This window comes from Mesorhizobium sp. B1-1-8 (assembly GCF_006442795.2).
Lineage (GTDB): Bacteria > Pseudomonadota > Alphaproteobacteria > Rhizobiales > Rhizobiaceae > Mesorhizobium.
On record NZ_CP083956.1, the window covers coordinates 1,583,565 to 1,640,112 of the forward strand.

52 protein-coding genes (1 of these 52 running past the window's edge) are annotated in these 56,548 nt (G+C 63.8%); 33 read left to right on the forward strand and 19 right to left on the reverse strand.

Annotated elements, in window-relative coordinates:
• Together phnH and phnG are read right to left on the reverse strand one after the other, a co-directional pair.
• Positions 1-449, reverse strand: partial view of a phosphonate C-P lyase system protein PhnH gene (phnH, locus tag FJ974_RS07810; protein WP_140536289.1) — the 5' portion only. The gene continues 163 nt to the left of window position 1, outside the view; 449 of the gene's 612 nt are visible here — the first part of the coding sequence; its start codon is at positions 447-449; its stop codon lies off the left edge, out of view.
• Positions 449-910 carry a phosphonate C-P lyase system protein PhnG gene (gene phnG / locus FJ974_RS07815; RefSeq protein ID WP_140536291.1) on the reverse strand — a complete coding sequence of 154 codons (462 nt, stop codon included), beginning with the start codon at positions 908-910 and terminating at the stop codon, positions 449-451. The genes phnH and phnG overlap by 1 nt, the downstream gene beginning before the upstream one ends.
• Before the next feature lie 138 nt (positions 911-1,048).
• On the opposite strand from phnG, the gene phnF reads away from it, so the two are divergent.
• Positions 1,049-1,795 (forward strand): phosphonate metabolism transcriptional regulator PhnF, encoded by a 747-nt coding sequence (gene phnF, locus FJ974_RS07820; RefSeq protein ID WP_140536294.1) that lies wholly within the window; start codon positions 1,049-1,051, stop codon positions 1,793-1,795.
• Positions 1,796-2,096: 301 nt separating this feature from the next.
• Here phnF and FJ974_RS07825 read toward each other — a convergent pair whose 3' ends face one another.
• From FJ974_RS07825 to FJ974_RS07845, 5 genes are all read right to left on the reverse strand, one after another.
• Positions 2,097-3,113 carry a zinc-binding alcohol dehydrogenase family protein gene (locus FJ974_RS07825; RefSeq protein ID WP_140536296.1) on the reverse strand — a complete coding sequence of 339 codons (1,017 nt, stop codon included), beginning with the start codon at positions 3,111-3,113 and terminating at the stop codon, positions 2,097-2,099.
• Between the two features lie 70 nt (positions 3,114-3,183).
• A complete protein-coding gene (locus FJ974_RS07830) occupies positions 3,184-4,149 on the reverse strand; it encodes an ABC transporter permease (protein ID WP_140536298.1) in 966 nt (321 codons plus the stop codon).
• Positions 4,146-5,699, reverse strand: coding sequence for a sugar ABC transporter ATP-binding protein (locus tag FJ974_RS07835; RefSeq protein ID WP_140536301.1), 1,554 nt, complete (start codon positions 5,697-5,699; stop codon positions 4,146-4,148). The genes FJ974_RS07830 and FJ974_RS07835 overlap by 4 nt, the downstream gene beginning before the upstream one ends.
• 76 nt (positions 5,700-5,775) lie before the next feature.
• The gene (locus FJ974_RS07840; protein ID WP_140536303.1) at positions 5,776-6,771 is read right to left on the reverse strand and encodes an ABC transporter substrate-binding protein; all 996 of its coding nucleotides are present in this window, start codon (positions 6,769-6,771) and stop codon (positions 5,776-5,778) included.
• A gap of 319 nt (positions 6,772-7,090) precedes the next feature.
• On the reverse strand, positions 7,091-8,596 hold the full coding sequence (locus FJ974_RS07845; protein ID WP_140536306.1) for a UxaA family hydrolase: 1,506 nt from the start codon (positions 8,594-8,596) through the stop codon (positions 7,091-7,093).
• Positions 8,597-8,826: 230 nt separating this feature from the next.
• Between FJ974_RS07845 and FJ974_RS07850 the strand changes: the two genes are divergently transcribed.
• The 6 genes from FJ974_RS07850 to gndA all read left to right on the forward strand — a co-directional run bounded on the left by FJ974_RS07850 (position 8,827) and on the right by gndA (position 14,649).
• Entirely contained in the window at positions 8,827-9,729 is a 903-nt protein-coding gene (locus FJ974_RS07850; protein WP_140536308.1) for a GntR family transcriptional regulator, read from the forward strand.
• Positions 9,730-9,858: 129 nt separating this feature from the next.
• Entirely contained in the window at positions 9,859-10,206 is a 348-nt protein-coding gene (locus tag FJ974_RS07855) for a hypothetical protein (protein ID WP_140536463.1), read from the forward strand.
• 94 nt (positions 10,207-10,300) lie between these two features.
• Positions 10,301-10,840 (forward strand): copper chaperone PCu(A)C, encoded by a 540-nt coding sequence (locus FJ974_RS07860; RefSeq protein WP_140536310.1) that lies wholly within the window; start codon positions 10,301-10,303, stop codon positions 10,838-10,840.
• A gap of 34 nt (positions 10,841-10,874) precedes the next feature.
• Complete coding sequence (locus FJ974_RS07865; protein WP_140536313.1) at positions 10,875-11,393, forward strand: YcnI family protein; 519 nt, start codon at positions 10,875-10,877, stop codon at positions 11,391-11,393.
• Positions 11,394-11,441: 48 nt separating this feature from the next.
• The gene (locus tag FJ974_RS07870; protein ID WP_140536316.1) at positions 11,442-13,082 is read left to right on the forward strand and encodes a copper resistance CopC/CopD family protein; all 1,641 of its coding nucleotides are present in this window, start codon (positions 11,442-11,444) and stop codon (positions 13,080-13,082) included.
• Between the two features lie 142 nt (positions 13,083-13,224).
• Positions 13,225-14,649 carry an NADP-dependent phosphogluconate dehydrogenase gene (gene gndA / locus FJ974_RS07875; protein WP_140536319.1) on the forward strand — a complete coding sequence of 475 codons (1,425 nt, stop codon included), beginning with the start codon at positions 13,225-13,227 and terminating at the stop codon, positions 14,647-14,649.
• Between the two features lie 271 nt (positions 14,650-14,920).
• Here the strand turns inward: gndA and FJ974_RS07880 are convergent, their stop codons facing one another.
• A complete protein-coding gene (locus FJ974_RS07880) occupies positions 14,921-15,964 on the reverse strand; it encodes a LacI family transcriptional regulator (protein WP_140536322.1) in 1,044 nt (347 codons plus the stop codon).
• A 382-nt stretch (positions 15,965-16,346) separates the two neighbouring features.
• Between FJ974_RS07880 and FJ974_RS07885 the strand changes: the two genes are divergently transcribed.
• From FJ974_RS07885 to FJ974_RS07920, 8 genes are all read left to right on the forward strand, one after another.
• Positions 16,347-17,585 (forward strand): ABC transporter substrate-binding protein, encoded by a 1,239-nt coding sequence (locus tag FJ974_RS07885; protein WP_140536324.1) that lies wholly within the window; start codon positions 16,347-16,349, stop codon positions 17,583-17,585.
• Positions 17,586-17,670: 85 nt separating this feature from the next.
• Positions 17,671-18,564 carry a carbohydrate ABC transporter permease gene (locus FJ974_RS07890; RefSeq protein ID WP_140536327.1) on the forward strand — a complete coding sequence of 298 codons (894 nt, stop codon included), beginning with the start codon at positions 17,671-17,673 and terminating at the stop codon, positions 18,562-18,564.
• A complete protein-coding gene (locus FJ974_RS07895; protein WP_140536329.1) occupies positions 18,557-19,492 on the forward strand; it encodes a carbohydrate ABC transporter permease in 936 nt (311 codons plus the stop codon). The genes FJ974_RS07890 and FJ974_RS07895 overlap by 8 nt, the downstream gene beginning before the upstream one ends.
• A 2-nt stretch (positions 19,493-19,494) precedes the next feature.
• Positions 19,495-20,592, forward strand: a complete 1,098-nt coding sequence (locus FJ974_RS07900) for an ABC transporter ATP-binding protein (protein ID WP_140536465.1) — start codon at positions 19,495-19,497, stop codon at positions 20,590-20,592.
• 25 nt (positions 20,593-20,617) lie between these two features.
• Positions 20,618-21,364: a sugar phosphate isomerase/epimerase family protein gene (locus FJ974_RS07905; RefSeq protein ID WP_140536332.1), complete on the forward strand. Its 747-nt coding sequence runs from the start codon at positions 20,618-20,620 to the stop codon at positions 21,362-21,364.
• A gap of 11 nt (positions 21,365-21,375) precedes the next feature.
• Positions 21,376-22,518, forward strand: a complete 1,143-nt coding sequence (locus FJ974_RS07910; RefSeq protein WP_140536334.1) for a Gfo/Idh/MocA family protein — start codon at positions 21,376-21,378, stop codon at positions 22,516-22,518.
• 132 nt (positions 22,519-22,650) lie between these two features.
• Positions 22,651-23,697 carry an L-glyceraldehyde 3-phosphate reductase gene (gene mgrA / locus FJ974_RS07915; RefSeq protein ID WP_140536337.1) on the forward strand — a complete coding sequence of 349 codons (1,047 nt, stop codon included), beginning with the start codon at positions 22,651-22,653 and terminating at the stop codon, positions 23,695-23,697.
• Between the two features lie 153 nt (positions 23,698-23,850).
• Positions 23,851-24,255, forward strand: coding sequence for a Fur family transcriptional regulator (locus FJ974_RS07920; RefSeq protein ID WP_140536340.1), 405 nt, complete (start codon positions 23,851-23,853; stop codon positions 24,253-24,255).
• Between the two features lie 83 nt (positions 24,256-24,338).
• On the opposite strand, the gene polA is transcribed toward FJ974_RS07920, so the two are convergent.
• A complete protein-coding gene (polA, locus tag FJ974_RS07925) occupies positions 24,339-27,302 on the reverse strand; it encodes a DNA polymerase I (protein WP_140536342.1) in 2,964 nt (987 codons plus the stop codon).
• A 426-nt stretch (positions 27,303-27,728) separates the two neighbouring features.
• Between polA and FJ974_RS07930 the strand changes: the two genes are divergently transcribed.
• The 7 genes from FJ974_RS07930 (at position 27,729) to FJ974_RS07960 (ending at position 37,125) form a co-directional block, all read left to right on the forward strand.
• Complete coding sequence (locus FJ974_RS07930) at positions 27,729-29,114, forward strand: M20/M25/M40 family metallo-hydrolase (RefSeq protein WP_140536345.1); 1,386 nt, start codon at positions 27,729-27,731, stop codon at positions 29,112-29,114.
• Positions 29,115-29,236: 122 nt separating this feature from the next.
• Positions 29,237-29,857: a ribonuclease D gene (locus FJ974_RS07935; RefSeq protein ID WP_140536347.1), complete on the forward strand. Its 621-nt coding sequence runs from the start codon at positions 29,237-29,239 to the stop codon at positions 29,855-29,857.
• 51 nt (positions 29,858-29,908) lie between these two features.
• Positions 29,909-30,109, forward strand: coding sequence for a hypothetical protein (locus FJ974_RS07940; RefSeq protein WP_140536350.1), 201 nt, complete (start codon positions 29,909-29,911; stop codon positions 30,107-30,109).
• A gap of 43 nt (positions 30,110-30,152) precedes the next feature.
• Complete coding sequence (locus FJ974_RS07945; RefSeq protein WP_140536352.1) at positions 30,153-30,299, forward strand: hypothetical protein; 147 nt, start codon at positions 30,153-30,155, stop codon at positions 30,297-30,299.
• A 1,344-nt stretch (positions 30,300-31,643) separates the two neighbouring features.
• On the forward strand, positions 31,644-33,689 hold the full coding sequence (locus FJ974_RS07950) for an SPFH domain-containing protein (protein ID WP_140536355.1): 2,046 nt from the start codon (positions 31,644-31,646) through the stop codon (positions 33,687-33,689).
• 362 nt (positions 33,690-34,051) lie between these two features.
• A complete protein-coding gene (locus FJ974_RS07955) occupies positions 34,052-36,319 on the forward strand; it encodes a transglycosylase domain-containing protein (RefSeq protein WP_140536357.1) in 2,268 nt (755 codons plus the stop codon).
• 56 nt (positions 36,320-36,375) lie between these two features.
• Positions 36,376-37,125, forward strand: a complete 750-nt coding sequence (locus FJ974_RS07960; RefSeq protein ID WP_140536360.1) for an SDR family NAD(P)-dependent oxidoreductase — start codon at positions 36,376-36,378, stop codon at positions 37,123-37,125.
• A 9-nt stretch (positions 37,126-37,134) separates the two neighbouring features.
• Here FJ974_RS07960 and FJ974_RS07965 read toward each other — a convergent pair whose 3' ends face one another.
• Complete coding sequence (locus tag FJ974_RS07965) at positions 37,135-38,055, reverse strand: zinc-binding dehydrogenase (RefSeq protein WP_140536363.1); 921 nt, start codon at positions 38,053-38,055, stop codon at positions 37,135-37,137.
• Positions 38,056-38,169: 114 nt separating this feature from the next.
• On the opposite strand from FJ974_RS07965, the gene FJ974_RS07970 reads away from it, so the two are divergent.
• A complete protein-coding gene (locus FJ974_RS07970; protein ID WP_140536365.1) occupies positions 38,170-38,976 on the forward strand; it encodes an AraC family transcriptional regulator in 807 nt (268 codons plus the stop codon).
• A gap of 71 nt (positions 38,977-39,047) precedes the next feature.
• Here the strand turns inward: FJ974_RS07970 and FJ974_RS07975 are convergent, their stop codons facing one another.
• Complete coding sequence (locus tag FJ974_RS07975; RefSeq protein ID WP_140536368.1) at positions 39,048-39,488, reverse strand: host attachment protein; 441 nt, start codon at positions 39,486-39,488, stop codon at positions 39,048-39,050.
• 426 nt (positions 39,489-39,914) lie between these two features.
• Between FJ974_RS07975 and cysG the strand changes: the two genes are divergently transcribed.
• The 6 genes from cysG (at position 39,915) to FJ974_RS08005 (ending at position 45,576) form a co-directional block, all read left to right on the forward strand.
• The gene (gene cysG / locus FJ974_RS07980; protein ID WP_140536370.1) at positions 39,915-41,363 is read left to right on the forward strand and encodes a siroheme synthase CysG; all 1,449 of its coding nucleotides are present in this window, start codon (positions 39,915-39,917) and stop codon (positions 41,361-41,363) included.
• Positions 41,360-41,665: a DUF2849 domain-containing protein gene (locus FJ974_RS07985; protein ID WP_140536373.1), complete on the forward strand. Its 306-nt coding sequence runs from the start codon at positions 41,360-41,362 to the stop codon at positions 41,663-41,665. The genes cysG and FJ974_RS07985 overlap by 4 nt, the downstream gene beginning before the upstream one ends.
• Before the next feature lie 44 nt (positions 41,666-41,709).
• Positions 41,710-43,380: a nitrite/sulfite reductase gene (locus tag FJ974_RS07990; RefSeq protein ID WP_140536375.1), complete on the forward strand. Its 1,671-nt coding sequence runs from the start codon at positions 41,710-41,712 to the stop codon at positions 43,378-43,380.
• Complete coding sequence (locus FJ974_RS07995) at positions 43,355-44,119, forward strand: phosphoadenylyl-sulfate reductase (protein ID WP_140536378.1); 765 nt, start codon at positions 43,355-43,357, stop codon at positions 44,117-44,119. Before FJ974_RS07990 ends, FJ974_RS07995 begins: the two co-directional genes overlap by 26 nt.
• Positions 44,120-44,190: 71 nt before the next feature.
• Positions 44,191-44,724, forward strand: a complete 534-nt coding sequence (locus FJ974_RS08000; protein ID WP_140536380.1) for a DUF934 domain-containing protein — start codon at positions 44,191-44,193, stop codon at positions 44,722-44,724.
• A gap of 231 nt (positions 44,725-44,955) precedes the next feature.
• Complete coding sequence (locus FJ974_RS08005; protein WP_140536383.1) at positions 44,956-45,576, forward strand: DJ-1/PfpI family protein; 621 nt, start codon at positions 44,956-44,958, stop codon at positions 45,574-45,576.
• Positions 45,577-45,617: 41 nt separating this feature from the next.
• On the opposite strand, the gene FJ974_RS08010 is transcribed toward FJ974_RS08005, so the two are convergent.
• Positions 45,618-45,818 (reverse strand): hypothetical protein, encoded by a 201-nt coding sequence (locus FJ974_RS08010; RefSeq protein ID WP_140536385.1) that lies wholly within the window; start codon positions 45,816-45,818, stop codon positions 45,618-45,620.
• Positions 45,819-46,036: 218 nt separating this feature from the next.
• Here FJ974_RS08010 and grpE point away from each other — a divergent pair, with 218 nt between their 5' ends.
• Both grpE and FJ974_RS08020 read left to right on the forward strand, forming a co-directional pair.
• Positions 46,037-46,672, forward strand: coding sequence for a nucleotide exchange factor GrpE (gene grpE, locus FJ974_RS08015; protein WP_140536388.1), 636 nt, complete (start codon positions 46,037-46,039; stop codon positions 46,670-46,672).
• Between the two features lie 127 nt (positions 46,673-46,799).
• Positions 46,800-47,435: a trimeric intracellular cation channel family protein gene (locus FJ974_RS08020; protein ID WP_140534198.1), complete on the forward strand. Its 636-nt coding sequence runs from the start codon at positions 46,800-46,802 to the stop codon at positions 47,433-47,435.
• Positions 47,436-47,594: 159 nt separating this feature from the next.
• On the opposite strand, the gene FJ974_RS08025 is transcribed toward FJ974_RS08020, so the two are convergent.
• The 7 genes from FJ974_RS08025 to FJ974_RS08055 form a co-directional block, all read right to left on the reverse strand.
• Positions 47,595-48,470 (reverse strand): GNAT family N-acetyltransferase, encoded by an 876-nt coding sequence (locus tag FJ974_RS08025; RefSeq protein ID WP_181177172.1) that lies wholly within the window; start codon positions 48,468-48,470, stop codon positions 47,595-47,597.
• A 195-nt stretch (positions 48,471-48,665) separates the two neighbouring features.
• Entirely contained in the window at positions 48,666-50,948 is a 2,283-nt protein-coding gene (locus FJ974_RS08030; protein ID WP_140534201.1) for a PAS domain-containing sensor histidine kinase, read from the reverse strand.
• Positions 50,949-51,192: 244 nt separating this feature from the next.
• Entirely contained in the window at positions 51,193-52,182 is a 990-nt protein-coding gene (locus FJ974_RS08035; RefSeq protein ID WP_140534203.1) for an MDR family oxidoreductase, read from the reverse strand.
• A gap of 69 nt (positions 52,183-52,251) precedes the next feature.
• Entirely contained in the window at positions 52,252-52,725 is a 474-nt protein-coding gene (gene lspA, locus FJ974_RS08040) for a signal peptidase II (RefSeq protein ID WP_140534204.1), read from the reverse strand.
• A gap of 13 nt (positions 52,726-52,738) precedes the next feature.
• Positions 52,739-53,596: a TrmH family RNA methyltransferase gene (locus tag FJ974_RS08045; RefSeq protein WP_140534206.1), complete on the reverse strand. Its 858-nt coding sequence runs from the start codon at positions 53,594-53,596 to the stop codon at positions 52,739-52,741.
• Complete coding sequence (locus tag FJ974_RS08050; protein WP_140534208.1) at positions 53,593-54,675, reverse strand: class I SAM-dependent rRNA methyltransferase; 1,083 nt, start codon at positions 54,673-54,675, stop codon at positions 53,593-53,595. Before FJ974_RS08050 ends, FJ974_RS08045 begins: the two co-directional genes overlap by 4 nt.
• Before the next feature lie 88 nt (positions 54,676-54,763).
• The gene (locus FJ974_RS08055) at positions 54,764-55,249 is read right to left on the reverse strand and encodes a DUF1772 domain-containing protein (RefSeq protein ID WP_140534209.1); all 486 of its coding nucleotides are present in this window, start codon (positions 55,247-55,249) and stop codon (positions 54,764-54,766) included.
• 98 nt (positions 55,250-55,347) lie between these two features.
• On the opposite strand from FJ974_RS08055, the gene FJ974_RS08060 reads away from it, so the two are divergent.
• Both FJ974_RS08060 and FJ974_RS08065 read left to right on the forward strand, forming a co-directional pair.
• Positions 55,348-56,058, forward strand: coding sequence for a helix-turn-helix transcriptional regulator (locus FJ974_RS08060; RefSeq protein ID WP_140534211.1), 711 nt, complete (start codon positions 55,348-55,350; stop codon positions 56,056-56,058).
• Positions 56,059-56,128: 70 nt separating this feature from the next.
• Positions 56,129-56,497 carry a VOC family protein gene (locus tag FJ974_RS08065; RefSeq protein ID WP_140534213.1) on the forward strand — a complete coding sequence of 123 codons (369 nt, stop codon included), beginning with the start codon at positions 56,129-56,131 and terminating at the stop codon, positions 56,495-56,497.
• Positions 56,498-56,548: the final 51 nt, after the last annotated feature.

The window sequence follows — 56,548 nt, forward strand, 5'->3', positions numbered from 1 at the left end:
TCGATGCCAGGCCCCTCGAGCAGCAGCGACGGACCCGTGGCGAGATCGCCGACCAGGAGGATCAGCGTCGTCGAGCGGTCGGGATATTCCTGCGTGCCTTGCGAAAAGCCGTCCAGCGCCGCCATTTCCGCCGGGTTGGCTATCAAGGCGAAATGCGCATCGGCCGGCGTGTTGGCCAGGGGCGCGCCGGTGTGGAAGCCGAGCCAGGATTTGACCGCGCCTTCCGCCTGCAGCGGCGGATCGAGCCAGAGCGGCGTGTCGTTGTCGCAGAGCGCCAGCGCTATGGCGCCGGCGGTCGCCGACAGCGGCGCCGGCGGTTGCGACAGCTGCGGCAGGGCCTCGATGCTGCCCGGCCTGGCCATCGCATCCATGACGGCGCGGAACACGGTTTGCGCGTTGAAGACCGGATCGGCGAAGCCGCCTTCGATCGATTGCGTGGCGATATCCATCAGTCCTCTCCGCGCACCATGGTGAAGAAATCCACTTTCGTGGCCGCCGTCTCGACGCGCCGCTTTTCGCGTGCCGCATCCAGCGCCGTGCGCAAGGGCGCCACCAGCTTTGTCTCGACCGTCTGGCGATGGGCCGGATCCTGCCAGAGCGCGTCGGCAATCGCGGCGAGCTTCGCCTTCGCCTTGTCGCGGCCGAGCGCATAGGAATGGCCGACCTGGCCGGAGGGCAGCCGCACCGTGGCGCGGGTGACGGTTGCCTCGCCGACATTGAAAGGCGCGCCGCCGCCGCCGATCCGGCCGCGCACCGTCACCAGTCCGGTTTCGGGGCCGCGCAGCAATTCCGCCTCCGAGGGCAGGCCGGCATCGTTCCATAGCCGTGCAATGTCATCGGTCGCCGCATGTGCCAGCGTCGCCATCGCCGCCTTGCGCTCGGCCTGCTCGCGCGCTTCCTGTCCTCGCATGGCTGTCTTCCTCGTTAATTTGTCTATTGATATAGACAACTATACAAATTATACTCATCACGTAACGAGAGTCCATGACGGGTGCATGACAAAAGGGGAAAAAATGACTTGGGGCGAAAAGATGCCTGGGGGCAAAGAATGACCGGACTGGCGAGCAGCATCGAAAGGCGCAGCGGCGTGTCGCTGTGGCGGCAGATCGCCGACAAGATACTGCAGGCAATTGCGACCGGCGATTTCGCCGAGAATGCCGCGCTGCCGCCTGAAGTCGTGCTGGCCGAGCGCTATGGCGTCAACCGCCACACGGTGCGCAGCGCGATCGCCGCCCTTGTGCAGGAAGGCGTGCTGAGGGCCGAGCAGGGGCGCGGCACCTTCGTGCTGTCACGCAGGCGCCTGTCCTACCCGATCGGCGCCCGCACGCGGTTTTCGACTGGGCTGCAAGGGCAGACGAGCGAACGGCATATCGCTCTGCTGTCGTCATCCACCGAGCCGGCCAGCCGGCGCGTCGCCGAAGCGCTCGGGCTTGCCAGCGGATCGGCCGTGATCCGCCTGGAGACGCGCGGCGAAGCAGACGGGCATCCGGTGTCGCGCGCAACGGCCTGGTACGATGCCGGGCGCTTCACCGGCATAGACGCCGCCATGGCGGAGACCGGATCGGTCACCGCCGCGCTCAAGCGCTTCGGCATCAACGATTATCTGCGGCAATCGACGGTGCTTTCGGCACGTCATGCCGATGCCGACGACCTTGCGGCACTTGATCTGCAGCCCGGCGCCATCGTGCTGGTCACCGTCGCTGTCAATGTCACGCTCGACGGCCGGCCGATTCAGTTTTCCGAGTCGCGGTTCCCGGCGGAGCGGGTGGAGCTGAAGCTGTCGGCGAACGATTAGTCTTCGACATTGTCATTCAGAGCGATAACCCTGAGGTCGTCATCCTCGGGCGGAGCGACGCGAAGCGGAGCGCAGACCCGAGGATCCATTCCGTTACCTTGATCGTAAAGTGCGGCGGAGCAGAATTCTGGATCGTTGCAACGCCTCGATGTCACGGAATGGATCCTCGGGTCTGCGCTGCGTCGCTACGCTCCTTGCTCCGCCCGTGGATGACGAAGGGATAGACGCTCGGCCAATCACCAGGACTGCGATTTGCCAGGGCAGACAACCATCCAGTTCGCAAGACCTCGACGCGGGCTTCCTACCCGACTTCGATAACAGCCTTGATCAGCCCCGACTTCTCATACGCCCATCTGGCGAGGTCGCGTGGCGTTTCGGCAAGTGTCGTTCGATGCGTGACAAGCTTCTCCAGAGGCACGGCGCCGTCGCGGATCGAGGCGGCGACATGGTTGAAATCGGCTCTGAGCGCGTTGCGGCTGCCGACAAGCGTCATCTCGCGCTTATGGAATTCGGGATCGGAGAAGCTGATATCGTCCTTGACGACGCTGACCAGCACCAGTGTGCCGCCATGCGCGACATGAGCGAAGGCCGATTGCACCGATTGCGTGTTGCCGGTGGCATCGAAGACAAGATCGAAGCCTTCGCCGCCGGTGGCTGACCGCACCAGTTCGGTCGCCGCTGCCTTCGAGCCGTCGAGCGTGGCAAAACCCAGCTTGTCTTCGGCAAAGCCAAGCCGCTCCGTGCTCATATCGAGCATGCTGACATCCAGTCCGGCGATGCGGGCAAACAGCGCCGTGCCAAGGCCGATCGGCCCGGCGCCGATGACCAGCGTGCGCGCGCCGGGCGTGCCGAGCGAACGCCGCACGGCATGGGCGCCGATGGCCAGGAATTCAACCGCCGCGGCATCGGCCAGCGACAGGCCGTTTGCCGGATAAAGGTTTTGCGCCGGCACCAGGATCTCGTCGCACATGGCGCCGTTGCGATGCACGCCTAGCACCTCGATTGTCATGCAGCAGTTCGGCTTGCCATGCCGGCAGGCTATGCATCGGCCGCAGGCAAGATAAGGATTGACGATGACCGGCTCGCCGACGGCCAGATCCACGCCGTCACCCTTTTCGGCGACGGTGCCGGAGACTTCGTGGCCCATGATGCGCGGATAGGCGAGGAACGGGTGCTTGCCTTCGAAGATGTGATAGTCGGTGCCGCAGATGCCGACATGGCTGACGGCGACCCGCGCCCAGCCGGGCGGCGGCGCGCCGGGCGCGGCGCGGTCTTCGAGGGCAAGGTCGCCGGGCGAGCGGCAGACGACGGCTTTCATACGCAATTCCAGTTTCAAAAGAGCGCCGGCCATCGGCTAAGCCGGGCCGGCGCGGAAGGTCAGGGAGCAGTCATTTGCCGCGCCGGCGCAGACCGTCGAAATAGACGATGACGATGATCAGCACACCGGTGATGATGCGCTGCCAGAAGGCGTTGACGTTCAAGAGATTGGCGCCGTTGTTGATAGTGGCGAGGATGAAGGCGCCGAGCAGCGGCCCGTGCACCGAACCGACCGCGCCGAACAGCGAGGTGCCGCCGATCACCGAGGAGGCGATCGCCTGCAATTCCCAGCCCTCGGCCTGGGTCGGATTGCCGATTCCGATGCGGGAGGCAAGCAGCACACCGACGAAGGCCGCGCATAGGCCCGACAGTGTGTAGGCCATGTAGATGGTGCGCTGGACATTGACGCCGGACAGGCGTGAGGCCTCGGCATTGGAGCCGACCGAGAACAGATAGCGGCCCCAGCGGCTGTGATGCAGGAAGATGTAGGCCGGGATGCCGACCAAGATTACCATCCAGAACAGATTGGGGACGCCGACGAAGGAGTTGCGCGAGAATTCCTGGAAGGCGTCGTTGTTGATCGAGATCGAATTGCCATTGGTTATCAGCAGGCCGATGCCGCGCAGCGAAGTCAGCGTTGCCAGCGTGATGATGAAGGGCGGCAGGCCCATCTTGACGATACCGAAGCCGTGGAACATGCCGATGGCGACGCCGACCAGAAGAGTTATCAGGATGGCGGCAAAGACCGGCACTCCGGCATTGATCAGCATCGCCGTGGTGACGGTGCAGAAGCCGACGACCGCGCCGACCGAAAGATCGATGCCGCCGGTGATGATGACAAAGGTCTGGCCGACCGCGAGGATAGCGATCATCGAGCCTTGGCGGAGGAGGTTTGAAATATTGTTGGCCGAGGCGAAGCTCTGCGTCGCCACGGACAGAATGACCCACAACAGAACCAGCAGCGCGAGCAGCGTCAGTCCGAACAGGGCGTTGTAATTGCGCTTGGTTTTTTCGGCGGGGATCGCCTCGGTGCTCATTTTTGTCCTCCCGTCTTTTCTTGTTTCTCGGCCAGTGCCTGACCCAGTATGTCCTCATGGCTGGCGGTGCGGAAACCATGCGTGGCGACCAGCTTGCCGCGCCGGAACACATGCAGCGTGTCGGCGAGTTCATAGACCTCGGGCAGATAGGACGAGATCAGGATGATGCCGGCGCCTTTGGACAACAATGTCGAGAACAAGCGGTAGATCTCGGCCTTGGTGCCGACATCGACGCCGACCGTCGGCTCGTCGAAGATGAACAGCTTGGCGCCATGCGCCAGCCACTTGCCGATGACAATCTTCTGCTGGTTGCCGCCCGACAGGCTGGAGGCCAGCGCGTTGCGCGTTGGCGTCTTGATGCGCAGGTCGGCGATCTGGCGGTCGGCCTCGGCCTTCTCCCTGGCGTTGGAGATCAGGAGATTGCTGGAGATGCGCTTATAGATCGGTAGGTTGAGGTTAAGGCCGACCGGCAAATTGAGGCAAAGACCCTGATCGCGGCGGCTTTCCGGCGCCAGCGCCATGCCGAGCCTGATCGCGTCATGCTCGGAATTGATCTGGACCTCCTTGCCTTGCCAGAGGATCTGGCCGGCCGATTTGCGATGGCGGCCGTAGAGCGTGGTGACGAATTCGCTGCGCCCGGCACCGATCAGGCCGTAAAGACCGACGATCTCGCCGGCGCGAACCGTCATCGAGACATTCTCAAAACCCTTGCCGGAGAGATTTCTCGCCTCGACGATCGCCGCGCCCGGCGTGAAGTGCTCCTTGTGGTAGATCTGTTCGATCGAGCGGTTGATCATCATCTTGACCAGCTCGGCGTCATTGGTCTCGGCGATGTTGCGGGTGCCGACCAGCGTGCCGTCGCGCAGCACCGAGACGCGATCGGCAAGCTCGAACACCTCCTCCATGCGGTGGCTGATATAGATGATGGTGACGCCTTCGCCCTTCAGCCGCCGGATCAGCGTGAACAGCTGGTCGGCTTCCTTGCGGGTGAGGTAGGCAGTGGGCTCGTCGAAGATCAGGAACTTGGTACCGCGCACGGTTGCGCGGGCGGCGGCGATCAGCTGCTGCTGGCCGATGGTGAGATCGCCCAGCATGACATGCGCCGGCAGGTCGAAGCCGAGGCCGTCGATGATCTTCTGCGCCTCCTTGACCATGGCGCGCTGCTGAAGAATGCCGAAGCGGGATTCCTCCTCGCCGAGGAACATGTTGGCGGCGACAGTGAGATGGCGGCAGAGCACCACTTCCTGGTGGACGGCGTTGATGCCGAGCGCCATTGCCTCATGCGGGGTGGCAAGCGCTGCCGGCTTGCCTTCCCAGAAGACTTCGCCGGAGGTGCGCGGCATGACGCCGGTCAGCAACTTGATCAGCGTCGACTTGCCGGCGCCGTTCTCGCCGACGATGGCGTGGATCTCGCCGGACTTGAAGGCAAGGTTCACGGGCTTCAGCGCGTGTGTGCCGGGATATTTTTTCTCGAGCCCTTTGAGTTCGAGGATCGTCCTGCCGGGCTCCAGCGTGGGGGCTGGATGCAATTCCTGCGCCGTCGACGTCATGACAATCCTCCCAGATTGGTCTCAACGGAATGTTTCCGGGGCGATGCCGCCCCGGAAACGCGTGGCATGACGCGCCTTATTTGAGCTTCGGGTTGAGCAGCGCGTCGATCTTCGGCTCTTTCATGTTGGCCTTGGTGACCAGGTTGGCGCCGGTGTCGACATTGGCCTCGACCTTCTCGCCCTTCGAGGCGGCCAAAGCGGTCTTGATGCCATCGTAACCCATCCGGTACGGATCCTGGACGACCAGACCCGAGATGATGCCGTCATTGAGGAACTTGATCAGCTTCTCATCGCTGTCGAAGCCGATCAGCGCGACCTTGCCGCCGAGATTGTTTTCGGCGACCGCCTGGCCGACGCCCTGCGCCATGATCAGGTTCGAGGCGAAGATGCCCTTGAGGTCCGGATTGGCGGTGATCAGATCGGTGGCGATGTTCAAGCCCGTGGTGGCCTGGCCATCGGCATATTTGTCGGCGACAAGCTCGAGGCCCGGATACTTGGCCTTGATCTGCTCGATGAAGCCTTGCTTGCGCTGCTCGAGCGAGCCGGCGCCGGGAAGCGCCGTGATCAGCGCGACCTTGCCTTCCACCTTGCCGCCATTGGCGGCGCCGATGGCGGCGGCGAGGCCGTCAGCGGCGACGCGGCCGCCCTGCACGTTGTCGGTGGTCAGGAACGACGTGAAGGCCTTGGAGTCGGCGCCGGAGTCGATGCCGATGACCTTGACCTTGCTGGCGGCCTCGTCGATCGGCTTGCCGAGCGCCTTGAACTCGGTCGGCGAGATGACGACGGCCGCCGGGTTGCTGGCGACGGCGTTTTCGAGGATCGAGATCTGGCCGTTGACGTCGGTTTCGGCCTGGGCGCCGAGCTCCGGCACGTTGACGCCGAGATCCTTGCCGGCCTTGCGGGCGCCGGCCAGAACGATCTGCCAATAGAAGGATGTGGTGTCCTTGACGATGATCGGAATGGTCACGTCGGCCGCCGAGGCGGGCGCGGAATGCATCGCGCCGGCGAGCATCGAAGCGGCGGCCAAAGCCAAGAAGCCGCGGCGGTTGAGAAGGCTGGTCACGAATTTCATTAGGTTCCTCCCTAAGTCGCCTGGTGAAGGTTGCGGAAGCTCCATCTGGATAGGCGCGGCCCAAACAGAACTTTATCAATAAAAAACAGATGCCGTTTTTTGATAGAGCATTGCCGTGACCGATGCAAGCGATGTCTGTTGTCCTGCGCGATGCGGGTCAGCGTCCGTTAGGCTCGTCCCTGGCAGTGCTCGGATGCTCCCGTTCCTCCTTGTCGACACGGAACAATAATTTCATATTTATGTCAACATGGAATATACATTCCATCGCATGTGAAGGCCGCCTCCTGGTCGGTGGCGCTTCCGCCGATACGGCCCGCGATTAAAGCGTCGCGCCCAGGTGCCAGGGCACGAATTCGTTGTCGCCGTAGCCAAAGTCCTCGCTCTTGGTCTTGCGGCCGGATGCCGTCTCGATGATCAGCTCGAAGATCTCGCGGCCCATGCCGGCGATGGTCTTCTCGCCAGAGGCGATCACGCCGCAATTGACGTCCATGTCCTCTTCCATCTGGTGGTACATGGTCGAGTTGGTGGCGACCTTGATCGACGGCGTCGGACGGCAGCCGAAGCAGGAGCCGCGGCCGGTGGTGAAGACGATCACATTGGCGCCGCCCGCCACCTGGCCGGTGGCAGAGACCGGGTCGTAGCCGGGCGTATCCATGAACACCAGGCCGTTGCCGGTGACCTTCTCGGCGTAGCCGAAGACCCCGTTGAGCGGCGTCTGGCCGCCCTTGGCGACCGCGCCCAGCGACTTCTCCAGGATGGTGGTCAGGCCGCCGCGCTTGTTGCCGGGCGAGGGGTTGTTGTCGATCGAGGCGCCATGCTTGGCGACATGCTCCTCCCACCATTTGACATAGCCGTCGAGCTTGGCGGCGATCTCGGGCGTCGCGGCGCGATAGGCCAGCAGATGCTCGGCGCCATAGATTTCGGTCGTCTCGGAAAGGATGCCGATGCCGCCGACTCCGGCCAGGATATCGACGGCAGCGCCCAGCGCCGGATTGGCGGTGATGCCGGACATACCGTCGGAACCGCCGCATTGCAGGCCGACGACGATCTCGCTGACGGGAATAGGCTCACGCTTCAGCTGGCCGACCTCCTCCGCGATCTCGGCCAACACGCCCATCGCCTTCTCGACCGATTTGCGCGAGCCGCCGGCCTCCTGGATGTTGAAATGGCGCTTGCCCGCGGCGGCGCCCTTCTGGCCGTAGAGGGTAAGCTGGTTGACCTCGCAGCCGAGGCCCACCATCAGCACGCCGCCGAAATTCGGGTGGCGGGCGTAGCCGGCGAGCGTGCGGTGCAGCACCATCATGCCGTCGCCGGTGGCGCTCATGCCGCAGCCCTGGCCGTGAACGATCGGCACGAAACCGTCGATGCCGGGATATTTCGGCAAAAGCCTGCGGTTGGCCTCGTCCGCGATGGCGTGGCAGACGGTGGCCGAGCAATTGACGCTGGCGATGATGCCGACGAAGTTGCGCGTGCCGGCGCGGCCGTCGGCGCGACGGTAGCCCATGAAGGTGCGCTTGCGGTCGGCCTCGGTGGCGTGCTCGGCCTCGCTCGGCGGCACCACCGGCAGCCGGCCGGATTCAAACACCAGATTATGCGAATGGACGTGTTCGCCCGGCGCGATGTCTTGTGTCGCGCGGCCGATCGCCTGCGCGTATTTCACCACCGCCTCACCGGCGGCGATCGGCTTGATCGCCACCTTGTGTCCGGGCTCGATCGCGGTCAAGGTCACCGCTCCGCCCGGCAGCGGCGTGCCGGTCTCGATGCGGCCATTGGCGACCGCGACATTGTCGGCGGGCGAAAGAAGAATGGTGTTTGCGGTGTTCACGGGCGGCTGTCCTGGGTAATCCTGGGAATGCGGGCGGATTGACATACGCCCGGTTGTATATAATGTCTTTTATCGTGAAAAAACATTTTTGCGTCAATTGTTTTTTCATCGGGGCGCCGTGCGTCCTTTTCGAACGCGCGGGCACTCCGGGCCTGACACCGAAGGAAGTTCCATCATATCGCGCTTCAAGCCGGCCGTCGCAAGCGCTGGCAAGGGCAACGGGGCAGGGGATGTCGAAGAGCAACAATGTCTACAAGGATGCCTTCAACCGCTGCCTGCGGCTGCTCGACGAAACCAAGAGCCTGCCGTCCGAGCCGGAGCTAGGCGCGTCACTCAGCGTCAGCCGCACCACGGTGCGCAGCATCCTGGCGCGCATGGAGGAGACCGGGCTGATCGCCTGGAACAAGCGCAGCAAGACGGTGCTGAGGGCGCCGAGGCCGCAGGATTTCTTCCCGGAGGAAGAGACCGACTCGCTGGCCGAGATCATCGAGCGCTCCTTCATGCGCCGGCTACTCGCCGGCGGTGCCGAAGCCGGCATGCAGATCAACGAGCTGGAGCTGGCGCGCGAGATCGGCGTCGGCACCACCAGCGTGCGCGAGTTCCTGATCCGCTTCTCACGCTTCGGCCTGATCGAGAAGCGGCGCAACAGCCATTGGGTGCTGAAGGGCTTCACCCGAGCCTTCGCGCTGGAGCTGACCGAGATCCGCGAGATGTTCGAGCTGCGCTCGGCCGCCGCCTTTGCCGCCTTGCCGCAGGACAGCCCGGTCTGGGCCGATCTCGACAAATTGGAGAATGAGCATCGCCAGCTCGCCGGCGAGATAGCCACGCGCTTCAACGAATTCTCGGAGCTCGACGAGCGCTTTCACCGGCTGATCCATCGCGCCTCGCATAACCGCTTCATCGTCGACTTCTACGACGTGATCGCCATGATCTTCCACTACCACTATCAGTGGAACAAGGCGCAGGAGCGCGAGCGCAACGAGGTCGCGATCGGCGAGCATCTGGCCTATATCGCGGCGCTGAAATCGCGCGACCTTGGCAAGGTCGACGCAGCTTGCCGCAGACATCTGAAGTCGGCGCGCCAGACGCTGTTGAGCTCCATTCCGGAAGGACGGCAGGCTCGGCCGGCCTGACACTGCGTATCGCGCCGCGTTGCCGCAGCATGGTTTTGCCGATTTTCCGGCCGTTGGCCGCGTGCTAGGGTCGGCAAATTGCTGCGAAATGAGGCAGTCTTTTTGGATATCCGGCTGAGACGATGGAGCCTGCCGGCCGCGATTGTCGCGGCCTTGATGCTGTTGCTTCAGTCGGCGCTCGGCGCCTTCGCCTTTGGCGCCCCTGCGCAGCTCGACGCCTTCGGCAACGTCATCTGCACCCATGAAGGAGCGGCCAATCTGCCGGGCGGCGATCCGTACCAGCAGCACATGCCGGACTGCTGTTCGCTTGGCTGCAGCATGGTTTCGCCGGCGCATCTGCCGCCGCCGGACGCCGGCGCGCTGGCCGGAACGCGGGTCTTCGAGCCGGTCGCCTTTCTGGCTCCGGCTTTCCGGCATCTCGATTTTGCCCGCGACCGCTCCCCGGCCAATCCGCGCGCGCCGCCGGCGGGGATCTGACGAGACCCGCAGAACCTTTCGCGGGTGCCTTCATCCAACGATCGGACTGCTCGCGGCCGCAAGACGGCGCGAGTGCACATTTATGGAGTTACCCATGTCCAATTTTGTTCCCGCAGTGCGTGCGCATGCCCGTGGCGATGCGTTTGCGCGCAGCTTTGAATATCGCCTCGGCCTCGCCGTATTGGCGTTTCTTCTCCTGTTTGCTTGCGTTCCCGGCGCCATCGCGCATGAATTCAAGGCGGGCGACCTCGAGATCGGGCATCCGTGGTCGCGCGCGACGCCGCCCGGCGCCAAGGTGGCCGGCGGCTATTTCACCGTGACCAACAAGGGCAGCGCGCCGGACCGGCTGCTGTCGATTTCCTCCGACGTTTCCGACAAGGCCGAGCTGCATGAAATGGGAGTCAAGGACGGCGTCATGACCATGCGGCCGGTCACCGGCGGGCTCGAAATCCCCGCCGGCGGCAAGGTGGCGCTGAAGCCGGGTGGCTATCACCTGATGTTCGTCGGGCTCAAGCGGCAACCCAAGAAAGGCGAGATGTTCGCTGCGACGCTGACCTTCGAAAAAGCCGGTGCAGTCAAGGTCGAATTTGCTGTGCAAGGCATGGATAGCCTGCCGCCTCAGGACGATGACTGAGCGGACCGGCAACCAGGATTCCAAGAGGGACCAGATGAACAAGTTTATTTTGGCGGCGGGTGCGCTTCTCGTCCTGGGACCGACCCAGGCCTTTGCGCATATCACGCTCGAGACCCAGGAAGCGGCCGTCGGCTCGATCTACAAGGCCGTCTTGCGCGTACCGCATGGCTGCGCCGGCAAGGCGACCACCGCCGTGCGGGTGCAGATCCCGGAAGGCGTGATTTCGGTCAAGCCGATGCCGAAGCCCGGCTGGACGCTGCAGACCAAGCAGGGCAGATACGACAAGTCCTACCAGCTCTATGGCGAAACGCTGACCACCGGTATCAAGGAGGTCGACTGGAGCGGCGGCAATCTGCCGGACGAATTCTACGACGAGTTCGTCTTCCGTGCCTCGCTGGCGGCAGAGCTGCCGGCCGGCCAGATGCTCTATTTCCCGGTGGTGCAGGAATGCGGCGATGCCGCCGAGCGTTGGATTGAAATTCCGGCGGCAGGCCAGGATGCGGATGCGCTCGAAAATCCTGCGCCCGGCATCAAGCTGCTGCCGAAGAAGTAAATTCCCGGCGGCGCGCTTCATGCGGGCCGCCGCTTTCGTCACGATGGTATGAACGCAGCATCTTCCCGATCGATAGTCCGCAGGAGTGGCGCGAGCCTCAAGCTGATTGGCGGCGGCCTGCTCGCCGCTTTCGTGCTGACCGCGGTCCTGCTTCTGCCGGGCCGCGCCTTGGCGCACGCGGCGCTGGTCGCGACCGATCCGGCCGATGGCGCCGTGCTGGCGCAAAGTCCGGCCCGGTTCTCGCTGACCTTCAGCGAGCCGGTCTCGCCGCTGGTGCTCACCCTGGTGCGGCCGGACGGCAGCCAGCTTGCGCTGACCTCCTTCCGGCTCAACGAGCAGACCGTCGAGATCGACAATCCGGAAACGCTCAAAGCCGGCACCCATGTGCTGAGCTGGCGTGTGATCTCGGTCGACGGCCATCCGGTCGGCGGCTCGGCGCTGTTTTCCATCGGCGCGCCGAGCACGCCGCCTGTGGCGGGCGAAACAGTCGATTGGACGCTGCGCAGCGCAATCTGGATCGGCAAGCTCTTTCTTTATGCCGGCCTCTTGCTGGGCGTCGGCGGCGCCTTTTCACTCGCCTGGATGGCCGAGGATCAGCACGGTGGTCGACGTTTCGTTATCGCCGCGATCCTGGGCGGGCTGATTGCCGCGCTGCTGTCTCTCGGCTTTCAGGGGCTCGACGCGCTTGGTGCACCGCTTGTCCGGTTCGCGGAGCCGGTGATCTGGGCGACGGCGCTCGGCACCAGCTTCGGCTGGACGGTGCTGATTGCGCTGATTGCGCTCGGGCTCGGTCTGCTGTCGCTGGTCGTCCCGCGCGCAAATGCGAAGCCGCTCGCCATTGCCGGGCTCGCAGGCGTCGGCGCGGCACTTGCGGCCAGCGGGCATGCCAGCGCAGCCGAGCCGCAATGGCTGATGCGGCCTTCGGTGTTCCTGCACGGCACGGCCATCGCCTTCTGGTCCGGCGCATTGGCGCCGCTCGGCCTTGCCCTGCGGCATCAGCCGGCCGAAGCGCGCGCCTTCCTGCGCCGATTTTCGCACGCGATCCTGCCTGTCGTGGCCGTGCTTGTCGCGAGCGGGACCGTGCTCGCAATCATTCAGGTGCAGACGCTGCCGGCGCTGGTCCATACGGCCTATGGCCGCCTGCTGCTGCTGAAACTGGTTCTGCTGCTCTTCCTGTTCACGCTCGCCGCCGTCAATCGCTGGACACTGACCATGCCGGCTGAGGCCGGCGACACCGAAGTGCAGCGGCGGCTGGTGCGTTCCATCCGTATTGAAGTCCTGATCGTGCTCGCCATCTTCGGCGTCACCGCCGGCTGGCGCTTCACGCCGCCGCCGCGGGCGCTGGCGATCGCCGCAGCGCAGCCGGTGTCGATCCACATCCACACGCTGAAGGCGATGGCCGATCTCAGCATCATCCCCGGCCATGCCGGCCAGGTCGCCGCCTCGATGGTCATCATGAGCGGCGATTTCGGCCCGCTCGACGCCAAGCAGGTGACGCTGGTGCTGTCGAAGCCGGATTCCGGCATCGAGCCGATCAAACGGCCTGCGACCAAGCCCGGCGACGGCACCTGGCGCGTCGACAACCTCGTCATCCCGCTTCCCGGCCGCTGGACGGCGCGGCTCGACATCCTGGTGACGGATTTCGAGATGGTGAAGATCGAGGCTCCGATCGAGATCAGATCGGACTGACCTGAGATCTCAGGACGCCATGGGTTGCGTCACAATTCTGCAAGGCGGTTGACGCCGCCGTGAAGGGCCGTCAATCATCACGGGAAGAATGGGCATCGCTACAAAAGCGGCTCTAACAAAGTCCGAAAGCAGGGAAGAAACGATGGAAAAAGCCGAAATCGGCCTGATCGGCCTTGGGACGATGGGCTCCAACCTGGCGCTCAACATCGCCGAGCATGGGCACCGCATCGCCGTCTTCAACCGCACGGCCGCACGCACCGACGCCTTCGTCGAGAGCGCCGGCGCGCTGAAGGACATGGTCGTGCCCTGCCGCAGCCTGGAGGAACTCGCCGCCGCCATCCGGCCGCCGCGACCGATCATCATCATGGTGCTGGCCGGCAAGCCCGTCGACGAGCAGATCGAAGCGTTGCGAGGCGTGCTGTCGGCCAACGACATCGTCATCGATGCCGGCAACGCCAATTTCCGCGACACGATGCGGCGCTTTTCCGAGCTTTCAGACTCCGGCCTGACCTTCATCGGCATGGGCGTCTCGGGCGGCGAGGAAGGCGCGCGCCACGGGCCTTCGATCATGGTCGGCGGCACCGAAGACTCCTGGAAGCGGGTCGAAGACGTGCTGACGGCGATTTCCGCCAAGTTCAAGGACGAGCCTTGCGCCGCCTGGCTCGGCACCGACGGCGCCGGCCATTTCGTCAAAACCATCCACAACGGTATCGAATATGCCGACATGCAGATGATCGCCGAAATCTACGGCATCCTGCGCGATGGGCTCGGCATGGCGCCGAAGGAGATCGGCGCGGTCTTCGAAGGCTGGAACAAGGGCCGGCTCAATTCGTATCTGATCGAGATCACCGCCAAGGTGCTGGCCGCCGACGATCCGAAGACCGGCAAGCCGGTGGTAGACATCATCCTCGACCGCGCCGGCCAGAAAGGCACCGGCAAATGGTCGGTGATCGAGGCGCAGCAACTTGGCATCCCGGCGACGGCGATCGAGGCGGCGGTCGCGGCGCGCGTGCTGTCGTCGATCAAGGACGAGCGGCAGGCGGCCGAAAAGGCCTATGGCAATATCGGCGTGACGAAGATTGCCGGCGACAAGCCGGCACTGCTGAAGGACCTGGAACTGGCGCTGTTCGCCGGCAAGATCGCCGCTTATGCGCAAGGGTTTGCGGTGATGAGCGGCGCCTCGAAGGAGTTCAGCTGGAACCTGCCGATGCCGACGATCGCCAAGATCTGGCGCGCCGGCTGCATCATCCGCTCGCAGATGCTGGACACGATGGCGGAAGCGCTCGGCGCGGGCAACGCGGCTGTCAATCTTTTGATGGCGCCGGCTTTTATCGCCATGATGCAGGAAGCGCATCCATCGCTGCGGCGCATCGTGGCGCGGGCCTCCGAGGCCGGCTCGCCGGTGCCGGCGCTGTCTTCGGCGCTCGCCTATTTCGACAGCTACCGCCAGGGGCGCGGCACCTCGAACCTGATCCAGGCGCAGCGCGATTTCTTCGGCGCGCATGGGTTCGAGCGCATCGGCGAGCAAGGGGCGTTCCATGGACCGTGGGGCAGCCGGGCGGGCTAGGCTTGGGTCGCGTCAGGTCGTCGGGCGTCTCTCGCGTCGTCATCCTAGGGCGGAGCAAGGAGCGAAGCGACGCGCGCAGACCCTAGGATCCATGCCGTTACATTTAAGACATTGCGGCGGTTACAGAATTCTGCACCGTTACACTTCCGGCAGAGGTTACGGCATGGATCCTCGGGTCAAGCCCGAGGATGACGAAGCTGAGGGGCCTCGGCCAATCTCCAGCGTCGAGCAGACGATCTTCTAGAGGGCAATCGTTGGCCGGCAACCAGAGCTACCCCCGATAGGGCAACACCTCGCCCGGCGCGCTGAGCGACTGCAGCGAGCCGGGCGCGGCGCCGCCGATCCAGCCGAGCACCGCGCGGGCGAGCTCGGAGCCGGCGAGCCTAAAATTCTCGTTGACGACCAGCAGTTCTCGCCGGAACAGATGCAGCAGTTCCGACGACTGTTTCGAGACCACGTCGACGTCGCGGCCGAGCTTCAGGCCGGCATCCTCGATGCCGGCGACGACGGCGAGCGTGGCGGCGGCGGCGCTACTGACGATGCCGTCCGGACGATTGTCGCGGCGCATCAACTGCGCGGTCCGCGTCCTGATCTGCTCGATTGTGTGGTCGATCGAAACGGTGTTGAACGGCACCTCCGAGGCGCCGACGTCGCTCAGCGCGTCGGCAAAGCCGTTCACCGTGTGGCCGTAATAGGTGAGGCCGACCGGCGGCGTGACCAGAGCGAGCCGGCGCCGGCCCATGCCGGCGAGATGGCGCACCGCTTCGCCGGCGAAGGCGTAGTTGTCGAAGTCATGATAGGGATGCACCAGCCCCATGTCGGTGCGGCCATGCGTGGCGAAGGGAATGCCGCGTTCCAGCATATAACGAGCGCGCGGGTCGTTGGGCTGGGTGCGTGAAAAGATGACGCCATCGGCCGAGCCGGTCTCGACCAGATAGCGTACGGGATCGAGCGGGTCTTGCGAGCGCGAATAGGGTGTGACGATCAGGTGATAAGGCGTGTCGGCAATGACTTCGGTGACTCCGTAGATAATATCCGAGACGAAGCTCATCAGCTCATGCTCGGTGTTCAGAACCAGGCTGATGACATTGGTCTTGCCCGTCCTCAGCCTGACGCCGGCGCGGTTCGGCCGGTAGCCGATCTGCTTGGCGACGAGCTGGACGCGCCGCCTGGTCTCGGCGCCGATCTCGGGCGCATCCTTGAGCGCGCGCGACACCGTGGTGACGCCGAGCCCGGTCATGAAGGCGAGCGTCTTCAGCGTCGGCCGTTCCCTGGCCGACGTCTCGTCGTCCTTCTCGATTCGTCGTCTATCCATTCGTCCCGCCCGTCAGGCGCATAGCAGCCGCGAGGACGGCCGGCAATCATGCAATATCGACTTTGCACGCTCTGCCGGCCGCCGCGGGGCTTCAATATACTGAAACGTTACAGGTTGCCAACGCCAACCCATCGTCAGCGATCGAGAGGCAGTCGGGGGCCGGCTCGCACTGCCAGGCAAAGCCACTGATTCAAATAGAATCTTCGCCGACTATGAGCCCTGGCGCCGATTTTGCCCACCCGGCGGCGATTAGGATATTCCCGGGACGTGAATTTGTTCACGGCTCGAAAAAAGCTCCCTCTGCATTTGTTCGAGGGTTGCGCATGCCGGCCAATTGACGTATCGAAAATCTGTAACGTTTCAGATTCTGGGAGGAGCCGAAATGCGATACAAATTCCTGACCGCCGCCTTTGCGGCGACGGTGGCCTTGAACTTCGCCGGGCCGGCGGCCGCGACCGATCTGGAGGTCACCCATTGGTGGACTTCGGGCGGCGAGGCGGCAGCGGTGGCGGAACTCGCCAAGGCGTTCGACGCGACGGGCAATCACTGGGTCGACGGCGCCATCGCCGGCTCCGGCGGCACGGCGCGCCCGATCATGATCAGCCGCATCACCGGCGGCGACCCTATGGGCGCCACCCAGTTCAATCACGGCCGCCAGGCGGAGGAGCTGGTTCAGGCCGGCCTGATGCGCGACCTCACCGACATCGCCACCAAGGGCAAGTGGACGGAAATCGTGCGGCCGAAGAGCCTGCTCGACAGCTGCACCATCGACGGCAAGATCTATTGCGTGCCCGTCAACATCCATTCCTGGCAGTGGCTCTGGCTGTCGAACGAGGCTTTCAAGAAGGCCGGCGTGCCGACGCCGAAGGACTGGAATGAGTTCGTGGCGGCCGCTCCGGCGCTCGAAAAGGCCGGCATCATCCCGCTCGCAGTCGGCGGGCAGCCCTGGCAGGCATCGGGCGCTTTCGACGTGCTGCTAGCGGCGGTCGGCGGCTCGGACGCCTTCCTCAAGGTCTACAAGAACAAGGACGCCACATTCGCGGCCGGGCCCGAGATCGCCAAGGTATTCAAGGCCGCCGACGACGCCCGCAAGATGGCCAAGAACACCAACGTGCAGGACTGGAACCAGGCAACCAACCTGGTCATCACCGGCAAGGCCGGCGGCCAGATCATGGGCGACTGGGCGCAGGGCGAGTTCCAGGTCGCCGGCAAGACCGCCGGCAAGGACTACACCTGTCTTCCCGGCCTCGGCCTGAACGAGGTCATCGCAACCGGCGGCGACGCCTTCTACTTCCCACTGCTCAAGGATGCCGACAAGTCCAAGGCGCAGGAGGTGCTGGCCCAGACGCTGCTCGATCCGAAGACACAGGTCGCCTTCAACCTCAAGAAGGGCTCGCTGCCGGTGCGCGGCGACGTCGACCTCAACACGGCCAACGACTGCATGAAGAAGGGCCTCGCCATCCTCGCCAAGGGTGCAGTCATCCCGTGGACGGACCAGCTGCTGTCGCAGGACAGCCAGAAGCAGAAGGAGGATCTGTTCTCCGAATTCTTCGCCAAGCCCGACATGACGCTCGAAGAGGCGCAGAAGCGCTTCGCCGCCATCATCGCTTCCGCCGACTGACGACAGACGGTCCTCCCGGCTCCCGGCCCCGCTCCCGCGGGGCCGGGAGTGTGCCGCCCTTACCCGTTTCCGTCCGGCTGCCGAGATGAGCAAGAGCAATCGCCCCAATCAGCTTTTCCGCAACCTCAATGCGAAGATCGCATCGATCCCGATGATCCTGACGGCATTGGTGGTGTTCGTCGGTGGAACTGCCTGGACGGTGCTCTATTCCTTCACCAATTCGAAGCTTTTGCCGCGGCTGCACTTCGTCGGGCTCGACCAGTATTACCGGCTGTGGGCGACACCGCGCTGGTTGGTCTCGATCGAGAACCTTTTGATCTACGGCGTGATCTCGCTGGTGTTCTCGCTGGTGATCGGCTTTCTCCTCGCCGCGCTGCTCGACCAGAAGATCCGCTTCGAGGATACGTTCCGTACCATTTTCCTCTACCCGTTCGCACTGTCCTTCATCGTCACCGGCCTTGTCTGGCAGTGGCTGCTCAATCCCGACTTCGGCATCCAGCACGTCGTGCGGGACCTCGGCTGGACGAGCTTCAGCTTCGATCCGCTCTATAATTCCAGCATCGTCATCTACGGCATTTCGATCGCCGCGCTCTGGCAAGGCACGGGGCTGATCATGTGCCTGATGCTGGCCGGACTGCGCGGCATCGACGAGGACATCTGGAAGGCGGCGCGGGTTGACGGCATACCCACCTGGAAAACCTATCTCTTTATCATCATCCCGATGATGCGGCCGGTCTTCATCACCACGCTGGTCATCATCGCCGCCGGCATTGTCAAGGTCTACGACCTGGTGGTCGCCCAGACCAGCGGCGGGCCGGGCATCGCTTCCGAAGTGCCGGCAAAATACGTCTACGACTATATGTTCTTCGCCCAGAATCTCGGCCAGGGTTTTGCCGCCTCGACCATGATGCTGCTCTCGGTGGTGATCGTCATCGTGCCGTGGGCCTATCTCGAATTCGGAGGCGGCAAGCGTGGCTGAGATTGCCGTCTCCCCACCCGCCACCGTGGATGCATCGCGGCACGAAGCCACGGGGCCGAGCGGGCCGAAGCCGCGGCACGTGCTGTCGCGCCGCAACATCTTTCTCTACGGCACGCTCATCGTGATGGCGCTCTATTATCTGCTGCCGCTCTACGTGATGATCGTTACGTCGCTGAAAGGCATGCCCGAGATCCGTCTCGGCAACATCTTCTCGCCGCCGCTGGAGATCACCTTCGAGCCCTGGGTCAAGGCGTGGTCGCAGGCCTGCACAGGCCTCAATTGCGACGGGCTCTCGCGCGGCTTCTGGAACTCCGTGCGCATCACCGTACCATCGGTGCTGCTATCGATCGCCATCGCCTCGGTGAACGGCTATGCGCTCGCCAATTGGCGCTTCAAGGGCGCCGACACCTTCTTCATCATCCTGATCGTCGGCGCCTTCATCCCCTATCAGGTGATGATCTATCCGATCGTCATCATCCTGCGCGAGATCGGCCTCTATGGCAGCCTCACCGGCCTGGTCATCGTGCATTCCATCTTTGGCATGCCGATCCTGACGCTTTTGTTCCGCAACTATTTCACCTCGATGCCGGAAGAGTTGTTCCGCGCGGCGCGCGTCGACGGCGCAGGCTTCTGGGGCATCTATCTGCGCATCATGCTGCCGATGTCGCTGCCGATCTTCGTCGTCGCCATCATCCTGCAGGTGACCGGCATCTGGAACGACTTCCTGTTCGGCGTCGTCTACACGCGTCCCGATACCTATCCCATGACGGTGCAGCTCAACAACATCGTCAATTCGGTGCAGGGCGTGAAGGAATACAACGTCAACATGGCCGCCACCATCCTGACCGGCCTTGTTCCGCTCATCGTCTACTTCATTTCGGGCAAGCTTTTCGTGCGCGGCATCGCCGCCGGCGCGGTGAAAGGGTGATGATGGCAGCAGTCGCCAATCCCAGCGTCTCGATCCAGGACCTGTCGCTCAATTTCGGCGTGATGTCGGTGCTGAAGACGCTCAATCTGGACGTCGCCGAGGGCGAGTTCGTCGTGCTGCTCGGGCCGTCCGGCTGCGGCAAGTCGACCTTGCTCAACTGCATTGCCGGACTGCTCGATATTTCGGAAGGCCGCATCTTCATCAAGGGCAAGAACGTCACCTGGGAGGAGCCGAAGGACCGCGGCATCGGCATGGTGTTCCAGTCCTACGCGCTCTATCCGCAGATGACAGTGGAGAAGAACCTTTCTTTCGGCCTGCGCGTTGCCGGCGTGGCCAAGGACGAGATCGCCAAACGCATCGCGCGCGCCGCCGAGATCCTGCAGATCGAGCCGCTGTTGCAGCGCAAGCCCTCGGCGCTTTCCGGCGGCCAGCGCCAGCGCGTGGCGATCGGCCGGGCGCTGGTGCGCGACGTCGACGTCTTCCTGTTCGACGAGCCGCTCTCCAATCTCGACGCCAAGCTGCGCGCGGAACTGCGCGTCGAGATCAAGCTGCTGCACCGCAAGCTCGAAAACACCATGATCTACGTCACCCACGACCAGATCGAGGCGATGACGCTTGCCGACCGCATCGCGGTAATGAAGGGCGGCGTCATCCAGCAGCTCGATGCGCCGCAGGTGATCTACAACCGTCCGGTCAACCGTTTCGTCGCCGGCTTTCTCGGCTCGCCGGCAATGAATTTTCTCGACGGCCAGCTGGAAAACGCCGATGGCGGCTGGCGCTTCGTCGCCGACGGTCTGAAAATTCCGCTCGACACCTATAATTTCGACCGGCAGCCGCAACCCGGACCAGCCGTATTCGGCATCAGGCCCGAGCATGTGAGTCTGAACAGCGGCGCTGGCTGGCCGTTCTCGGCGGCCAGCAAAGTCGAAGTGGTCGAGCCGATGGGCTCCGACACACTGGTCTGGCTGAAGCTTGCCCAACAGAAATTCAGCGTCCGCGTCACCTCCGAGCGCACGCCCAGGAACGATGAGGCGGTGACCATCGGCTTCGATCCGATGCGCGCCTCGCTCTTCGACGCCCAGAGCGGCAACCGCCTTTGACTTCACAACAGAAACGGACAGACAGATGAACTGGTCATTCCAACTTTACAGCGCGCGCAACTTCCTGCCGTGGGAGGGTGTGCTGAAAACGCTCGGCGAACTCGGCTACGGGCAAGTCGAGGGTTTTGGCGGCGTCTATGCCGATCCGAAGGCGTTCCGCGCCGAGCTCGACAAGAACGGGCTTGCGATGCCGACCGGGCACTTTTCCATCGAGGCGCTTGAAAAGGATTTCGGCGGCGTGCGCAAGACGGCCGACGCGCTCGGCATAACACTGCTGATCTGCCCCTACCTCATGCCCGATTCCAGGCCGTCCGATGCCGCCGGCTGGCGCGACTTCGGCGAGCGGCTTGCGAAGGTCGGCGATACAGCGAAGAATGCCGGCTACGGCTTTGCCTGGCACAACCATGATTTCGAATTCAAGGCGCTCGCCGACGGCTCGCTGCCGCAGGATCATATCCTGTCCGCCGCACCCGACATCGGCTGGGAGATGGACGTCGCCTGGGTGATCCGCGGCGGCGCCGATCCGCTGCCCTGGATCGAGAAGCACGGCAAGCGCATTGTCGCCGTCCATGTCAAGGATATCGCCAAGCCGGGCGAGGGGCTGGACGAGGACGGCTGGTCGGATGTCGGCCACGGCACCATCGACTGGCCCGGCCTGATCGAGGCGTTCCGCGCCAACAGCGCCGCCAAATATTTCGTCATGGAGCAGGACAATCCCAACGATGTCGGGCGCTTTGCCCGGCGCTCGATCGCGGCAGCCAAGAGCTGGTAGGAGCAATCAAAATGGCAAGCAAACTTGGCATCGGCGTCATCGGCTGCGGCAACATCTCGAAGGCGTATTTTTCGCTGGCGCCGCTGTTTCGTGGCATCAAGATGCGCGCCTGCGCGGACATCAACATGGACGCCGCGGAGGCAAGGGCGAAGGAGTTCAAGATACGCGCTGAGACAGTCAACGAAATCCTCAAGGACGACGAGATCGACATCATCGTCAACCTGACCGTTCCTGCGGTGCATTACGAAGTCTCGAAAGTGGCGCTCGAGGCCGGCAAGCACGTCTATTCGGAAAAGCCCTTCGTGCTCTCGGTCAAGGAAGGGCTCGACCTGAAAAGCCGAGCGCAGAAGAAAGGCCTGCGCATCGGCTCGGCGCCGGACACCTTTTTCGGCGGCGCGCACCAGCTGGTGCGTGAGCTGATCGACAGCGGCAAGCTCGGCAAGATCACCAGCGGCACCTGCCATGTGATGGGCCACGGTATGGAGCACTGGCATCCCAATCCCGACTTCTTCTTCCAGCCGGGCGCCGGCCCGGTGCTCGACATCGGGCCATACTACGTCACCAACCTGATCCAGCTGATCGGACCGGTCAGCCGGGTGGCGGCCTTCGCCACGACCCCGGCCAAAGAGCGGACGATCTCGTCGAAACCGCGCGCGGGCGAAAAAATCCCGGTCAACACGCCGACCACCATCCATGCGCTGCTGGAGTTCGAGAACGGCGCGGTGATCACGCTCAACACCAGCTGGGACGTCTGGAGCCACGGCCACGCGCCGATGGAACTCTACGGCGAGGCCGGCACCGTCTTCGTGCCGGATCCGAACTTCTTCGGCGGCGAGGTGAGCTTCACCGATGCCGCCAAACCGGTCAAGAAGCTGCCCAAATGGCGCCATCCGTTCGGCGTGCCGAACGAGATGCATGGACATGGCATGATGGCCAACTACCGCACCGCCGGCCTTGCCGACATGGCGATCGCGATCGCGGAGGGACGGCCGCACCGCTGCTCGATGGAGCTGGCGCTGCATGCCGTGGATGTCATGACCGGCATCCTGCGCTCCGGCGAAAGCGGCAAGTTCGTGCAGATGCAGACGACCTGCGAACGGCCGGCCGCGCTCGGCGTCAAAGAGGCGAAGGCGCTGTTGGCCAAGAAGAAGTAGGTCCAGGAAAGCTTCTATTTTGGCAAGCCTCTCCCCGTCCGGGCGGGGAGAGGCTAAAGGGTGGGACGCCGGGCCGGTTCATTGCCTATGCGGTGATGGCGCCCGATCCGTTTTGAGATTCGAGGATTTCCCATGCCCTATGTCGCCGCCGAAAACCGCTACGAAAGCATGATCTATAACCGCTGTGGGCGGTCCGGCCTGAAGCTGCCGGCTATCTCGCTCGGGCTGTGGCACAATTTCGGCAACGACACGCCGCACAGGGCCAAGCAGGCGATCGTGTGCAAGGCGTTCGACCTCGGCATCACGCATTTCGACCTCGCCAACAATTACGGCCCGCCGCCCGGCTCGGCCGAGACCGCCTTCGGCGAGATCCTGCGCAGCGATTTCGCCGGCTACCGCGATGAGCTGATCATCTCGACCAAGGCCGGTTACGAGATGTGGGCCGGTCCCTACGGCGAATGGGGCAGTCGCAAATACATGCTCGCCAGCCTCGACCAGAGCCTGAAGCGGATGGGGCTCGACTATGTCGACATCTTCTATTCGCACCGCTTCGATCCGGAGACGCCGCTGGAAGAGACCATGGGCGCGCTCGATCACGCGGTGCGCTCGGGCAAGGCGCTCTATGCTGGCATCTCCTCCTACAATTCGCAGCGCACGCGCGAGGCGGCCGATATTCTGAAGCACCTCGGCACGCCGTGTCTGATCCACCAGCCGAGCTATTCGATGCTCAACCGCTGGGTCGAGGAGGACGGGCTGCTCGACGCGCTGGAGGGGCTCGGCATCGGCTCGATCGTGTTCTCGCCGCTGGCGCAAGGCATGCTGACCGACAAATATCTCGGCGGCATCCCCGAAGGCAGCCGCGCCAGCCAGGGCAAGTCGCTGAGGCCGGCCTTCATCAACGACCAGTCGATCGCCAACATCCAGGCGCTCAACGCCATCGCCGGCCGGCGCGGCCAGACGCTGGCGCAGATGGCGCTGGCCTGGGTGCTGCGCAAAGGCCGGGTGACGACGGCGCTGATCGGCGCCAGCCGGCCGGAGCAGGTGGAGGATTGCGTCGGCGCGCTGAAGACGCTCGAGTTCAGCGATGCCGAGCTTGCCGAGATCGACACCTATGCGCGCGAGGCCGACATCAATCTCTGGGCGACTTCCGCCGAGCGTAAAGGTCCGGCGCGGAAGTAACGCTTAGCCGACGAACCATCCGCCCTTGCTCACGCCTGAGTTGTGAACCTACGGAAGCAGTGGCAAAATCGATGGTTCGTCGCTATGTCAGTGGAGTTGAAGCATTCGCATACGGAAATCGCATGCGAATGGGGCCACGACCGGACAAAAGCAATGACGGCAAGGAATGCGCTGACGAAGAACCAGCTGTGCGTGCTCGAAAAACTCGAGGCCGCCAGCGGGCCGCTCAGCGCCTATACGTTGCTCGACCAGCTGCGCGAGCGCGGCTTTCGCGCGCCGCTGCAGGTCTATCGTGCGCTCGACACGCTGGTGAAGTCCGGCTTCGTGCACAGGCTTGAAAGCCTCAACTCCTTCGTCGCCTGCGCCGAGCCGCACGACCACAGCCATTCGATGACCGCGTTCGCCATCTGCGACAATTGCGGCCAGGTGACCGAAATGTCGGATCATGATGTCGATCACCGACTGAACGAATGGGTGCGCTCGACCGGCTTTGCCGCCAAGAAGGCGGTGATCGAGTTTCGCGGAACGTGCGCCAAGTGCCGGGCTGAAGCAGCGTAGGCTTTCGCTTCGTCATCCTCGGGTCTTCGCCGCGTCGCTTCGCTCCTTGCTCCGCCCGTGGATGACGAACGAACGTAAGGCGCTCAGTGCGCCTCGTCCCAATTGTCCGCCGCCCGCGCGTCGACATGCAGCGGCACCGACATCGAGACCGCCGGCATCGGCGCGTGCTCCATCACACGGCGCACGACCGGTATGGTCGCCTCGACTTCCGCTTCCACCGTCTCGAAGATCAGCTCGTCATGCACTTGTAAGAGCATGCGGGCCGAGAGCTTCGCCTCGTCCAGCGCCTCTTCCATATGGACCATGGCGCGGCGGATGATGTCGGCGGCAGTGCCTTGCAGCCTGGCGTTGATCGAGGCTCGCTCGTTGAAGGCGCGGATCGAGGGATTGGAGGACCTTATCTCCGGATAGTGGATGCGGCGACCGAAGATGGTCTCGACGAAGCCGTTCTCGCGCGCATAGGCCTTGGTTTCATCGATATAGTCGCGAATGCCGGGGAAGCGCTCGAAATAGCGCTTGATGTAGGCGCTCGCTTCCTCGCGCGGGATCGACAGCTGGTTGGCGAGGCCGAAGGCCGAGATGCCGTAGATGATGCCGAAATTGATCGCCTTGGCGCGCCGGCGCACTTCCGAGGGCATGCCCGCCACCGGCACGTTGAACATTTCGGACGCGGTGATGGCATGGATGTCGGCGCCGTCGGCGAAGGCCTGCTTGAGCTGCGGGATTTCGGCAACATGGGCAAGCACGCGCAATTCGATCTGGCTGTAGTCGGCCGAAACCAGTTTGTGGCCTTTTTCGGCGATGAAGGCGGTCCTGATCTTGCGGCCTTCGGCCGTGCGCACCGGGATGTTCTGCAGATTGGGGTCGGAGGACGACAGCCGCCCCGTCGTCGTCGCGGCCAGCGCGTAGGAGGTGTGGACACGGTTGGTGCCCGGATTGATGAAGCCGGGCAGCGCGTCGGTATAGGTCGATTTCAGCTTGGTGAGCTGGCGCCAGTCGACGATCTTGCGCGGCAATTCATGGCCTTCGGCGGCAAGGTCTTCCAGGAGCTGCGCCGAGGTCGACCATTGGCCGGTCTTGGTCTTGGAGCCGCCCGGCAGGCCCATGCGCCCGAACAATATATCGCCCAGCTGCTTGGGCGAGCCGATGTTGATGCGCTCGCCGACAATCCCGTAGATTTCTTCCTCGACACGGGCGGCGCCTTGCGCCAGCTCGCCCGACAGTCGGGAGAGGATCTGCCGGTCGACCGAGATGCCGCGCTGCTCCATGCGGGCGAGCACCGGCACCAGCGGCCGTTCCAGCCGCTCATAGACGGAAACCAGGCCCTTGGCGGCGAGCCTGGGCTTCAGCACCTGCCAGAGCTGCAGCGTTATGTCGGCCTGCCCGGCGGCGTAGGCGGTGGCGCGATCGATATCGACCTGGTCGAAACCGACGGCGCTCCTTCCAGACCCCGCAAGTTCTTTCTTCGAAGCCGGCGCATGGCCCAACCATTTCTCGGAGAGTCCAGCCAGATCGTGATGACCGACCGTGCCGGCGTCGAGCACGTAAGAGATCAGCATGGTGTCGTCGAACGGGCCGACCTCGATGCCGTGGCGGCTCATCACGACGATGTCGTATTTCATGTCCTGAACGATTTTGAGGACCGACCTGTCCTCCAGCAGCGGCTTCAGCAGCGCCAGCGCCTCGCGGACGGGGATCTGGTCCGCCAGCATGCCGCCGCCAAGCAGGTCGCCATTGCCGCTCTTGTGGGCGAGCGGCAGATAGGCGGCGCGGCCCGGCGCGATCGCCATGGAAAGGCCGATCAGGTCGGCCTGCATCGGGTGGTCGCTCGAAGTGGTCTCGGCGTCGAAGGCAAGAATGCCGGCTTCCTTCGCCTCGGCGATCCAACCCTTCAGCGCCGCCACGTCGCGAATGGCGACATAGGCAGACGTGTCGATCTTGCGAGCGGCGGCATGTTCCAGCCGCAGCGCCGACAACAGGGAAGGGGTGTCGCCCTGCGGCGGCGCGTCCTCGCCCCTGATGGCCGGCTTTGCGGCGCCGTTCGAGCTGGGCGCAGCCTGCCTCTGTGCCGGTGGCGCGCCGGCGCCGACATCGGGGCCATGCGCGGTATCGGCGCGCTCGATGGTGACGGCGGCGGCCTGGACGCCGCCGATCTCGGTTCCCGTCGCTTCGGCGACACGCCGGGTCAGCGTCGTGAACTCCATCGTCTTCAAAAAGCCGATCAGCTTCGGCCCGTCCGGCGCATGCAGCACCAAATCGTCCAGCCCTTCCTTCAGCGGCACGTCGTTCTTCAGCGTCACCAGCTGGCGCGAGATGCGCGCCTTGTCGGCATTGGCGATGATGGTTTCGCGACGCTTCTCCTGCTTGATCTCGGAGGCGCGTGCCAGCAGCCCGTCAAGATCGCCGTACTGTTCCAGAAGCTGCGCCGCCGTCTTCGGGCCGATACCGGGCACGCCAGGAACATTGTCGACCGAGTCGCCGGTCAGCGCCTGCAGGTCGATCATCTTTTCCGGCGGCACGCCCCATTTCTCGATCACTTCGGGAACGCCGATCTGGCGATCCTTCATCGGGTCGTACATCGCAACGGTCGGGCCCACCAGCTGCATCAGGTCCTTGTCGGAAGAGATGATGGTGGTGTCGGCGCCGACCTCGCAGGCGAGCCGGCAATAGGTGGCGATGATGTCGTCGGCTTCGAAACCCTCCGTCTCGATGCAAGGCACGTTGAAGGCCGCCGTCGCCTGACGGATCAGGCCAAATTGCGGGATGAGGTCTTCCGGCGGCGCCGAGCGGTTGGCCTTGTATTCGGGATAGAGATCGCTGCGGAAGGTCTTTGACGAATAATCGAAGATGACGGCGAAATGCGTCGGCACAATGCCTACATCGGTGTTGCGGGCGTCCTGCATCAGCTTCCACACCATGTTGCAGAAGCCCAGAACGGCGCTGGTCGGCAGGCCGTCGGATTTGCGGTTGAGCGGCGGCAGCGCATGGTAGGCGCGGAAAATGTAGCCGGAGCCGTCGACAAGGAAGAGATGATCGCCTTTTTTCATGCCGGCAGGGATAGCGCGGCCAAGCTTCGCGGTCCATGCTAAAGGCTTCAGAAAACACCGGTTCCGGCAACACCCTGACAGACGCTGTCCAGGCCAAATCCTGCCGCTCACGGGCATGTTACAAAAGTGTAATTCTTGTGCCCTTGAATCGCCACGTTCAAGGACCCAAATAAATCTCATCGGCAGTTTTTTCGCCGAAGTCCGGTGCAAGGCCCGTCCCCCGCCTATACCGGGCAACTGCGGCAGCCTATCCCCCCTCTCCGGGCTGCCGCATCATTTCGAGTAAAGACCGCCGTGGTTCCCCCTCCACCACGGCGGTTCTTTTTTGCCTATTCGCAATGCCTTGCCATCCTTGGTCCAACGATCGCGGCTTTTCGTTTTTGGTCCAGCCCTTTAGGGTCTGTCCAAAACCCGAAAGGCCAAAAGATGTCCAGAATTTCTCCCGTCCTCGACCGTCTCGACCAGAATCTCGACCAGAGCCTGGAGCGGCTTTTCGGCCTGCTCGGCATCAGGTCGATCTCCACCGATCCCGCCTACGCCGCCGACTGCCGCAAGGGTGCCGAATGGCTGGTCGGCGAGCTCAAGCTGATCGGCTTCGACGCAAGCATACGCGACACACCCGGCCATCCGATGGTGGTGGCGCATCATGACGGGCCGGCGGGCGCGCCGCACGTGCTGTTCTACGGCCATTACGACGTGCAGCCGGTCGATCCGATCGAGCTCTGGGAGAACGATCCGTTCGCGCCGTCGATCAAGGAAATCGAACCAGGCCGCAAGGTGATCACCGGGCGCGGCTCGGCTGACGACAAGGGGCAGCTGATGACTTTCGTCGAAGCCTGCCGGGCCTGGAAGCAGGTGCATGGCAATCTGCCTTGCCAGATCACTATCCTGTTCGAGGGCGAGGAAGAATCCGGCTCGCCGTCGCTGAAGCCGTTCCTCGAAGCCAATGCCGACGAGCTGAAAGCCGATTTCGCGCTGGTCTGCGACACCGGCATGTGGAACCGCGAGACGCCGTCGATCTGCGTATCGCTGCGCGGCATGGTCGGCGAGGAAGTCACCGTCAAGGCCGCAAATCGCGACCTGCATTCCGGCCTCTATGGCGGCGCGGCCGCCAACCCGATCCGCATCCTGGCGAGGATCCTGGCAGACATCCACGACGAGGACGGCCATATCACCATCCCGGGTTTCTATGACGGCGTCGAGGAAACGCCCTCGCAAGTGCTGAAATCCTGGGAGACGCTCGGCGAAACCGCCGAAACCTTCCTCGGCCCGGTCGGCCTGTCCATTCCCGCGGGCGAAAAGGGCCGTTCGGTGCTCGAGCTGACCTGGGCCCGGCCAACGGCGGAATTCAACGGCATCATCGGCGGCTATACCGGCAAAGGCTTCAAGACTGTGATCGCCGCGGAAGCCTCGGCCAAGGTGTCCTTCCGCCTCGTCCATAAGCAGGACCCGAAGAAGATCCGCGCCGCCTTCCAGGCTTTCGTGCGCGAGCGCATTCCGGCCGACTGCTCGGTCGAATTCCATCCGCATGGCGGCTCGCCAGCGATCCAGCTTTCCTATGACTCGCCGTTCCTGACCAAGGCCAAGGACGCGCTCTCGGATGAATGGGAAAAGCAGGCCGTCACCACCGGCGGCGGCGGTTCTATTCCCGTGGTCGGCGACTTCCAGACCTATCTCGGCATGGAATCGCTGCTTGTCGGCTTCGGCCTCGACGACGACCGCATCCATTCGCCCAACGAGAAATACGAGCTGACCTCCTTCCACAAGGGACAGCGCTCCTGGGCACGCATTCTCGACGCGCTGACGCGCTGAAGACAAGTTTCTGTTGATTTTTCCGCCGATCGCGGCGAGGACGGGTTAACTGCGCAACGCGCCGCAGCCTGCTCGCGCATCCCTCGCGATGTGCGGCGTCGCGGCCGCGACCGGAGAAGAAAATGAGCGATATACGTTTCCACAAGAACGACCTGCCCGACCTCGCCCGCTACAATGTAACGGCAGTCGCTATCGATACGGAAACGCTGGGGCTCAACCCGCATCGCGACCGGCTCTGCGTGGTGCAGATATCGCCAGGCGATGGCACCGCCGACGTCGTCCAGATCGCGCCGGGCCAGAGGGAGGCGCCGAATCTCGTCAGCCTCCTGCGAAACGACAGCGTCACCAAGCTGTTTCACTACGGCCGCTTCGATATCGCCGTGCTCTACCACGCGTTCGGCGTGATGGCGCAGCCGATCTTCTGCACCAAGATCGCCTCGCGGCTGACGCGCACCTATACCGACCGGCATGGGCTGAAGGATCTCTGCAACGAACTGCTCGGCATCGGCCTGTCGAAGGCGCAGCAATCGTCCGACTGGGCGGCCGAAACATTATCGCCCGAACAGCTCGAATATGCCGCTTCCGACGTGCTTTACCTGCACCGGCTGCGCGAGGTGCTTGCCGCGCGGCTGGCGCGCGAAGATCGGACGAACGAGGCAGAGGCCTGCTTCCGCTTCCTGCCGACGCGCGCCAGGCTCGACCTGATGGGCTGGGCCGAGGAAGACATCTTCGCCCACAGCTGACGGAACCCAGGAAACCGCACGGCGTTCCTGCCGGTCCCATGGAGGAGTGAAATGGCAGAGCGAAAGCCGATAGCGAGCGCGCCGAAAGACGGCTCCAAGGTCACGGTCATGTGGAAGGACAGCGACGGGGTTGTCAACGAATCCGTCGCGCAGTTCCGGGACAATGGCTGGTGGGTCTACGTCGACAGCGACACGCAGAAGAAGGTCGATCCGACCAGCTGGCGGCCGGCCTCTGACGATGACGACCAATAGCTCCACCATCGGTTTCGAAGCTCGGTCGCAACAAGGGGGCACAATGCGACAGAACATGCTCTATCTCATCATCGGCGCGCTGGCCGTCGTGGTTGTCGCGCTCGGCATCTATGTCTATCGCGAGCACACCAGGCCGAAAGGCGTGGAGCTCAAGATCGACGACAAGGGCATTTCGATCCAGCAGAATTGAGCAAGGTCGACCAGCCGAAGACAGGCCGGGTGCAGGGGGCTCGACTGAATCTGCAAGACGACATCGCGCCGGGAGGATTTCGGCCGGAAATACAAGGGCTGCGCGGTCTGGCCGTCGCCTTTTGTGGTGATCTTCCATATCCGGCCGGCAGCTCTTCCCGGCGGCTATGTCGGCGTCGACATCTGGCGCCGTATCTTGCGAAGGCCGCGGGTCTATGAGCCTGCTTATGCTTCACGCCGCTGAACCGGCCTGACTTGGCTGTTATGTGCCGGAGGTGGTGCGAAGGCTCGAGTGTCAGGGTGCCTCGGAAGGTCCCGAGACAACCACAATCTGTGCAGCGACGGACGCCAAGCACTCCCGTTTGTTCAGCACCGGCTTTTCGTATGTCTTCTTCATCATTTCCCCCTTCATCCCTCAAATGACACGATTGCCTTCGGCCGGCGCGTTGTCAAGCAAGCTGACCGCAAGCATTTGATATTCAATCGCCCCGATTTTTCCTGTTTAACGCGCCTTTAAAGGTAAGCGCTTGTTTTTATTGTCAACCGTTACCAATCGAGTATGCGCTTCTCGCCTTGTGATTTCTATTGGGCGCGCCCCGAGGCTTTGGACCGGCGTGCGCTTATGCACGTAGCGCACCATCACCACTCTGCCGGCCGTGCCGCCGGAAGTGCCGGAAAGATGGAACGTCGTCTTGTCTTAGTCGGCGCGGGTTCGCAGCGCTATGCGATGTATGGCGGAGAGGGTGATCATCCTCCAATATCCGCTGCTGGCCCCGCCGGCGACAGCCTCGTTATTTCGTAGGTTCTATGAAGCCCGAGGCTGCGACTGCAACGACACTCGACAGCTTCTCGCGCTTGCTGAGAGTCGGCTTTTCGTAGGTCTTTTTCATTATTGCCCCCTTATACACACTTGCACAGGTGCCTTTCCTCCGCGCGGTTGTCAAGGGAGTATGGGGCGGCCGGGCGCGGGCCACTCTTCCGCCGTCAAGAGCGCGATTTCGCGCTCTTGCCAATTTCCAAAGCCAATGTTTTCGAAATGGCGAAAGCGTTGTAAAATACTTACACGATTTCCGCGTGGAACATCTTTAAACCTGTAGGTGCAATCCCTACGTTTTTGTTGTTATGTCTATCAAGGCAACACCGATGTAACATCGCTTACGGCTACGCCTCCCCTTACTGGGGACTCGGGAGGCGCGGTCATTTTCCCATACAATGAGCAGCCCAAACGTTCGACACGCCCTTAGTGCGTCGAACATGTCGGCGCGCAATCTCCCCGCTTCGTCAGTCAACACCAACCGGGTGACCGTCGGGTGAACGAACCCGCGCGCCCCTTAGGAGAGAAGAGATGGAAGCCCTACAATATCTCGGTCCGATGAAATGGATGGCGATCGAGGTAACCGTTCTGGTCATCGTGCTGGCAATCCTGTTCTGGTGGAGCGGCGTGGTCCGCTACATCCCAAACGACAGGCTCGGTATCCTAGAGAAACTATGGAGTTTTCGCGGCTCCGTTAGAAATGGCTTCATTGCGCTCAACCGTGAGGCCGGCTACCAGCCGGAAGTCGTGCGCGGTGGCCTACATTTCTTCATGCCGTTTCAATATTCGATGCATCGCGCCAATCTTGTCACCATCCCGCAGGGTCAGATCGGCTATGTCTTTGCCCGTGATGGCAAGCCGCTGCCGCCGACGCAGACACTTGCTTCCAACACCGACGCCGATGATTTCCAGGATGTGCGCGGCTTTCTCGAAAAAGGCGGACAGAAAGGACCGCAACGCAAGATCTTGCGTGAAGGCACCTATGCCATCAATCTCGCACAATTCATCGTGCTCACCGCCCAGTCGATCTATGCCGTTAATCTGAGCTCGTCGGAACAGAACCTTTTTATCAATATGTCCAACATGATCTCGGAGCGGGGCGGCTTTGAGCCAGTCGTCATCCATAATGCAGAGGACATGATCGGTATCGTCACCATCCATGACGGTCCGGCCCTGCCGGACGGCGAGATCATCGCACCGACTGTGGCCAACGATCCGAACGACCCGAATTTTCACAACAATTTTCAGGACCCGGAGAAGTTTCTCAATGCCGGTGGCTACCGTGGCCGGCAGCTGCAGGTGCTGGCCGACGGTAGCTACTTCCTCAATCGCATTTTCGCGACCGTCGAACTGGTCGAGAAGACGGTCATTGACGTTGGCACGGTGGGTGTCGTGGTCTCCTATAACGGCCGCCACGGCACGGATCTATCCGGGCAGGCATACCGTCACGGCGAGCTGGTCGAAATCGGTGCACGCGGTGTCTGGTCAACGCCGCTACTGCCAGGCAAGTATGCGTTCAATACCTATGCCGGCAAGATCATCACCGTGCCGACCACCAACTTCGTGCTCAAATGGACTAAGGAGCAGTTTGGCGAACACAGGCTGGACGAGAACCTGTCTGAGGTGTCGTTGATCACCAAGGATGCGTTCGAGCCTGTGCTGCCGCTCTCCGTTGTCGTGCATATCGACTATATGAAGGCGCCGCTCGTGGTGCAGCGCTTCGGCGACATCAAGCGGCTGGTCGAACAAACGCTCGATCCGATGGTTTCCGCCTACTTCAAGAATATCGCCCAGACAAAGACGCTGATCCAGCTTTTGCAGGAGCGTAGCGACATCCAGCGCAAATCGGGCGAGGAGATGCGCGAAAAATTCAATTCCTACAGCCTCGAGCTGCAGGAAGTGTTGATTGGTACGCCCCGTGCTGCGAATGGCCAGAACAGCATAGAGCAGATCCTGATCCAGCTGCGCGAGCGTCAGATTGCAGTCGAAAAGGTCGAGACTTACAAATTGCAGGAGAAGGCGGCCATTCAGGAACGCACGTTGCGTGAGAAGGAGGCGCTGGCCGAACAGCAAGCCAAGATCACGACGTCGGCACTTACCATCGAGATAAGCGAGAACGAAGGCAAGGCGCAACTCGCCCGCACCCGCCAGGAGGCGGAAACCATTCAGGTCACCGCCAAGGCAGAGGCCGAGAAGGTGCGCGTCGGCGGCCAGGGCGAGGCCGACATGATCAAGGCTGTCGCGCTTGCCGATGCCGAACGCATCAAGGCGACCGGTTTTGCGGAGGCCGAGAAGGTGCGCGCCATCGGTCTGGCGGAGGCTGAGGCCACCGAAAAGAAGGTCGCGGCCTTCGGCGGCCCGGACTATCAGCTCAACTCGCAGGTTCTCATGCGCTTCGCCGAGGCGATCGAGAATGGCAGGCTACCGCTCGTGCCGCAGATCCAGATCGGCGCTACAGGTGGCGAGAAGGGGGCCGCCAATGGGCTTGTCGAGATGATGCTTTCGATGCTCGTCGCCGACCGGATCGGGCGGCAAGCCCTACCGGATGCGACCTCGGAAACCGTCGAGGAAGAATGATTGCGGATGGGCCGGTTGTACCGGCCCATTTTGCGCTCCTGCCGAACCGTACTGCGGCGAGGCGCAGGAATCTAATCATGTCGTGCGGCGGTTGGTCGATTCGCAGGGTTCCGCGAAGGAACGCCTTATGACAGCCGGCTCGCCCGTGAAATCGGGCGCGCGCTCAACGATGTGGGATTCTTCCATCCGGTGGAGTTCCAAATGGGAGATATCGACCGCGTTTTTTACTTCAGCGCGCCAATTCTTCGCCAAGCCAACTGAGGTGAAGGAAAGGGTCTCTCGGAAACTTAACGCGCCTTTAAACCGCCGCATCTACTCTGCACCCCGAGCGCCATCGGCACCGGGGACAGCAAGCACAGCGCATGGCGAACCGCAGAGACAGTCGCATCGAACCGAGCTTCGAGGGGTCGCCCCGCGCGAAATCCTCCGACGGCTTTTCGGTGAGCGAGGAGGATCGCGTCGTGCCGGGCAGCCGCAAAGCTTCAAAGGGCAAATCCGCCAAGGCAAAATCGCGCAGCCGCGGTCGGAGCGCAAGCCGGCGCGGGCTAGTCGGGATTTTCGGCCGCCTGCTTTACTGGTGCTTCGTGCTGTGCATCTGGGGCGGCATCGCGGTGGCCGGCATCGTCGTTTATTATGGCGCCAAAATGCCGGCGGCCACCACATGGTCGATCCCCGACCGCGCCCCCAACATCAAGATCGTCTCGGTCGACGGCGGGCTGATCGCCAATCGCGGCATGTCGGGCGGCGAGGCCGTCGGCCTCCATGAAATGTCGCCCTATATCCCGCAAGCCGTGGTAGCCATCGAGGACCGCCGCTTCTATTCGCATTTCGGCATCGATCCAATCGGGCTGTCGCGCGCCATGGTCACCAACCTGCTCGGCGGCCATTTCTCGCAGGGCGGCTCGACGCTGACGCAGCAGCTTGCGAAAAACCTGTTCCTGACGCCGGACCGCACGCTGGAGCGCAAGGTGCAGGAAGTGCTGCTCGCGCTCTGGCTGGAGCACAAGCACAGCAAGGACCAGATCCTCGAAATGTATCTCAACCGGGTCTATTTCGGCTCCGGCGCCTATGGCGTAGAAGCGGCCTCGCGACGTTATTTCGGCAAGAGCGCGCGCGATGTCTCGCTCTCCGAGGCAGCCTTGCTGGCCGGCCTCTTGAAGGCGCCGTCGCGGCTCTCGCCGGCGCGCGACCCGAAAGCGGCGGAAGAGCGGGCGCAACTCGTGCTCGCGGCCATGCGCGAGGAAGGCAAGATCAGCGACAAGGAATATAAGGTAGCGCTGAGCGCGCCGGCGACGCGCTCGCCGTCCTATTGGACCGGCTCGGAGAACTACGTCGCCGACACGGTCATGGAAGAGCTTCCCGATCTGATCGGCGACGTGCGCGGCGACATCATCATCGACACCACCGTCGACCTGACTTTACAGAAGCTCGCCGAGCAGTCGATCCGGCGGCTGATCGACGAGAGCGGCAAGAAGCTCAACGTCACGCAAGGGGCGCTGGTGTCGATCGACGATTCCGGCGCCGTGCGCGCCATGGTCGGCGGCTATGACTATTCGACCAGCCAGTTCGACCGCGCCTCGGAAGCGCGGCGCCAGCCCGGCTCGGCCTTCAAGCCGTTCGTCTACATGGCCGCGCTCGAAGCCGGCCGCACGCCGGACAGCGTGCGCAACGACGCCCCTATCAAGATCGGCAAGTGGACGCCGGACAATTACGGCGGCAAATATTATGGCAAGGTGACGCTGGCGACGGCGCTCGCCAAGTCGCTGAACTCGGTGGCGGCGCAGCTCACCATGGAAGTCGGCCCCGACGCGGTGGTCGAGGCGGCGCACCGCATGGGCATCCAGTCCGACCTGCAGGCCAACACCTCGATCGCGCTCGGCACCTCGGAAGTGACGCCGCTGGAACTGACGTCGGCTTACGTGCCGTTCGCCAACGGCGGCTACAAGCCGGATATCCATTTCATCCGCCGCATCACCACGGCCGACGGCAAGGTGCTCTACAACGACAGTAGCGGCAGCGCGCCGCGCGTCCTCAAGGCCGACATCGTCGGCATGATGAATTCGATGATGACCGGCACGGTCGAGGTCGGCACCGCCAAGAAGGCGGCCTTCAACTGGCCTTCGGCGGGCAAGACCGGCACCAGCCAGAACTCGCGCGACGCCTGGTTCGTCGGCTACACCGCCAATCTCACCACCGGCGTGTGGTTCGGCAATGACGACGGCAGCCCGATGAAGAAGGTGACCGGCGGCGCGCTGCCGGCGCAGGCCTGGCATGAATTCATGGTCGCCGCGCATGAAGGCGTGCCGGTCAGGCCGCTGCCCGGCACCTGGAAGTCGACGCCGTCCGACACGATCGTGCCGGACGAGATCCCGTCGGCCGATGCCTCGCAGCCGCCACCGGTGCCGCAAGCGCCGGTCGGCCGGTCGGCGCCAGTCGCCGCCCAGGCACCGGCGCCGGCAAAGCCGGCACGGACCGCGCAACCGGCCGAAACGGTCGATGCCGGCGGCTTCGACATGCCGGGCGACGGCGGCGCCACCGCCTCGATCAAGCATCCCGTGCCGCCCGGCGATGTCGGCGGCCGGACCAGGAAGCGGCAGACCTCGATCCTCGACATTCTGGGCGGCGGCTAACTCGCCTCTCGCCACCACGGCCGGCTTCGGCTACATGTCCGGCCGGAGACCATGCCATGGCCGAGACCGACAGCAGAAAAACCATCGTGCTCACCGGCGCCAGCCGCGGCATCGGCCATGCGACGGTGAAGCGCTTTTCGCGCGAGGGCTGGCGCGTCATCACCTGCTCGCGCCAGGCCTTCGCCGAGGATTGCCCGTGGCCTGCCGGGCCTGAGGACCATATCAAGGTCGATCTCGCCGACCAGGAGGATGTCGGCATCGCCGTCTCCGAAATCCGGCATCGGCTGGAGGCGCATGGCGGGCAACTCAACGCGCTGGTCAACAATGCCGGCATCTCGCCGAAGTTGAAAGACGGCAGCCGGATGAATTCGATCGATACGCCGATGCATGTCTGGCGCGACGTGTTCCAGGTCAATTTCTTCGCGCCGATCATGCTGGCCAGGGGCCTGTTCAAGGAACTGGCAGCAGCGAAGGGCTCGATCGTCAACGTCACCTCGATCGCCGGCACCCGGGTGCATCCGTTCGCCGGCACCGCCTATGCTACGTCGAAGGCCGCACTCGGCTCGCTGACGCGCGAGATGGCGCATGATTTCGGTCCGCACGGTATCCGCGTCAACGCGATCGCGCCGGGCGAGATCGACACCGCGATCCTGTCGCCCGGCACCGACAGAATAGTCGAGGCGATCCCGCTGCGGCGCCTCGGCGCCACCTCGGAGGTCGCCGACATCATCTTCTTCCTGTGCTCGGGCCAGGCGTCCTACGTGACCGGCTCGGAAATCCACATCAATGGCGGCCAGCACGTCTGAACTGCTGACTTATCCGGCTATGGTGAGGACGGCCTTGCCGCTGAAGCTGCGCTGTCGCAGCGCGTCCAGGGCCTTGGCAATGTCTGTCCACGGCACGGTCAAGGCGACGCGGGTTTCCAGCCGGCCGGCCGCGACCAAGCCAAGCAGCCAGGCGATGTCCGCGCCGATGGCTGAGCCGGACGTGTAGTAGGCGAACGTCTGAAGCCTCGCTCCTTCGTGACCCGGAACGAACTGGCGGAATCCGACGGGCGTGAGCTCGCCGCTGCTCGAACCGAACATGACGATGGTGCCGCCAGGCGCGACACGCTCTATGGCCCGCGCGAGGCTTTCGCCGCCGACCGACTCGGTGATCAACGAAAACGGCCCCTCGGCCAGCTCGATCGACCCGACGATTTTCGCGGCTCCCAGCCCACGGAGATCCTCGTCGTGCCGGGTGGCGGCGACCGCGGTCACGATCCCGCCTTGCTGGCGGGCAATCTGGATCTGGAAGCGGCCAACCGCGCCGCTCGCGCCGGTAATCAGGACCTGCTGGCCGGTCAGGTCGCCGCCATGGCGCAACGTCCTTAGCGCCGTCGTGCCCGCGACCGGAAGCGTGGCAGCGGAAGCGAAGCTGACGCCTTCCGGCAGGACGGCGAGACGGTCGGTTGGAACGGCAACGCGTTCGGCCCAGCCCGCCTGGTCGACCAAAGCCGCAACCCGTGTGCCCGCGACCGGGCCGGAGCCATCGGCTGCTGCCCGTTCGATCACGCCGACGACGTCCTGGCCGGGTACCCAGCCATCGCGGCGAATGCCGAGCAGGCGCAGTTCGCCACGGTTCAACGACGTTGCATGGACTGCCACCAATGCTTCATTCGAACAACAATGTGGCTCGTCGATTTCGGTGAGCTTCAGCCTGCTTTGGCTGTCGGAAGAGATAGCGAGAGCGAGCATTAAGCCACCTTTGAAATTTGACGAGACAATTGCCACGAGAGGGCTCGACCCTATCGACTTTCGCGGCTGAAAAATTTAGATAAAAAGCCAAATGATCGCTAAAAGCAGTCAACTATGAGGCAACCGCTCCGCTGGCCCTGGCGAGACTTCGATGTCGACGACGTGCTGGCGCCGGCGATCGCCATTCGCGTCGACGTTACCGAGACCCGGGCTGAGGTGGCCGAGCATTGGCATCGCAAGGGACAACTCGTCTTCGCGCTCGGTGGCGGGGTCACCTGCCGTGTTCCCGGCGGCCTCTGGATGGTGCCGCCGCATTGCGGCGTGTGGATCCCAAGCGGCATGGAGCACAGCAACATCGCGACGGCCAATGCGCGGATTTTCTTCGTCTACTTCGAGCCGGGCGCTGCCGAACTGCCGGACCGGTGCTGCACGCTTTCGATCTCGCCTCTGCTGCGCGAGTTGATCATCGAACTGTCGGATTGTGCACCGGATGACGCACGAGGCGACCTTCTGGCGGGGATTCTGCTCGCCGAGCTGCCGCGTATGCCTGTCCAGCAATTGCATCTGCCGATCTCGGCCGAGCCGCGCTTGCGGCGCATCGCCGAGGCGTTGGCCGACGATCCCGCCGACCGCAGCACGCTGGCGCAATGGGCCAGTCGCGTTGCGCTCAGCGAGAGCAGTCTGGCACGCCTCGTCGTCAAGGAGACGGGGCTGACTTTCGGGCGCTGGCGCCAGCAACTGCACCTGATCGTGGCGCTGCGGGAACTGGCTTCAGGCGCCAGCGTGCAGCAGGTTTCGGGCGATCTCGGCTATGAATCCGTCACGGCTTTCATCACCATGTTCAAGAAGGCGCTGGGCAAGCCCCCGGCAAAATATCTCGGCGATATCGCGCGAGATGGTGGCTCCGCATTCATCGCGTGATCGGCTAGTTGCGCGCGGAAGCATCAAACTGGCGGGCGCACCGGCGAGAAATGGCAAATCTGCTGCCGCGCTCAATCCGCCTGGAGCAGGTTCTCGATATCGAAGACGGTATGATTGGTCAGCGTTTTGGGGATTTCCGCCTCGATCTTGTCGCCGACTTCCTTATGCAGTTTCTGGCGCATCTCGCCGAGCACCTGAGGCGGCGCGATCAGCACCAGCGCATCGAATTCGCCCCGATGCGCGAGCTTGTAAAGCCGCTCGGCGATGTCATCGGCAAAGCGTTCCTTGCCAAGGCGGTGCCAGTCGGTTTCTTCGACGGCGCTGCGGGGTCCTTCATTGCTTTGTCGGCCCGGCTTGTCGCTGCCCTGCTCACGGGTAGCCGGATTCTCCTGCTCCATTTCCTGGACCACCTCAAGTTTCGGGAATTTGACGTCACCCTGGTTGCGCAGGAAGAGCGCCTTTTCGCCATCGGCCACGACGACCCAAAGTCCGTGTTTCAGCTTGATGCTCATGGTGTTCCTCCTTGCCGGCTTCGGGCCGCCGATCGGCCATCGGAGCAGCCGGATCGGCAAAGATGGGATCGACATCCAAACGTGTCGCCAAGCATGATTGTTCCAACCGACCGGCACGGCTCGCCTCTCCCTCAAAAGCCATGTCAATGCCGGCCCGGGAGAGCGTGGCTTTAATCTACTAACTTAGTAGAATTTAGAAAAAACTATTTTGCCGCTTCCTCGGCAAGGCGCTAAAAATTACGATGGATCAGGGTGGGGTGCCGGTTGCCCCCGCTATGCGCGGCGCAAGCGTAGAATTTTTTTCTCCCGCTTATCATGGTCGCGAAAAAGCGATTGCCTGCTACCGGAGCCCGCGCGAGTGCTTGCCTTCTGATTTTGGGCGCGCCCGCGTAAAACTGCCAAACTGTTCCAGTAATGCTCATCGCCATGTCGCCAGCCAACGCCAAGCTCAACGCCTTTCCCGTGTTCATGCGGGTCGACGGCGAAGCTGTAGCCATCGTCGGCAATGGCGCGGAGGCGCTTGCCAAGGCGCGGCTGCTTGCGCAGTCGAGCGCGGTGCTGCGCATCGTCGCCGATGCGCCCGATGCGGAGCTGCAGGATTTCATCACAACCGCTGGCGCCGTCCATATCGATGCAGCCCATGATGCCATGCATCTAGAGGGCGCTGCCCTGGTGTTTGCCGCCAGCGGCGACGAAACACTCGACCGCCGCGTTGTCGAAGACGCGCGCCGGCTGGGCATTCCGGCCAATGCCGTGGATCGGCCGGAGCTCTGCGATTTCTTTACGCCGGCGCTGGTCAACCGGGCGCCGGTGGCGATTGCCATCGGCACCGAGGGCGCCGGGCCGGTGCTGGCGCAACTGCTGCGCGGCCGCATCGACCGCATGCTGTCGCCGTCGCTGGGCCGGCTGGCAGCACTCGCCGCGTCGTTTCGTGCCGCTGCGGAGCGGTTGCCGAGGGGCAACCGCCGCCGCCGTTTCTGGAGCGATTTCTTCGCCGGCGCACCGGCAAAGGCCATTGAAGCCGGCGAATTCGCCAGGGCGCACGAGGCCGCGCACGATCTTCTCGCTTCAGATGCACGGGCCGAAGGCCACATCGCGCTGGTCGGCGCCGGTCCGGGCGCGGAAGACCTTTTGACGCTGCGCGCCCACCGCCTGCTCATGGAAGCCGATGTGATCGTCCATGATGCGCTGGTGCCGGAGGCGATCGTGGTCATGGGCCGGCGCGACGCCGAGCGCCTGCCGGTCGGCAAGCGCAAGGGCTGCCACACCAAGAGCCAGGCCGAGATCAACGCGCTGCTTGTCGAGCTTGGCCGCGCGGGCAAGCGCGTCGTGCGGCTGAAGTCCGGCGACCCGCTGGTGTTCGGCCGCGCCGGCGAGGAAATGGCAGCGCTGTGCGAGGCGGGGATCGCCTATGAAGTGGTTCCGGGCGTCACCGCGGCCTTTGCCGCCGCCGCGGATTTCGAATTGCCGCTGACGCTGCGCGGGGTTTCATCCTCGATGGTGTTCACCACCGGCCACGACCTCAAGGGCAACTCGCTGCCCGACTGGGCAAAGCTTGCCATCTCCGGCGCCACCGTCGCTGTCTATATGGGCCGCTCGGTGGCGGCCGAAGTGGCCGGCCGCCTGATCGAGGCTGGATTGTCGCCCGACACCGCGGTTGCCGTGGTCGAGAATGCCAGCCTCGGCAACCGCCGCCGCTTTCACGGCACGCTGGCCGACCTGCCGTCGCTGGAAGCGCGCGCCGACCTTACCGGCCCGGTCATGACGATCATCGGCGACGCCGTCGCCGGCGCCAATTTTGAACATTCCGAGCCGCTCGCGGCACATAAGCATGAAGAAGCGGCCAGCGTGGCGGCCGAAGGAGTCCGGCAATGAAGGTTCTGACTGCGAACCGGCTCTCCGACGGCATTGCCGTCTGGTATGCCAACGGCGGCTGGGCGGAGACGGTCGGCCATGCCGACCTCGCCCATGACAAGGCGGCGGAAGACCGGCTGGAGGCGATCGGCGCCGCAGCCGCCGCCAACAATGAGGTCGTCGACGTCAATGTTATCGACGTCACCGTGGTGGACGGCCTGGTCGAGCCGGTGCGGCTGCGCGAAAAGATCCGCGCCGCCGGTCCAACCATCCGCACCGACATCGGCAAGCAGGCCGGCGCGGAAGCGGTCCGGGCGGCCTAGGGTTTTAGGAAAGCAACGGGCGGACGCGCCCTGAAAGACGAAGCATGTACCGTTACGACGAGTTCGACCACGATTTCGTTCAGGCCCGCGTCGCCGAGTTCAGCGACCAGGTACAGCGCCGGCTGTCCGGCGAGATCACCGAGGACCAGTTCCGGCCGCTCAGGCTGATGAACGGCGTCTATCTGCAATTGCACGCCTATATGCTGCGCATCGCCGTGCCCTACGGCACGCTGAACAGCAGGCAATTGCGCATGCTCGGCCATATCGCGCGCAAATACGACAAGGGCTACGGCCACTTCACCACGCGCCAGAACATCCAGTTCAACTGGCCGGCGCTGTCGGACATTCCGGCGATCCTGGCCGATCTGGCGAGCGTCGAGATGCACGCCATCCAGACCAGCGGCAATTGCATCCGCAACGTCACCGCCGATCACTTCGCCGGGGCCGCCGCCGACGAGGTTGCCGATCCGCGTCCCTACGCTGAAATCTTGCGGCAATGGTCGTCGGTGCATCCGGAATTCTCGTTCCTGCCTAGAAAATTCAAGATCGCGGTCACGGGTGCGGAGCGCGATCGCGCCGCCATCCAGACGCATGATATCGGCCTGCATCTTAAGAAGAACGCGGCCGGCGGGCTCGGCTTTGCCGTCTATGTCGGCGGCGGCCAGGGGCGCACGCCGATGGTGGCCAAGAAGATCCGCGACTTCCTGCCGGAAGCTGATCTGTTGTCCTACTGCACGGCGATCCTGCGCGTTTACAACCTCTATGGCCGGCGCGACAACAAGTTCAAGGCGCGTATCAAAATTCTGGTTCATGAGACCGGCGTTGAGGAGATCACGCGCCAGGTAGAAGCCGAATGGCGGGAGTTGAAGGACGCCGAACTGAAGCTGCCGGAAGCCGACATCCGCGCCATCGATGCCTATTTCGCGCCGCCGATGCTCACGGCACGGCCGGAAGGCGACGCCGCGGTGAAGCATGCGCGACTCGATTCCAAAAGTTTTTCCGAATGGCTCGACCAGAATGTGGTCACGCACCGACACCCCGACTATGCGGCGGTGACGATTTCGCTGAAAGGCATCGGCGAGGTGCCGGGTGACGCCAGCGACAGCCAGATGGAGGCTGTCGCCGACATCGCCGAGAAATACGCCTTCGACGAGCTGCGCGTCAGCCACGAGCAGAACCTGATCCTGCCGCATGTGGCGCGTGCCGATCTCAAGGCGGTCTATGACGCGTTGGTCGACATTGGCTTGGCGACGGCCAACTCCAATTTGATCAGCGACATCATCTCCTGCCCGGGCCTCGATTATTGCGCGCTGGCCACGGCCCGTTCGATCCCGGTGGCGCAGGAGATCTCGCGCCGCTTCGCCTCGCTGGAACGGCAGCGCGAGATCGGCGAGTTGAAGCTGAAGATCTCCGGCTGCATCAATGCCTGCGGCCACCACCATGTCGGCCATATCGGCATTCTCGGCGTCGAGAAGAAGGGCACCGAGCTCTACCAGGTGACGCTTGGCGGCTCGGCCGACGAGAACACGTCGGTCGGCGAGATCATCGGCCGCGGCTTTTCCTCGGAAGAGATCACCGACGCCATCGAGCAGATCGTCGATGCCTATCTCGGCCTTCGGCTCAGTCCCAGTGAACGTTTTATCGACGCCTACCGCCGTGTCGGTCCCGCGCCGTTCAAGGAGGCGCTCTATGCTGGCGAAACCAAGGCCGCTTGACCGGATCGGCGGCGTCGAGGCCGGCATCGCCGCCGAAGCGGCGGGGCTCGACGCGCTTCTCGGTCATCTGAAGCCGATCGAGATCATCGAGCGCTCGGCGCGCGAATTCTTCCGCGGCGAGATTGCCGCCGTGTCGTCGTTCGGCGCGGATTCGGCCGTCTTGCTGCACATGATTTCCGAGATCGACCGCTCGCTGCCGGTGATCTTTCTCGATACCGGCAAGCATTTCGAGGAAACGCTCGACTATCGCGATGCGCTGGCCGCGGATTTCGGCCTGACCGACATCCGGGTGATCAAGCCGGCCGAGGCGGCGCTCGAACGCGTCGATCCGACCGGCAGGCTCAACGAGACCGACACCGACGCCTGCTGCAACGTGCGCAAGGTCGAGCCGCTGGCGCGCGGCGTCGAGCCGTTCCGCGCCTGGTTGACCGGGCGCAAGCGCTTCCAGGCCTCGACGCGGGCGGCGCTGCCGGTGTTCGAGGCGGTCGGCTCGCGCATCCGCGTCAATCCGCTGGCGCATTGGACGACGGCGGATCAGGCCGACTACATGCGCGCGCATGTGCTGCGCGAAAATCCGCTGGTCGCCTACGGCTATCTCTCGATCGGCTGCTTCCCCTGCACGCAACCGGTGCAGCCTGGCGAGGATGCGCGCAGCGGCCGTTGGGCGGGGCATGCCAAGACCGAGTGCGGCATCCACCTTTCGGGCTTGGAAAAATCGCTGACCGACGCATCGCTTTAGGGTATGTCGATGTTCAGGTGAAGCCGGCCTGCAAAGGCGGCCTGCTCCTTATTGTGCTTTTAGGATCTTTGATGACTGGATCGACGACACCAGGGACCCGCCTCTGGACCCCGGACGGCTTTCGCGAGGATGAATGGAGCCATGCCGAAAGCGCCGAAGCGCTTGCCGGCAATGGCCGTTTCATCCTGCCGTTGCAGGTTTTTCTCGGACTTGATGAGGAGGTCCGCAAGTCGGCCCGGGAGCGCCTCGGCGTATTGCTGCAGCCCGGCGACGAGCTCGACAAGATAACCGGTCTGCTCGACCAGTTGTCGCTGGTGGCTCTGGCCTTTCCGGCGTTCAACGATGGTCGCTCCTTCTCGAAGGGCGAGTTGTTGCGCAGCCGGCATCGTTTCACCGGCGCGATGCGCGCCACCGGCCAGGTGCTGGTCGATCAGCTGCCGCATATGCTCAGGCTCGGCTTCGACGAATTCGAGGTTTCGAACCCCGTCTTGTTGAAGCGCCTCGAGGAAGGCCGCACCGGCGGCCTGCCGGTTTATTACCAGCCGGCCGTGGAGCCGGAACCCAAGGGACCGAAATACTCCTGGCGGCGCAAGCGGACCAGCTGATCTGTCCGGCAGGCGCTTTCGCTCCTGGCTGGCGCCGGCTGCGACTTTCTGGTCAGACCAAGATTGCGATTTTCGCGCCGCAAGCCGGATTGTCGTTGCCGCGACCGATCGCATCCATCGATCTGGTCAGACCACTTTGGCGATTTGCACTTCCCCTTCCGCCGTCTTGCCCTTAGGATAGGGCTATTATTTCATGTCTCGAAATAAACAGCCAGCAAGGGAGGAACCGGCATGGCAGGCAAGAAGATTTTGATGCTCGTTGGCGAGTTCAGCGAGGAATACGAGATTTTCGTCTTCGAACAGGCCATGCATGCGGTCGGCCACACCGTCCATGTCGTTTGTCCCGACAAGAAGGCCGGCGATATCCTGAAGACCTCGCTGCATGATTTCGAAGGCCACCAGACCTATACCGAAAAGCTCGGCCACGACTACGTCCTCAACAAAACCTTCGCCGAGGTTAACCCGGCCGACTACGATGCCGTCTACGCAGCCGGCGGGCGCGGGCCGGAATACATCCGCATCGACAAGCGGGTGCAGGCGCTGGTCCGGCATTTCCATGAAACCGGCAAGCCGATCTTCACCATCTGCCATGGTGTGCAGATCCTGATCGCGGTCGATGGCGTGGTGCGCGGCAGGGAAGTCGCGGCGTTGCATTATTGCGAGCCGGAAGTGACGCTTGCCGGCGGCATTTATATCGACGTTGCGCCGACTGGCGCGCATGTCGACGGCAATCTGGTTTCGGCCAAGGGCTGGCCCGGCCTTGCCGCCTTCATGCGCGAATGCCTGAAGGTGCTCGGGACCGAGATCCGCCATGGCGAGATCCTGATGCGCGACGAGCGCAAGGCGGCGTAGGACCATTGCCGCATCGGCAAGACGAGTGTCGCTATCTTGGCCTATTGGCGACGCTCGCTGCTTGCGGGGTTCGGCTCGATGTCGTCGAGGCGGTCGAGCAGGTCCCGCAGACGTTTGGGCACCTCTGTTTCCAGGCGAAATGCCGGCAACGTGCGCAACAAGCGCTTCGTCGCCTCGGCGCCGATTTGCCGCCTGATATCATTGGCGAGCGCGGCGCGCCTTTTGCTGTTGTTGCCCTTCATTGTCCCAAAATCCTGTGTCGGCTTCGAAACTCTTGCGGCCCAACAAAGGTTCCAACATCACCTTGGGATAGCAAGCAAAGCCACTCAGTACGGTAAAATTTGAATTAATAAGGAGCGATCGGCACAGGGCAACGCAACGCGCTTGCCCCTTGATTTTTGGCCCTCAAACCTCGATATCGGGCGCAAATCCAAACCAACGCGAATAACGGGAAATGGCGATGAGCGACCAGGCAAAAGACGAACGCGCGCCCGAGGAAACCGAAGCCGCCCAGGCTTCCGGCGAGCGAGCGGAAGGCGGCGTCGACGGCGACTATGAAGCGCTTGTGCGGCTGCTGAAAGAAAACGAGGAGCTGAAGGACCGCGCGCTGCGCGTTGCGGCCGAAATGGAGAATTTGCGGCGGCGCACCGTGCGCGACGTGCATGACGCGCGCACTTATGCGGTCGCCAATTTCGCCCGCGATATGCTGTCGGTTTCCGACAATCTGCGCCGCGCGCTCGACGCCATTCCGGCCGAGGCCAAGGCCTCCGGCGATGCCGGCTTCAAGGCGCTGATCGAAGGCGTCGATCTCACCGAACGCGCCATGCTGTCGGCGCTGGAACGCCACGGTGTCAAGAAGCTTGCGCCGGAAGGCGAGAAGTTCGATCCGAACTACCACCAGGCGATGTTCGAGGTGCCCACCGCCGACGTCCCTGCTGGCACGGTTGTCCAGGTCGTGCAGCCGGGCTATTCGATCGGAGAGCGGGTGCTGAGGCCGGCCATGGTCGGCGTCGCCAAGGGCGGCACCAAGGCTGCGGCCGGCGAAGCCCCGGTCGAGCCGGGACCGGTGAACGAGCAGGCCGAGAAGGATGCGTGAATAAGGGAGTAGGGGAATAAGGGAGTAGGGCATAAGTTAGACAAGCCGTACATTCGTGCAGCTTCGTGCTATTTTTTTTACTCCCCTACTCCCCTACTCCCCTACTCCCCTACTGCCTTACTCCCTTATGACAAATCCCATCGAGCTGCTCGACTATGCCGGCGTCGCGGTCTTTGCGGCGACCGGCGCGCTTGCCGCTTCGCGCAAGCAACTCGACATCATCGGCTTCCTGTTCCTGGCCAGTGTCACCGGTATCGGCGGCGGCACGCTGCGTGACGTCATCCTCAACCTGCCTGTGTTCTGGGTCGCCAGCAGCGGCTATGTGCTGATCTGCGCCATCGTGGCGGTGCTGGTCTTCTTCAGCGCGCACCTGGTCGAGTCCCGTTACAAGCTCCTGCTCTGGCTCGATGCCATCGGCCTCGCCGCCTTCTCGGTGATGGGGGCGGCAAAAGGTCTGGCGATTACCGGCTCGCCTGTCGTGTCGGTGATCACCGGTGTGCTGACCGCGACGTTCGGCGGCATATTGCGCGACCTGCTTGCGGGCGAGCCTTCGGTGCTGCTCAGGCCCGAAATCTATGTCACGGCGGCCCTTGCCGGTGCGGCGCTGTTCACGCTCGGCGATCTTGCCGGCCTGCCGGCGCTAGCGTCCAGCCTGCTCGGCTTTGCGGCTGCGTTCCTGGTGCGCGGCGGTGCGCTTAGGTTCGGCTGGTCTTTTCCAGCCTATAGGAGCCGGCCGGGGCGAAGGCCGGAAGATATTCCCTGAGGGAGCGAATAGCGAATAGGAGCGAATAGCGAATAGAGAGTAGCGAATAGGGGTTGAACGGAATAAATCCCGCCACTTTCTTCTATTCGCTATTCGCTATTCGCTATTCGCTATTCGCTATTCGCTATTCGCTATTCGCTATTCGCTATTCGCTATTCGCTATGCCGCGAAGCGCTGCCCTTCACCGCCATAATAGTTGACGTAGCGGGCGCCGATCTCCTTGACCGGCATGACAACGAAGACGTCGACGGTCGAGAATTCGTGATCGATGACGCAGCCGTCGCCGATGCGGGCGCCGACGCGCAGATAGCCCTTGACCAACGGCGGCATCGCCGCGATCGCCGCCTTGGCGTTGACTGCCTCGATCGGCATCAGGTCCATCGAGCAGTAGCGGCCGGCAACCGCCCGGACATCCCAGGCCTGGTCGGTGCGGCAGTGATGGGCGAGATAGGTGAGCGCCTCGGCATGCGCGGCCGGCACGACGCCGTGGAAAGAGGCGCAGCCGGTCATGACGCCGATGCCGTAATGGTTGATGTAGGCCCAGATGCCTTGCCAGAGCGCCTCGATGGTGCGCTTGGAGCGATATTCCGGCAGAACACAGGAGCGGCCCAGCTCGAGGAAGCGCTGACCCGGATGACGGGCGATCAGCTTGGTCAGCTCGAATTCGCCCTCCGAGTAGAAGCCGCCGGCGGTCGCCGCGATCTCTTGCCGCAGCAGGCGGTAGGTGCCGACGATGCGGCGATGCTCGGGGCCGGGAAGCGAGGTGTCGAAAACCAGAAGATGGTCGCAGAGCGGGTCGAAACGATCGGCGTCGCGCCGGTCCGGCGCCTGGAACAGATCCTTTCTTGCGCCAAGCTCGTCATAGAATACCCGGTAGCGCACTTCCTGGGCGGCGGCGATCTCGGCCTCGTTGCGGGCAAGCCGCACTTCGAGGTTGCCGATGCGGCCCAGCGGTGCGCCACTTGCGACGGCATCGGCGCTACGCGCGGCGAGCAAAGCGCCGCCGGCATTCGGCCGAGTGTCACATTCAGGCATGACTGTATGCACGAGTGATTCTCCTTCGAGCCATCCCTCTTGGCACGGGGATACGGTGTAGGTGCAACAGGATTGTGACACTACCGTGATACGGCGTGGCGGGCAATACTTCGCCGGCTGGCGAATACCCTCAACCGGCTAGCTTACGCTCGCATAACCCAGACATTCCAAGGCGTTCGGGCCTTGAAAATTTCATCAGGCGGCGACCTGTCCTTCGACGGCATGGACGAGCGCATCAGGGTCGAGCGGCTTGGTCACGAAGCCGCTGGCGCCGTGGGCCAGAACGGTGTGGCGGGTCTTTTCCTGGCTGTCGGCCGAAAGCACCATGATCGGCACCGGCGGCACGGCGAGCGCCTCCTCGTGGCGGCGGATGGCGGCGATCGCATCCAGCCCGTCCATCACCGGCATATGCAGGTCCATCAGCACCACGTCGAAGCGGTGCTTGAGCCCGGCATCGGTGACGGCCTCGACGGCTGCCTTGCCGTTGCCGACGATCTTGACGCGATGTCCCGCCTTGAGAAGCGTGGCGCGGGCGAGCATGGCGTTGATGTCATTGTCCTCGGCGATCAGCACCGACAGGCCCTGATCGCGGCGGCGGACGGACGAGGCGCCGCGCGGTTCCGGCCGCGGCTGGGAGGCGGGCGCCGGCACGTGGCTGGTCAACAGCACGCGCAGCAGCGTTTCGCCGCGCACCGGCCGGGCGAGGAATGTCGCGTAGCCATTGGCGCGGAATTCGCCGAGCATGCCGCGGTCGGTCGGAGCGATCAGGGTGATGGCCTCGCAATCGACAAGGCCGCTCTCGCGCAGGCGCTTCAGCAAGCGGCCGTCGCTGTTTTCAAGCGCGGCATCGATCAGCAGCACGTTGCAGCCGGCGGCATACGAAGCGGCCTGGCCAGGCGTCGCGGCGATATCGACGGCGCCGCCGTGGGCGCGGATGGCACGGGCAATGGCATCGGCCTCGACCGCGTTCTTCGACACGATCACCGCGCGCCGGTCGGAGAGGACATTGTGGCGATGTGGCGGCGGCTCGGTTGCCGCTGTGGCGGGGATGTCGAAGACGAATTCGGATCCTTCGCCGAGCCGGCTCGAAACCGAGATCGTGCCGCCCATGGCGATCACCAGCCGCTTGGAGATGGCAAGGCCGAGACCGGCGCCGCCATGCACCCTTGTCGAGGTGCCGTCGGATTGCTCGAACTCCTCGAAAATTCGCTCCATGTCCTCTTCGCGCAGCCCGGGACCGGTGTCGGTGACGGTAAAGCAGATGCGGTCGGCTGTTTCGGTGCGGACCCGCGCCACGGTGAGCAGCACGCCGCCGGCATCGGTGAATTTTACGGCGTTGCCGATGAGATTGAGCAGCACCTGGCGGACCCGGCCCGGATCGGCGGTAATCATCTGCGGCACATCGGGCTCGACATGGCAGCCGAGGCCGATGTTCTTGGCGAAGGCCTTCGCCGCCAGCAGCTCGATGATGTTGTCGGCGATCTCGCGCAGCGATGTCGGCTGCGGCTCGGGGTCAAAGCGGCCGGCCTCGATCTTGGAATAGTCGAGCAGATCCTCGATCAGCGCCAGAAGCGCGCTGGCCGAGGTGGAGACGGCGCCGACATAGGTGCGCTGCTCCGGCGACAGGTCGGTGTCGGCAAGCAGCTTGGCCATGCCCATGATGCCGTTCATCGGCGTGCGGATCTCGTGGCTGACCGTGGCGAGGAAGCGCGACTTGGCCTGGCTTGCGTATTCGGCCCGCTCGCGGGCGGTGATCAGCGAGGATTCGGCGCGTTTGCGGGCGGTGATGTCGCGGGCGATCGCCCGGTGCGAGACCGAGCCCGTATCCTTGTCGCGCACCGACAGCTCGATCCAGGAGAACCAGCGCGGCCCCGCCGGCGTGCGGATAGCGACGTCGGTTGAGCTAAGGCACTCATGGTCGGAGAAGGCGGCGTCGGGCACGATGCCGACATCGATGCCGAGTTCGGACAAGGTCTTGCCGGCAAGATCGCGCTGGTCGGTATCGACGAGCGAGGCAAACACCTTGTTGGCGTAAACGATGTTGCCGTCGCGGTCGCGATGCACGACGAGATCGCCAAGCGCATCGATCAGTCCGCGAAACCGCTCCTCGCTCTCCTGCATCTCCCACATGCGGTCGGCGAGCGTCTCGATCTCGGCGCGGCTGCGGGCGGCGGTCTCGTCGAGCAAGGCTGCGGTGCGGCGCTCGGCACGGCGGCTGCGCAGATGCATGGCGAGGCCGGCCAGCCCGGTCGCCAGCAGGCCGCCGGTGACGATGACCGGCGCACCGGTGAGATGCGACAGGCCCGCCAGCACGGCGATGGCGACAATCGTCAGGAAAGGCAGGCCCTCGCGGTTGGCCGCGGGCAATTCCGGGGCCAGCGGCGGCGCGACAAGCAACTGCCGCCTCGGCACACCGGGGCCCAACCCGTCGACGCCTTCGGTGCTGCTGTCCTGCCTGATGCCGGAATCCCCGATCATGAGGAAACTTTGCCAGACAGAGATTATGGAAAATTTCGGCGGATCGTTCGAATTTTAGCGATCAAGCGGATTTCGGCCGTTTGGCTGATTTAACGCAATTCCAGACGGAAAACCGCTACACTTTCCTGAATTGCACTACAGCGCCGCGCGTCCGTTCGAACGCGCAAAGGACGCTGTAGCACTTTTTGATTTTGCGCATGATCCTTTCCGAAAATCGGTTCCGATTTTCGGGGTCATGCGCTGGTCACATATCCACCACCACGCGGCCCCGAACCTTGCCCTCGACGATGTCGCGCGCGGCGCCGATGATGTCCTTGAAGCCGATCGTGTTCGACAGCGCCGACAGTTTCCTGAGGTCGAGATCGGTGCCGATGCGGCGCCAGGCCTCCAGACGAACCGGCTTCGGCGCCATGACGGAATCGATGCCAAGCAGCGAGACGCCGCGCAGGATGAAGGGCGCAACGCTGGCCGGCAGGTCCATGCCGCCGGCCAGGCCGCAAGCGGCGATCGCGCCGCCATAGGAGGTCATCGACAGCACATTGGCGAGCGTATGGCTGCCGACGGCGTCGACGCCGCCCGCCCAGCGTTCCTTGGCGAGCGGCTTTGCCGGCTGGTTGAGTTCGTCGCGCGAGATCACCTCAGCCGCGCCGAGGTCGATCAGATAGGGGCTTTCGGCATTGCGGCCGGTGGACGCAATGACATGGTAGCCGAGGCTGGATAGGATCGACACCGCCACCGAGCCGACGCCGCCGGCGGCCCCGGTCACCACCACGGGGCCGCGATCCGGCAGGATGCCGTGCCGCTCCAGCGCCATGACGCAGAGCATGGCGGTATAGCCGGCCGTGCCGACGGCCATCGCGTCATGCGCGCTCATGCCTTCGGGCAGCGGCACCAGCCAGTCGCCCTTGACGCGGGCGCGGCCGGCATAGGCGCCGAAATGCGTCTCGCCGACGCCCCAGCCATTGAGGACGACCTTGTCTCCCTTGCGCCAGTCGGCATGGGAGGAGGAGATGACGGTGCCGGCGAAATCGACGCCAGGCACCAGCGGCCAGCGGCGGACGACCGGCGCCTTGCCGGTGATGGCGAGCCCGTCCTTGTAGTTCACCGTCGTTGCCTCGACGGCAACGGTGACGTCGCCTTCCATCAGCTCGGCCTCGGTGAGGTCGACGATCTCGACGGACTGCTTTTTGTCGGCATCGCGCGAAACGAGGATGGCTTTGAAGGTATCGGACATTTTTTCTCCTCGGGTCTGGCAATTGATGAACTGTGCGGCGCCAGCCGCGCGAGGTCAATTGCCTGGATGCTACCGCCTGGCTTCTCGGCGCCAGCCGATCAGTTCGTCAAAGACGACCAACACGGCGCCGATCGAGATGAAGGCGTCGGCGAGGTTGAACACCGCGAAGGACCAGACGGGCGTGTGAAACAGGACGTAGTCGATGACGTGGCCGTAGACGGCGCGGTCGATCAGATTGCCGAGCGCGCCGCCGATGATCAGGGCAAAGCCGGTCCGGGTAACGACATGGCCGGGCGGCGTGCGCATGGCGAGAAAAGAGACGAAGGCGACGACCAGCACGGCGACGACCACCAGGCCGGTGTCGCCGAAGGAGGCGAACATCGAGAAGGCGATGCCGGTGTTGTAGGTGCGAAACAGCGCCAGGAACGGCAGCAGATCGAGCCGTTCCTGAAAGGCGAGACCGGCCTCGACCTGCTGTTTGATCCACTGGTCGAGCGCGATGGCGATGAGGACCACCATGATGTAGGGGGACCAGGATTTCACGATTGCGCAGTCCTCACAGGGTGTCGGTGGCGGGGTCGAGCTTGAGGGCGCCGCGCCGGATCTCGAACAGCATGACGCCGGTGGCGACGGCCAGGTTGAGCGAATCGGCACGGCCGGCCTGCGGAATCCTCAGCAGTCTGTCGCAGCTTTCGGCGAGACTGTCGGGCAAGCCCTGCTGCTCGTTGCCCATCAAAAGGAGCACTGGACCCCTGGAGAAGTCGACCGATCGGTAGTCGACCGCGCCCTTCAGATGGGTGCCGGCGACGAGGCCCGGAAAGTCCCGCCGCCAGGCGAGAAAAGCCGCCTCCGTCGCTTTGGCGACAGGCACGGCGAAGATCGAGCCCATCGTGGCGCGCACGGTTTCGAGCGAGAAGGGATCGGTGGTGTCGCCGACCAGGATGACGCCCTTGGCGCCGACGGCATCGACAGTGCGGATGACGGTGCCGAGATTGCCGGGGTCGCGCACGCGGTCGAGCGCCACCCAGACATCGCAGTCGCTGGCGCGGATGTCCCTCAGCGGCAGCGTTTGCTGGGCAAAGACGCCGACCACCATTTGCGGGTTGTCGCGGCGGGTGATCGCCGCCAGCACCTTTTCCGAGACTTCGAGCACCATGCCGCCGGCGGCCACCGTGCGCGCGGCGACCTTTTCGACCGCCGCATTGCCGCGTCCGGCCTTGGCGAAGACCAGCGTCCTGATCGACCAGCCGAGGTCGAGTGCGTCGATGACCAGCTTGAGGCCTTCGGCCATGAAGGCATTCTGCTGGTCGCGGAATTTCTTCAGCGCCAGCGCCTTGATGTCCTTGACCAGCGGGTTGGCGAGGCTGGTGACTTCCTTCACCTGCCCCGGCGCGCCTTGATGCCGCTCGTTCATTTGGCCACCCAGCGCGAGAACAGCGAGGTCGACAGCGCGCGGCCGGCGGATTTCTCGCGGATGATCAGTTCGCCGGATTCGACCGTGCCGCCCATGCCGGCGAAAGTATCGCGCATCAAGGCATGGATGGCGAAGAAGGAGGCGCGGATCGAGTAAGCGGTGAGAACCACGGCGAGCGGCTGTGGCGTCAGGATCGAGCGGCAAAGATCGGTCAGCCCCGGCAGGTCCTCGAACAATTGCCAGACCTCGCCCCTGGGGCCGCGGCCATAGGCCGGCGGATCGAAGAGCACGATGTCGTAGCGGCTGCCGCGCCGTTCCTCGCGCTCGGCGAATTTCACCGCGTCCTCGACGATCCAGCGGATCGGCTTGTTGGCGAGCCCGGCCATCTCCTGGTTCTCGCGCGCCCAGCCGATCGCTTTCTTCGATGCGTCGACATGGGTGACCTCCGCGCCCGCGCGCGCCGCCACCAGCGAGGCAACGCCGGTATAGCCGAACAGGTTCAGCACCTTGACCGGGCGCTTCGCCGCCGCGATCAGCCCGGCCATATGGTCCCAGTGCGAGGCCTGCTCGGGAAAGACGCCGACATGGCGAAACGAGGTGAAGCGACCGAAATAATCGAGGCCGTCATGCTTCATCGGCCAGGTCTCGCCGAGCGGCGTTTTCGGAAATCGCCAGCGGCCGATACCTTCCTCGTCGGTATCGCCGGTGAAGATGGCGTCGGCGCGCTCCCATTCTCTTGCCGGCAGCGCCCTTTGCCAGATCGCCTGGCCTTCGGGACGCACGATGCGGTAGGGGCCGTATTGTTCGAGCTTCTCGCCCGCGCCGCTGTCCAGCAGCGCATAGTCGGCGTTCGGGGCGACTTCGAGGATCAGCGGCAGCCGTTCCGCCGGCAGGACGCCTTCGCGGCGAGCAAGGACGCGCGGCGCCGGTTTTTGCTCGGATCGATCTATGGATTTGCCGTCGCGATGTTCACCGGATCGCGCCTGAGGTCTGGCCGCCGGATCGCGCTGGCGCGCCGGCTCCGTCCCGGCCGGAGGATGCGGGCGGCTGTCGCGGCGTTTGTCGCGAAAGGATTTCAAGGGATGAGCGTCTCCGGCGGTTCGGCTCGCTTCTGCCACAGCTTAACCCGTCGGCGCAACAAACCGCGTGCCACGACACATGGATACCTCAGTCGTGCCGGACCGAGAGCAAGCCGAGACAAAGCGAAATGAAGCCGAGCGCCTTGGCCGCCGTGACCGCCATGTGGCCGGTTTCCCAACGCTGCCGGATCGCCTCGAAATTTTCCGGGATCGGTCCGGGCACCCAGGTGGCAAGAACGTCGTTGGCCGGCTTGACGAGCCCGAACCAGAGCGCCAATGCCAGCGCATAAAGCAAGGTGGCGGCGAGCACGAACCAGAAGGCAGCGCGGTCGCCGCGCAGCATCCAGGCCAGCAGCGCCGGACAGACGATGGCCGCGATGTCGAGCGGCGCGCCGATCACCGCAAAGAGTAGGAACTGGCCATTGAAGACAGTGGTCTCACGCCACAGCGCCGGCGACCATTTCGTCAGCCTCGGCACCGATTCCAGCACATGGGCAAAGGATGGCCCGAGACTGAGCGCCGCGATCGTTGCGGCAAGCACCGACCAGAACAACAGGAATCCGCGCATCTCCATTGTTGGGACAACGATGCGGGGTTGCAGGCGTTCCCTTCGCCACCTCGCGGGGACGTGCGTTGCAGACCTATCGTTCGATTGCCTCTAATAGCAAATCGATGTCCCGCTCCGAACGCCTGCTCGATCTGATCCAGATCCTGCGCCGCCATCGCCGGCCGGTAAGCGGCCGCACGCTTGCCGGCGAAATGGGCGTCTCGATCCGCACGCTCTACCGTGACATTGCCACGCTGCAGGGCCAGGGCGCGCCGATCGACGGCGAGGCGGGGCTGGGTTACGTGCTGAAGCCTGGCTTCATGCTGCCGCCGCTGATGTTCACCGACGAGGAGATCGAGGCCGTCGTGCTTGGCTCGCGCTGGGTGGCGAAACAGCCGGACACGAGGCTGGCCGCGGCCGCTGCCGACGCGCTGGCCAAGATCGCGGCGGTGCTGCCGGACGATCTGCGTGAGGATCTCGACGCCACGACGTTGCTCGTCGGGCCGCGTTCGGACAACGCCGAGGCCATCGATCTCGGCGTCGTGCGCCAGGCGATCCGCGACGAGCGCAAGCTCGGCTTTGTCTACCGCGATGCCGGAGGCGCGGCGTCGGAGCGCCTGGTCTGGCCCTTCGCGCTCGGCTTCTTCGACAAGGTGCGGGTGATGGTGGCGTGGTGCGAGATGCGCCAGGATTTCCGCCATTTTCGCGCCGATCGCATGTCCGGGCTGGCGGCCACCGACATTCGCTATCCGCGCCGCCGCCAGGCAATGCTGAAGGAATGGCGGGCAACGCTCGACGCGCCGGACCAAAACGCTGCGAAAGGTAAGTCCGGCTGAGTGCTGCTGCCAGAATCTGACAGTGACATGATCTAGCTTTGCTGAGGTTCAAACACCTTGGAGATCAGACATGACCACGCCGAATTTCGTCATCCTCTATGTCGACAACCCTGAGAAAAGTGGCGCTTTCTATGCCTCGCTGCTCGGGCGCGAGCCGGTCGAGTCCTCGCCGACTTTTCAGATGTTCGTGTTCGACAACGGCTTCAAACTCGGCCTCTGGTCGCGCCACACGGTCGAGCCGGCGGCCGCTGCCGCGGGCGGTGGCGCGGAACTCGTCTTTGCACGAGACAGCGCGGCCGCGGTCGATGCCGCTCATGCCGACTGGGTGGGGCGCGGGCTGAAAATCCTGCAGGCGCCGGTCGATCTCGATTTCGGCCGCACTTTCGTCGCGCTCGATCCCGACAATCATCGCCTGCGGGTTTATTGGCCTTTTGAGTAGGGCGGTAGGGCAGTAGGGCAGTAGGGCAGTAGGGCAGTAGGTGGACCCTAT

What these genes read in the sequence shown, in the direction of transcription:
- phnG (WP_140536291.1), bottom strand. Translation starts at nt 910, where the DNA reads ATGCGAGGACAGGAAGCGCGCGAGCAGGCCGAGCGCAAGGCGGCGATG.
- phnF (WP_140536294.1), top strand. Translation starts at nt 1,049, where the DNA reads ATGACCGGACTGGCGAGCAGCATCGAAAGGCGCAGCGGCGTGTCGCTG.
- FJ974_RS07825 (WP_140536296.1), bottom strand. Translation starts at nt 3,113, where the DNA reads ATGAAAGCCGTCGTCTGCCGCTCGCCCGGCGACCTTGCCCTCGAAGAC.
- FJ974_RS07830 (WP_140536298.1), bottom strand. Translation starts at nt 4,149, where the DNA reads ATGAGCACCGAGGCGATCCCCGCCGAAAAAACCAAGCGCAATTACAAC.
- FJ974_RS07835 (WP_140536301.1), bottom strand. Translation starts at nt 5,699, where the DNA reads ATGACGTCGACGGCGCAGGAATTGCATCCAGCCCCCACGCTGGAGCCC.
- FJ974_RS07840 (WP_140536303.1), bottom strand. Translation starts at nt 6,771, where the DNA reads ATGAAATTCGTGACCAGCCTTCTCAACCGCCGCGGCTTCTTGGCTTTG.
- FJ974_RS07850 (WP_140536308.1), top strand. Translation starts at nt 8,827, where the DNA reads ATGTCGAAGAGCAACAATGTCTACAAGGATGCCTTCAACCGCTGCCTG.
- FJ974_RS07860 (WP_140536310.1), top strand. Translation starts at nt 10,301, where the DNA reads ATGTCCAATTTTGTTCCCGCAGTGCGTGCGCATGCCCGTGGCGATGCG.
- FJ974_RS07865 (WP_140536313.1), top strand. Translation starts at nt 10,875, where the DNA reads ATGAACAAGTTTATTTTGGCGGCGGGTGCGCTTCTCGTCCTGGGACCG.
- FJ974_RS07870 (WP_140536316.1), top strand. Translation starts at nt 11,442, where the DNA reads ATGAACGCAGCATCTTCCCGATCGATAGTCCGCAGGAGTGGCGCGAGC.
- gndA (WP_140536319.1), top strand. Translation starts at nt 13,225, where the DNA reads ATGGAAAAAGCCGAAATCGGCCTGATCGGCCTTGGGACGATGGGCTCC.
- FJ974_RS07880 (WP_140536322.1), bottom strand. Translation starts at nt 15,964, where the DNA reads ATGGATAGACGACGAATCGAGAAGGACGACGAGACGTCGGCCAGGGAA.
- FJ974_RS07885 (WP_140536324.1), top strand. Translation starts at nt 16,347, where the DNA reads ATGCGATACAAATTCCTGACCGCCGCCTTTGCGGCGACGGTGGCCTTG.
- FJ974_RS07890 (WP_140536327.1), top strand. Translation starts at nt 17,671, where the DNA reads ATGAGCAAGAGCAATCGCCCCAATCAGCTTTTCCGCAACCTCAATGCG.
- FJ974_RS07900 (WP_140536465.1), top strand. Translation starts at nt 19,495, where the DNA reads ATGGCAGCAGTCGCCAATCCCAGCGTCTCGATCCAGGACCTGTCGCTC.
- FJ974_RS07905 (WP_140536332.1), top strand. Translation starts at nt 20,618, where the DNA reads ATGAACTGGTCATTCCAACTTTACAGCGCGCGCAACTTCCTGCCGTGG.
- FJ974_RS07910 (WP_140536334.1), top strand. Translation starts at nt 21,376, where the DNA reads ATGGCAAGCAAACTTGGCATCGGCGTCATCGGCTGCGGCAACATCTCG.
- mgrA (WP_140536337.1), top strand. Translation starts at nt 22,651, where the DNA reads ATGCCCTATGTCGCCGCCGAAAACCGCTACGAAAGCATGATCTATAAC.
- FJ974_RS07920 (WP_140536340.1), top strand. Translation starts at nt 23,851, where the DNA reads ATGACGGCAAGGAATGCGCTGACGAAGAACCAGCTGTGCGTGCTCGAA.
- polA (WP_140536342.1), bottom strand. Translation starts at nt 27,302, where the DNA reads ATGAAAAAAGGCGATCATCTCTTCCTTGTCGACGGCTCCGGCTACATT.
- FJ974_RS07930 (WP_140536345.1), top strand. Translation starts at nt 27,729, where the DNA reads ATGTCCAGAATTTCTCCCGTCCTCGACCGTCTCGACCAGAATCTCGAC.
- FJ974_RS07935 (WP_140536347.1), top strand. Translation starts at nt 29,237, where the DNA reads ATGAGCGATATACGTTTCCACAAGAACGACCTGCCCGACCTCGCCCGC.
- FJ974_RS07940 (WP_140536350.1), top strand. Translation starts at nt 29,909, where the DNA reads ATGGCAGAGCGAAAGCCGATAGCGAGCGCGCCGAAAGACGGCTCCAAG.
- FJ974_RS07945 (WP_140536352.1), top strand. Translation starts at nt 30,153, where the DNA reads ATGCGACAGAACATGCTCTATCTCATCATCGGCGCGCTGGCCGTCGTG.
- FJ974_RS07950 (WP_140536355.1), top strand. Translation starts at nt 31,644, where the DNA reads ATGGAAGCCCTACAATATCTCGGTCCGATGAAATGGATGGCGATCGAG.
- FJ974_RS07955 (WP_140536357.1), top strand. Translation starts at nt 34,052, where the DNA reads ATGGCGAACCGCAGAGACAGTCGCATCGAACCGAGCTTCGAGGGGTCG.
- FJ974_RS07960 (WP_140536360.1), top strand. Translation starts at nt 36,376, where the DNA reads ATGGCCGAGACCGACAGCAGAAAAACCATCGTGCTCACCGGCGCCAGC.
- FJ974_RS07965 (WP_140536363.1), bottom strand. Translation starts at nt 38,055, where the DNA reads ATGCTCGCTCTCGCTATCTCTTCCGACAGCCAAAGCAGGCTGAAGCTC.
- FJ974_RS07970 (WP_140536365.1), top strand. Translation starts at nt 38,170, where the DNA reads ATGAGGCAACCGCTCCGCTGGCCCTGGCGAGACTTCGATGTCGACGAC.
- FJ974_RS07975 (WP_140536368.1), bottom strand. Translation starts at nt 39,488, where the DNA reads ATGAGCATCAAGCTGAAACACGGACTTTGGGTCGTCGTGGCCGATGGC.
- cysG (WP_140536370.1), top strand. Translation starts at nt 39,915, where the DNA reads ATGTCGCCAGCCAACGCCAAGCTCAACGCCTTTCCCGTGTTCATGCGG.
- FJ974_RS07985 (WP_140536373.1), top strand. Translation starts at nt 41,360, where the DNA reads ATGAAGGTTCTGACTGCGAACCGGCTCTCCGACGGCATTGCCGTCTGG.
- FJ974_RS07990 (WP_140536375.1), top strand. Translation starts at nt 41,710, where the DNA reads ATGTACCGTTACGACGAGTTCGACCACGATTTCGTTCAGGCCCGCGTC.
- FJ974_RS07995 (WP_140536378.1), top strand. Translation starts at nt 43,355, where the DNA reads ATGCTGGCGAAACCAAGGCCGCTTGACCGGATCGGCGGCGTCGAGGCC.
- FJ974_RS08000 (WP_140536380.1), top strand. Translation starts at nt 44,191, where the DNA reads ATGACTGGATCGACGACACCAGGGACCCGCCTCTGGACCCCGGACGGC.
- FJ974_RS08005 (WP_140536383.1), top strand. Translation starts at nt 44,956, where the DNA reads ATGGCAGGCAAGAAGATTTTGATGCTCGTTGGCGAGTTCAGCGAGGAA.
- FJ974_RS08010 (WP_140536385.1), bottom strand. Translation starts at nt 45,818, where the DNA reads ATGAAGGGCAACAACAGCAAAAGGCGCGCCGCGCTCGCCAATGATATC.
- grpE (WP_140536388.1), top strand. Translation starts at nt 46,037, where the DNA reads ATGAGCGACCAGGCAAAAGACGAACGCGCGCCCGAGGAAACCGAAGCC.
- FJ974_RS08020 (WP_140534198.1), top strand. Translation starts at nt 46,800, where the DNA reads ATGACAAATCCCATCGAGCTGCTCGACTATGCCGGCGTCGCGGTCTTT.
- FJ974_RS08025 (WP_181177172.1), bottom strand. Translation starts at nt 48,470, where the DNA reads ATGCCTGAATGTGACACTCGGCCGAATGCCGGCGGCGCTTTGCTCGCC.
- FJ974_RS08030 (WP_140534201.1), bottom strand. Translation starts at nt 50,948, where the DNA reads ATGATCGGGGATTCCGGCATCAGGCAGGACAGCAGCACCGAAGGCGTC.
- FJ974_RS08035 (WP_140534203.1), bottom strand. Translation starts at nt 52,182, where the DNA reads ATGTCCGATACCTTCAAAGCCATCCTCGTTTCGCGCGATGCCGACAAA.
- FJ974_RS08045 (WP_140534206.1), bottom strand. Translation starts at nt 53,596, where the DNA reads ATGAACGAGCGGCATCAAGGCGCGCCGGGGCAGGTGAAGGAAGTCACC.
- FJ974_RS08055 (WP_140534209.1), bottom strand. Translation starts at nt 55,249, where the DNA reads ATGGAGATGCGCGGATTCCTGTTGTTCTGGTCGGTGCTTGCCGCAACG.
- FJ974_RS08060 (WP_140534211.1), top strand. Translation starts at nt 55,348, where the DNA reads ATGTCCCGCTCCGAACGCCTGCTCGATCTGATCCAGATCCTGCGCCGC.
- FJ974_RS08065 (WP_140534213.1), top strand. Translation starts at nt 56,129, where the DNA reads ATGACCACGCCGAATTTCGTCATCCTCTATGTCGACAACCCTGAGAAA.